Below are 57671 nucleotides of genomic sequence, written 5' to 3'. Positions count from 1 at the left end.
CATGTATGTCTCTAGGGCCTCCACGTGGGCAGGGGATGGAACTTTTCCACTCAGCATATACAAATAGTTTTCAACATGGTCTAAATCATCACGGGGTGATACGAACACTTTTCTGTCTAACTGACTTTTTCGATAGGCGATAATGGTAGGGACCAAAGCGGTTAAACGAATGGCCTGTGCAACAGAAGGTTTCCAGCCATAATCAAGATAACCACCCTCCGCTGAAATAGCCGTTCTAATAACACTCATTAGTTCCATGTCCCTGGGAAGCTGATGTAGTATTCCCTTAACATATTCGGGAAGTTCACGATTACCTTTCAGATCTTTTTTCAATGCAGCTAGTTGGCTAGTATTTGGAAAATGGCCAAACCATAAAAGATAGGAAGCTTCTTCAAAGGAGAAGTTCTTAGCCATTTCCTTAATGTCATATCCTCGATGAAACAACTTGCCATTTTCTCCATCAATATGACTAATGAATGTTTCGGCCGCCACAATCCCTTTTAAACCTTTTTGAATCATCTAACTCGCTCCTTTCCATATTTGTTATTATTTTATAAAATAAACATAATTAAGAATACTGAATATTATTGAAGTGGTTGATTACTATTTTTAATAAGGAGCATGACATGGAATTTCAATGGCTTAACACCTTTATTACGGCGGCAGAATGTGGTAATTTTCGCAGGACAGCGGAGCTTTTATATATTTCGCAACCTTCCGTTACAGTCCATATAAAACAACTGGAAAAAGAACTTGGAATCCTGTTGTTTCATCGGGATGGGAAAAAAATTAAACTGACAGAAGAGGGAATACGATATTTACTTCACGCAAAAAAACTCCTCGAAGTGTATCAAGAGGGCCTTGAGGAATTGAATTCGTTTACCCAAGGATATACGAAGAAATTAACCCTTGGAATTTCACCGCTTATCGCAGATACCATCCTGCCGTATGTTCTAAAAAGTTATACAAAGCAGTACCCGGAGGTCGAGATTTCAGTCAAAATAATTGAATCCCTCGATATCGAGGAAGCGGTCTTACAGGAAGAAGTGGATTTAGGACTTTCGTGTCTAACTAGCAGTCGCCCAAATTTGATTAGTGAGCTTTTATCAAAGGATAGAGTTATATTAGTCGCTCCACATGATGGTAGAGATGCCGAATTGGCGCCGCCTCTAGACGAGGAAGAGGTGCTAACAACCAATTATCTAATTACCCACAATCATCCTGGATACTGGGACCTTCTTTGCAGAATGGTCAAAACCAAATATCCCAGTGTACGAATGATGAGAGTTTCGCAGGTTCATATTACAAAAAGGTTTATTGTGGAAGGATTAGGGGTGTCGTTCCTTCCGACATCGACGGTTAGGAGAGAATTATTAGAGGGTAGATTATTAGAAGTAGAATGTCATTCCATTCAAATGCCTGAGGCTAACACGTATGCCATTATGAAATACGATCATTCAAAACAGAGAGAATTTTTAACGTTTATGGCTAATTACAGATTGTAGGCAGCGATTCTGTTTATTAAATTCACTGCAAAAAAAAAACGGGTCAGTCAAGCATATGTTGCTGACTGACTCGTTTTGTTGTTTCCTTAAAATTAATGTTGACCTTCAGTGAAGATTTGAAAGGTTACTCCGAACTTGTCTACTACCGTACCGTAACCAGGGCTAAAGAAGGTTTCTTGGAACGGCATTTGTACTTGACCGCCATCTTGCAAGGCATTAAAAAATGTACGAGCCTTTTCAACGTCGTCAGTGGTGATGCAGATGGTCACTTGCGTTCCGATTTGATGTGGTTGACCCGGGAAAGTATCGGAAAACATGAGCTCTGTCTCACCAACTTTAATGGTCGCGTGGCTTACAAGATTCTTTGCTTCCGCTGGAAGTGGGAATGCCGGATTTTCCGGCATTTCACCGAAAGATTGGCTGAAAAGAACCTGTGCATCCAATGCCTTTTGATAAAACTCAATCGCTTCCTTTGCATTTCCGTTCATCACTAAATAGGGAATTAATTTTACTGTCATAAATAACCGCTCCTTGTCCCATAAGATAATTACTTGCTTTATTCGATAGTCCGAAGACAGGCATCTCGCTGACACAAACCAAAAAAAGCAGCCACATCCTAGTATTACCGATATTCCAATTATAAAACAAAGAATGTATGTTCGCAATAGTGCAATTGGTGTCAGGCACCAATTGCACTATATCCACGTTATTTATTTAGATCAGTTAGGTATCTTTCTTTGATGATTTTACCATGGTGGATGGCGTGGCCTACGATGATGTAGGCGATGGCGCGGGTGGTGATTTCTGTTCCGTTGGCAATGCCTTTTCTATTCCAACCATCGTCGGCCATGGTTTGGATAAGGGTGATGGTGGCATGACGCACGGCTTTAAAATCTTCAAGAATCTCTTTATTCGACAGCAGATCGAACTGGGAACCATTAATATAATCGTTCTCATCGAACCCAGCCAATGGTGTCTGGTCACCGCGGCCAACCCGAAGCAGGCGGTAACTCATAATTCTCTCGGTGTCAGTCATATGACCAAGAACTTCTTTAATACTCCATTTATCCGTTGCATAACGGAAATGACCATCTTCTTCCGACAGTCCTTCAAAAAGGGCAACCATCTCTGCTAAATTCTCTTTCAAAATCGACAAAAGGTCACCATCAGAAACTAGTTTTACATACGGTACATAATACTTTGGATATTCATTATCTACTGGACGTTGTAACAATCCCATTCTCTCCCCTCGAATCTTGAAGGCCTGTTCGCCCTTCATATTAAAATGGTACCATTTTAATCCTACCATAGTATTCAAAAAAATCGAAAAAATTAAGTTATAAATAGCCACAATAAAAACAGGGTTATGTGTAACTTGTAAAATACAGAACAATATAGCAAACTAAATTCGAATACAAAAATTTTCCTAATTAAGAGGTTATTAAAATGTCCAAAGTAGAAATCATTGTCTTAAACGCGGAGGATGCCCGAACAGCAGAAGCTTACGGTGCGGATCGTCTTGAGTTAGTATCTGCCATGACAGAAGGCGGGTTGACACCAAGCCACGGGATCATGAAAACGGTCGTGCGGAGTGTGAAGATTCCTGTTATGGTCATGGTCCGCCCACATAGCTTTTCGTTTGTGTACCGCAAGGAAGAATGGGAGGCCATTCGCGAAGATATAAAAATAATAAAAGAATTGGGTGCGGCGGGAATGGTCTTCGGGGCCATAAATGATCAACAGAAAGTAGACTTTGACATGCTCTCGATGGTGTTGGAAGAAGCGAAGGGTCTTTCCGTAACGTTTCATCGTGCGATTGATGAAACTAATTCTCTTGAGGCTTATCACTCCCTATGTCAATCTCCATTTAAGGTAGATCGTATCCTGACATCAGGCGGAAGGCCGACAGTAAGTGAAGGACTTGATTCTGTAAAAAAAATGATAAATGTGTCGCAGACATCTAAAGATAACCCAATCATCATGCCTGGCTCTGGTCTTTCTGTTAACAATATTGAATACATTCACAACCAACTCCATGCCGCGGAATATCATTTTGGCTCAGCAGTAAGGAAGGACGCCGATTTTCATAATCAAATCAACGGGGATGAAATCCAAAAGATCAAGAAAATACTCAGCTAGAAACAGAAAAAAAGAGCTGCTAATTGAAGAATCAAGCTGCAGCTCTTCTTAATTTATTAAACCATTTTATCAAATCGAACACGTTTATTAATAACGTACATAACAGGCATGCCAACTGCCATCACGACAAATTCACCAACCGCTGTTGTCAGCCATGTGAACATGAATGGCAAATCAAACGCCAAATGCAGTTCAAGGGCAATCAAGAACATCGTGAATGTGAAGACAAGTGTATTGACAATCATCCTCGCCCAAATGCCTTTAATGAAACGTGCGCACGCGATCGCAATGAACAAGGCAATCACCGATTGGCCGACACCGAAAATCAGGTCATATGCCCTCATTGGTGAAAAGAATAAATTCGTCAAAAATACACCAAGGACGATTCCATAAATGTACTTTTTGTTAAAAACAATGAGATGATTAAACATTTCCGATACACGAAACTGTACCTGGGTAAATCCAAATGGCTGGATTAAAGCCGAGACGGCAATGTACAATGCAGCAATAATCCCGTTAACGACAATTCCTTGTACTTTGCCTTTAGTGGCAGTTCCAGCGGAATTGGCTCCAATTGGCTGTGATAATGTGTTAGTTGTTCTCTCCATATTCATTTCTCCTTAGTTTTTTTACGTGGGAGGTTCTCGAACCACGTTACTATATAATACTTGCAATCTAATATATTAATATAAATAAAGCTGCTAGTCAATGACACTATTTTGGAAAAGTAAAGGATGCCGCATCGAAGCACGGTATTGATGACAGTCTCAAATATGGACTGCGTGCAAACAGCAATCAGCCACCACTTATTTTCTGGATTATTTTTCAAAAAGTGGAATTATAACTAATAAATTTTTCCAATTTGTGCATCCTAAAAGAAAAAAGGGAATGGCTAATAAATGAAATATAATAAAATGTTCTTACTCGTAATAATGTTAGTACCATGGCTGTCATTGCCCCTCTTAGGGAAAAAATCATTTCGGCGATTCTATCCTGGTGCCCTGTTTGTGTGCATTTGGATAGCCTGTGAAAGTCTTTTAGCAAAAAAAAGGATTTGGTGGCGATTTTACGAAAAACTTATTCCGAATGTAATGGGGGAAATTCCTTTTATTATCGGGCCATTTTTTATCGGCTCAATATGGATTCTAAAGTTCACGTTTGGAAATTTCTTTCGCTACATTGTACTGAATTTCGTCATGGACTTTTTGTTTGTTTATCCCGGGATGATTGCCCTCAGAAATATGGGAGTGGTTTCACTTGTCAGAATGAAACATTATCAAATGGGGATTTTATTTATGGCAAAATCGGTGCTCATGTATGTGTTTCAATCATTCGCCGAAAAATTACGCAAAAAGCCGAAAAATATTATTCAAAAAATACTTTCATAAAAAATAAAACGCCACGAGTTGAATGGAATGGTTCAACTCGTGGTGTTTTTTTGAGATTCAGGCATTATCGGGCAATCGGTAAAATGATACAATTAGTATAAATAAGCTTTTTTGATATAAACGGGTGAATGGAGGACCAATCAAGTGAACACTAACAAAACAGCCCTCATTTTAGGGGCAAGTGGTCTCGTCGGTCATGAGTTAGTAAAAACACTCATTCAGCGAAATCAATATAATAAAATATATTTGTTAGTCCGCAGGCCCATTGGAAATTTTGAATCGAAAGTTTGTGAACAGCATACAGTGGATTTTGATAAGCTGGAAGCCTATCCTGAATTATTTCAAGTAGCGGATGTATTTTGCTGTTTGGGAACAACAATTAAAAAAGCGAAGTCCAAAGAAGCGTTTCGGAAAGTGGATTACGATTATCCGGTAGCGGCCGCAAATTTAGCACGAAAGGGCGGCGCAGAAAAATATCTCATTGTATCAGCGATGGGGGCAGACTCCCAATCACGTTTTTTCTACAATCGGGTAAAAGGTGATGTCGAGACGTCCTTAAAATCAGTAAATTTGCGCTCATTACATATATTTCGCCCGTCCTTACTTTTGGGGAAGCGGAAGGAGTTTCGTTTTGGTGAAAAATTGGCGGCGAAAGCAAGTGGTATATTCAATACGATTATGGTCGGGCCGTTGCGTCCATATAAAGCTATCGAGGCCAAAAAGGTCGCTTTGGCCATGGCTATTGCAGCAGAGTCCGACGCAACTGGTGTATATACCTATCCTTCACACGAAATTGAACGCATCGCAAATCCAAAATAACTCAGGGAAGTGACCACTTCGCTGAGTTATTTTTGATAAAATCATTTATGAAAAGGCCCTTAATCCCATGACCCCAATGATAATCAACCCAACACTCACAATCCGTCCAATGTTTTTCGACTCCCCAAAAAGGAAGATGTTAATGAGCACAGCGCCAGCAGTGCCAATACCCACCCAAACGATATAGGCAACACTGAGTTGCAAAAAATGGAACGAGGTATATAAAAAGGCAAACGAAGCACCGAAACCGCCGATATAAAGCAGACCGTTTCTGAATGTTTTCCGTTGACTATATAATTTTAGTCCGGCAGCACCGGTAATTTCGCCCACAGCTGCCAAAAGAACAAATAACCAACCCATACTTTAGGCAGCTCCTTTCTCGATTTCTTTTTCCTCTGTTTTATTATCGGCAAGGTTTAAGCCAATGACACCGATTACGATTAAAACGACGAACAAAAACATGCCCGCATTAAATCTTCCACCAAACAAGAAAACATCCATTAACACCGTGCCGACCGTGCCGACTCCCGAAAAAACAGCATAAACCGTTCCTGTTGGTATACTTGCACATGCTTTGGGAAGGTAGTGAAAATCGATTAGGATAATCCCAATTACCATTCCCCATTCCCACCAAGTCTCAGCAGTATTAAAACCGTATACCCAAATTAATTCAAATAAACATGTTAAAACGACATAAAACCAGGCTTTATTCATATTATTCACCTCTTGAAGATGCCTGTTAGGTCTCATTACTATTCCCTAAGCGAAACCGTCATATTATGTTAGGATACCATATCATTTCAAAAAGTGGTTTAAAACAACCTGTAAGAGTATGGAAAATTTCCACCAGCGGGAAATTAGTGTGATATAAATCACGAACCTCTTTAAGAATAATCATTATAATTAATACAAACAGGGGAAAAATAAAAGAGGATGGTGAAGAAATTGGAATATACGTTTAGATCACTTTACAGCGAAATTGGCGGTCAGGAAACAATTGACCAGTTAGTTAATGCCTTTTATCCGCGGGTCTATGATGATCCCGAATTGGCACCATTGTTTGAAGGGGATATGAATGAAATCATGCGGAAACAGCGAATGTTTTTACCGCAGTTTTTAGGCGGCCCAGCACTTTACAGCCAGGAATTTGGACCACCGGCAATGAGAGACCGGCATATGCCATTTGAAGTAACGCCTAGAAGGGCACAGTGCTGGCTTCGTTGTATGAAAGAAGCCTTTCAGGAAATTGGCCTTGATCAAAATCCAGCAGGACGAGCTTTTTATGATCGTTTAACACAAGTTGCAGGAATTATGGTGAATACACCTGACAATGAAGAAAATTAATCCCGACTCGGTGTCGGGATTTTACTTTGTTCTTTAAAAAAACTCCTCTTGCCATAAGAGGAGTTTTTCAGATGCCATCATTATTTTTTCAATTTAGCCCATGTTGCATCAAAAGCTTTCAAAGTTTCGTCCTTTGATTTTTGGTTGCCAACATATGCTTGTAGTGTTGCGCCGAACTCTTGACCCGCACCATCCGGATATTTCATGAACTGCCAAGAGTAAGTTTTGCCATCTTGAGAATATTTCTGAAGATCAGCACCTAGAGGTCCAATGTCTTCAGCCTTTGCTTCGATTGTTTTAAAGGCAGGAAGATATTTGAAATCCTTAACTAACGCTTCTTTACCTGCATCAGATGAAACCATCCAGTTTAAGAAATCTTTAGCAGCCTTTTTGTCAGCTTCAGGAGCTTTGTTATAAACAACCCAGTTCGTTGGTACGTCAACCATTAACTTATCTGCTTGTTTAACATCGTCTGTTAAGGCTAGTGGAATGAAGCCAACTTCCATACCAGGATTTAATTTATCAAGCATTGGCTGAATCCAGTTACCTTGTTGAATCATTGCTGTATTTCCGTTAGCAAAATCGGTAACTTCTGTGTTGTAGTCGGTTGTTAATGGATTTTTATTACCATATTTTACGGTTAAATCAACAAGTTTTAAGTAATCTTCAAAATATTTATTGCCTTCAATCTTAGATTTTCCTTCGTTTAAGCCAGGGATGAAGTTTTCATCATCAGCTTGTTGGTACGCAAATGGAACATTTAAACCATGGTTCGCTAATACCCACCACTCAGCATAACCAACTGAAAATGCAGTGATCCCTGCATCTTTAAGTTTTTTTGCGGCTGCTTCTAACTCTGAATATGTTTTTGGAAGTTCCTTAATACCTGCTTTTTCGAATAGTTTTTTGTTATATGCGAAACCGTAGCCTTCCATGTTAACAGGCTGACCATAGATTTTACCATCCATTGTCATTGGCTTTAAGGCATCTGGATATGCATCTTTTACCCATTCCTGATCAGATAAATCTTCAAATTTGTCTTTCCATGTAATCGCTTCTTGATACCCACCACTACCAAAGATATCAGGAGCTTTATTGGATGCAAATTTTGCTTTAAGCGCCGCAGAACCGTCCGCACCGCCACCAACGGATTCAATGTTAAATGTAACATTTGGGTGCTCTTTTGTATATTTATCTGTTAACGCTTTCAATTGGTCAGCAATTTCAACTTTACCGTTAAAGAGATCGACCACTACTTTTCCATCTTTACTGCTATTGTCTTTCTTCTCCCCTGATGAACTGTCACTGTTACCGCAAGCACCTAATAGAAGTGAAGCTGATAAAATCCCTGCTGCGATTGAATATTTTTTGAAAGCCATTTGTTTTCCCTCCTGGTTTGTTAGATCTAATTTTTATATAAGTCCCTGCTGCCCGGTTAAATTAGACAGCAGGGGTTGATCCCTATCGTAAAATCACTTGATTGAACCGCTTGTAATCCCTTTGATAATGTGTTTTTGCATCGAGAAGAAGAAAATTAACAAAGGTATGATACCCAAAACAAGAGCTGCCAGTGCTAAATCCCATTGCTTGGTGTACTGGCCAAAGAAGAAGAATGTTGCCAATGGAATGGTTCTTAATCCAGGATCCTGCAGGACCAATGATGGTAATAAGTAATCATTCCAAATCCATAGGCTGTTCAGGATGACAATAGTAACTGTGATTGGTTTTAGCAATGGAAACACAATTCTCCAAAACACACCAAACCTTGAGCATCCGTCAATAATAGCCGCTTCTTCAAGTTCTACCGGGATTCCTTTCACAAATCCGTGATATAAGAAGATGGTCATTCCTGATCCGAAACCTAGATACATGATGACAAGGCCCCAGATGCTGTTTAACATTCCTAGGTTCCCTGCTGTTTTAATCAGCGGAATCATAATCGATTGAAACGGAATGATCATCGCAGCAACAAAAGTCATGAAAATGATATTGCTGATTTTCTTTTTTGTTCTAACCAGCATGTACGCTGCCATGGAGCAAAAGATAACCAAGACCACATTACTTACAACAGTGATAATCAGTGAATTTGCAAAAACCTTTAGATAGTCTAATTTTTCAAAGGCGTTTACATAGTTATCTAACATCAATACCTTAGGTAAGGCTGATGTGTTCGTTAAAATCTCGGCAAACGGTTTCAAGGAGTTTGTAATCAAATAATAGAATGGAACTAAAAAGACAAGACCAAGCAGTATAGCCAGGATTTCACCAATAAATGTCTTGCTTGTATACTTGTTTCCCATTATGATTCAACCTCCCTCTTCTTCGAAATCGTTACCTGAAGGATGGTAATGGCAGCAACAACGATGAAGAAAATTAATGCTTTTGCTTCACCAATACCATAACGGTTATTGACGAATGCCTCTGTATAAATGTTAAGCGCTAACATCTCGGTTGATTTAAATGGACCACCGTTTGTTAACGACAGGTTTGCATCAAAAATCTTAAATGATGAAGCGGTTGTTAAAAATAAACAGATGGTTACGGCTGGTGCTACAAGTGGCATCGTGATGTGGCGCAAAATCTGCCATCTATTTGCCCCGTCTATTTTTGCTGCTTCAATCAATTCCTGCGGAACATTTTGCAATGCGGCAATATAGATAATCATGATATAGCCTGCACCCTGCCAAACACTAACAATGACAATTCCCCAGAACGCTGTCTTCGCATCGCCTAACCATGCTAATTCGAAAAATGGTATTCCAGTTAGCTCGCCAAGGGAAGCAAATCCTTTTACAAAAATGAACTGCCAGATAAATCCTAGTAATAGACCTCCGACCATGTTCGGCATGAAGAAAACGGTACGCAGAACGTTACTTGTTTTCAATTTCTGGGTGACTAGCAAGGCTAATCCAAATCCAATCATATTCGTTAAAATAATGGCAACTACTGTATATTTTGTTGTAAGCAGGAAGGACTGCTGAAATTGCTTGTCCTCAGTAAATAAATATTTGAAGTTATCCAGTCCAACCCATTTAATATTTCCTGTAATCCCATTCCAATCTGTAAAGGAATAATAAATACCCGTAAAGAAAGGGACTAGGACGATTAAAGTAAATGCAAGGAAGACTGGGCCGACAAATAGGGCGAATAACCCTGCATCCTTCAGTTTCTTCTTATTCTTTAATGAAACTGACTCTTTGAGATTTGTGTTCATTCGTTCGGTGATGACCGTATTTTCCACGGTTTCTACTTTACTTTGGTTCTTCACGACTGCACCTCCTATACCCTTATTTTAGTGATTTAAGAAAATTATGAAACGGCTTACATTGACCAACAGGGTGGAAAATATTGAACAATCCTTAAAATTCATACTATTCTACTCCTACTATGAAAGGTTTTAATAAATTATGATACTATAGGGGAAATCCCCTTTTTTTGGAGGAACATCACTGAAAAAAAGGTCAGTAAGGGAGGAAGGTTAGGTCCTGATTCAAGTAGGAGAACTAACCAATGCGATATGGGATGGAGCATTCGGAAAAAGTTAATCATTTTTTTAATGGCAGCAACGGTTCTCCCTTTTGGAGGCTCCATAGCCATTACGTATTTACAAACGACTAGTTCTCTTAATAACCGCTTTGTTTCAACAAATCATGAATTGATAGAAAAAGGGGAAGAGGAGCTTACCGTTTACTTAGACGATGTTGCGCAAATGTCTTCGGTCCTATACCGTTATACCCCGTTTATGAGTGTGATGAGAGATGGGATCTCGCAGGACTTTATTACCAATCAGGAAGAGGTGCGCAGGGCACTTGCCTATTTATTTAACTCTCGGCCTGAAATTGAACAAATGCATATTTACATTGATAAAGGAAAGGATTCTTACACCAATTATCATTCGAGAATTAGCGGCAGGGGGAAGTATGAGAATGTCTTTTCGCATCCCTACTATGCCCGGCTACATCACTCTGATGATTTTTCGGTGATTCAGCCGCCGCATGAAATTTATAGTTATAATCATCAATCAGTCATTCCTATTTCCCAGAAGAAGAATGTGTTAAGCTTTCATAATTCCTTAATCGACCTTCCATCAGACCATTTTTTAGGGCTTTTATCGATTGATATTAACCTTTCAAAAATAAGTGCAATTGCTGACCGTTTATATACAAAAGATGTAGAAGATCTATACATAATGGATGAAAATAGTACCATTATTTACTCTTCTAAAGAGAAAGACATTGGAAAACGGAACAATGAAAATTGGTACAAGGATGTGAAGCAAAGACCGCTTGAGGGAAAAAGTGTTGAATGGAAGGATAAACAATTTTCAGGTGTTATTGTCTATGAAAGATTTTCCGCACCCTATAAGAATTGGTATATTGTAAAACGGATCCCGTATAATGTCCTTTACCAAAGTGCCAGACAAACAGCATTAATGAATAGTATCATTGGTCTTGTTACACTTGTGGTTGTCTTATTTGCCACAATGGTCATCTCATTTAAAATTACAGCCCCGATTAGTGTATTGATTGGTAATATGAAGAAAGTAGAAAAGGGGGAGCTCGAGGCGGATTTTGACTCGTTGGGGAACGATGAAATCGGCATGCTTGGCCGCCATTTTAAACGGATGATCAATCAAATTAATGAATTAATTTTCCGAGAATATAAATTAGAACTTGAGAATAAATCTTCGCAGTTGAGAGTGTTGCAATCACAAATCAATCCGCACTTTCTCTATAATGCCTTTCAGTCAATTGGCACTTTAGCGCTTAAAATGAAGGCCGTCCCGGTGTATTCGTTATTGACCTCTTTATCTAATATCATGAGATACAGCATGAATATGAAGGAAGATATCGTTCCGTTTGAAATGGAAATGAAGCATGTTAATGCCTACCTTTCATTACAAAAACAGCGCTTCGACGAGCAGCTTGACTTTCATATAACGGTGGAAAAAGAGGTTGAAGAGATTCTAGTGCCGAAAATGATCCTGCAGCCTGTTGTGGAAAATTGCTTTAAACATGGATTTGATCAACAGATCGAAAAAGCAGTGATTCATATCGAAGCAACCATAAACGATGAAGGGTTGGTTTGTATCCGTGTTAAGGACAATGGAATTGGAATAACGGAAGCACAACTGGATGGAATTCGCCAAGAATTGTTTGAAGGGCGTATCCTAGAAGGGAAGCATAGAGAATCCATCGGGTTAAAAAACATCTATGACCGCTTGCAGATTTATTATGGCACTCAGGCTACGATGTCTGTTCACGGTATGGAAGAAGGCGGATTTACGGTACAGATTCAGATTCCAAGGGTGATGCAAAAAGAGGTGGAGCAATCATGAAAGTCTTAATCGTCGATGATGAAAAACATGTTCGCGAAGGGATTAAATTGCTTGGGGAATGGGACAGGAATGGAGTCACAGAAATTTTTGAGGCAGCCAATGGCGAAGAGGCTATTGGGCTGATTCAAACCTACAAACCGGAGATTATTTTTTCAGATATGAAAATGCCGAAAATGGATGGTACGCTTTTGCTAGAGTGGATTAAAGAAAATCAACCCGCTAGCAAGACAATTGTTGTAACCGGCTACGATGATTACCATTATATGCGAAAGGCCATCCATTTCGGGAGTATGGACTATCTATTAAAGCCTGTTGACCCAGAGATTTTAAATCAAACATTGGAAAATGCGGTAAAGGAATGGAAGAAGGGCGAAATGGATCGCCAGCGAAAAGTAAGTAGTGCACAATTGATCAATGAAATGAAGCCCGTCTACAGGGACCGAAAGCTGACACAGCTAATCAATAGTGAAAGCATTGATATAGAGTTGTATGAGGAATTTGGGTTCCTTCCATCACAACAGTACACTGTCGCTTTGGTCCGGATTAATCGAATGGCGAGTAGGGCTTTTAAAGGTGACCGGGATTTAACATACTTTACTATCTTGAACATTATTAATGAACTATTACTGGAAAACGAATGTGGAATTGGTTTTCGGTATCTGGCTAGTAAGGGTGAAATTATCATTATCTTTTGGAATCAATTTGAACGCATGGAGGACCTATTATTACAAATCTATCAAACGATTAAGAATGTCATCCATATTTCATGTCCAATTGCGATTGGAAAAAAGGTTGGTAAAAGTACGAAATTAATTGAGTCTTATCAGCATGCGAAGCAGGTTCTATTGCATAGTAATCTCTTGGATAAATCAGAAAACCGTGTGTATCGTCAGGATGTTTTGGCGACGGTAACACTTAGAAGCTTAATGGCTTATTCGGCTACTATTGAATTAGCTGTACAGGCCGGTGAAATCGGGGCATTTGAAGAATTACTAGAGCAAATTACAAAGGACTATACGGAAAATGATTATTTATCCCTTAAACAGCTGCTCCATTTTGAAAATGAATATTTGGTGATCAGTAACCAATGGTATAAGAAATACGACATTCCTATAAAAGTTCCGGATGATATTGAAAGACGAACGGACAGATTTTTTGACAAAAGTGGTACATTTCTTTTGGATAGTTATAAACAAGGGATCAAGCGGGAAGTTACTTTCTTTTTGAAAAGGGTAAAACAAAAAGCAAGCCAGAAAAATAGGAATGTAATTGTTGATATCGAAAAATACCTACAGGCGAATTTCGACCGCGATGTGAAACTGCAGGAAATATCTGATCATTTTTATATTAGCAGGGAATACATCTCAAGGAAGTTCAAACAAGAGTTTAATGTCAATATTTCTGACTATATTGTCAAAATCCGCATGGAACGGGCAAAAACCTTATTGAAAAACAGTCAGATGAAGATATATGAAATGGCAAATATGGTTGGTTATCAAGACGATAAGTATTTCCGAAAGGTGTTTAAGAAAGTGGTGGGTGTTACACCGAATGAGTATCGTGAAATGAATATGAATAAAAAATGAGCAGAAATGGAAACTGCTCATTTTTTATTGGGGATGATATAATACTGCTATCAAACTTTTATTCAATTCGCCTATATGCACCAGGAGAGATACCATGTTTCTTTTTAAACACTTTATGAAAATAAGGATAACTGCCAAATCCGCATTCAAGAGCAATTTGTTCTAGTGTCATAGATGTATATTTCATCCGTTCCATAGCTGCCGCCAGCCGAATCTCCTGCGCATATTCCATCATTGTTTTCCCGACACTACTTTTGAATAAATGAACAGAACGGGAGATACTAAGACCGGCATGCCTCGCCACTTCTCCCACTTTAAACGCAGTCATGGCATGCTCTTCAATGTATCGCATCATCCGTGTCACCGTATACGGATGACTGAACGAGGAACCGGCTTCGCTAATGACACGTTCTAGAGTCAAACAGAGAGCTCGCAGTAAATAGCCAGATAGTTCTTCATTCTGACTGGATTCGGGGCGGCGTTTCTCAATCATCATGTAGCGCCATAATGCTAACAGCTTTTCATCCATCTCAATTCGAGCGACATCCGGCTTGGTGAAACCACTCCACCATTCATCAATCCAGGCACCATCACAGATTAAGTGGTAGTCACCACTCACTTGCCCCTCTTTAACTAGCAATTCATAATGATCCCCTGGTTTAATTAGCAGAAGATCGCCTGCCTCGATTTTTATTTTTCTCCCTTTTACCACCACTTCACAAATTCCTTCCGTTTGCAGACGGAACAGATAGGAAGGATATCCGGATTTATGTTGGGAGTGGTATCCATTTGTATGAAATGAATATCCGCAGAATAATATATTTGATTTCATTTACTCACCTTCGAAAAATAAATAGCAAAATAGTAGATGTTTTAATTATATCATCTATTTTGGTTTACAGATAAGTGTTGTACGATGTAATCAAATAAGTGATGTTAAAAGGAGTGGTAAGGAAGAATGGGAAGTGATCAGTGTCTTTAAACTATCAGTTCAATATTTTCCACCCTATCTGACAATGTAAGCCGTTTCATTAAAATTTCTATTCTCTAAAATAAATTATAAAGTGAACAATCAAAAGGGAGTGTTAATGATGTTGAATGTAACAATATGGAATGAAAATCGTCATGAACAAAAAAATCCAGTAGTAAGAGATATTTACCCGAACGGAATCCATGGGACAATTGCTGATTTTCTTAAGGCTGAAGGATTCGAAGCAGGAACCGCTACGCTTGATGAGCCGGAGCATGGATTAACAGATGAGGTATTAGCAAATACCGATGTATTAGTGTGGTGGGGACATCTTGCACACGGCGAGGTAAAAGATGAGATCGTGCAAAAAGTCCAACAGCGTGTCCTAGATGGCATGGGACTGATTGTCCTTCACTCCGGTCATTTCTCCAAAATCTTTAAAACATTAATGGGAACAAGCTGTTATTTGAAGTGGCGTGAAGCAGATGAAAAGGAACGCCTTTGGGTTGTAGCACCAAACCATCCCATTGTGGAAGGAATTGGCGAATATATCGAATTAGAAAAAGAAGAAATGTATGGGGAGCATTTTGATATCCCGCAGCCAGATGAGTTGATTTTCACAAGCTGGTTTGAAGGCGGCGAGGTATTCCGCAGTGGCTGTACGTACAAACGCGGCAATGGAAAGGTGTTCTACTTCAGACCAGGACACGAAACGTATCCAACTTACCATAACGAACAAATTCAACGCGTGATTATCAATGCGGTGAAATGGGCACAACCAGTCAAACGGGAACGTCCGGTTTATGGAAACGCTAAACCTTTAGAAGCCATTAAAGGGGGAAAATAATCATGGGGAAATTAAGAGTTGGAGTGATAGGCTGTGGAAGCATTGCGCAGCACCGTCATCTACCTGAATATAAAGCAAATAAAAAGGTAGAACTGGTTGCGGTTTGTGATATCAATGAAGAACGTGCAAAAGAAGTGGCCGAAAAATTTGGTGCCACTGCTTACATCAGCTATGAAGCATTAGTGACTAGCGGTACAGTAGATGCAGTCAGTGTATGTACCCCAAACTTTCTGCATGCACCCATCTCGATTGCGGCATTAGAAGCAGGCCTTCATGTGCTTTGTGAAAAGCCAATGGCAACTTCTAAACAAGAAGCGGAAGCGATGATTGCCGCTGCCGAAGCAAGCGGCAAAAAGTTAATGATTGCCCATAATCAGCGTTTTGTTCCATCGCATCAAAAAGCGCGCCAGCTAATTGCTAGCGGAGAAATCGGTAAAATTTACAGCTTCCGTACTGCATTTGGTCATGGCGGCCCAGAAGGCTGGAGTGTCGAGGGTAAAGAAGGCTGGTTTTTCCAAAAAGAAAAAGCATTTGTTGGTGCGATGGGTGATTTAGGTGTTCATAAAACGGACTTATTGCGATATGTATTAGGAGAAGAAATCACCGAAGTGGGTTCCTTTGTAGAAACAAGTGCAAAGGACTTCGCGACGGTTGATGACAATGCTGTTTGTGTATTAAAAACAGAAAGCGGCATCATCGGTACATTGGCGGCAAGTTGGGCTTATGTAAGTAAGGAGGATAATTCAACGATTATCTATGGTGAAAAAGCAATCTTACGTCTGGAAGACGACCCAATCCATTCACTTATCGTTCAATATGTGAATGGAGAAGTAGTTAAGTATGAGCTTGGGAAAATCCAGTCCAATGATGATGGCGGTCAAAATACCTCGCATGTGATTGATAAGTTTGTGGATTGTGTTCTTCTTAATGAGGAGCCGCCGGTTCCTGGTGAGGAAGGGATGAAGTCTTTAGAAGTTATTTTAGCAGCACTTGAGTCAAATGAAACGAAACAAATCGTCAGAGTGAACGAACGATGAAAAAACTACGAGTTGGCATCATCGGGGTTGGCGGTATCGCACAGGGCCGTCACATCCCTGCCTTTCTACAATTAAGTAATCAATGTGAATTAACAGCTGTCAGTGATGTAAACGTCGAAAGAGCCAAAGAGATTGCTGAAAAACATAGCATCCCATATGTTTTTGAGAATTATCGAGAGCTTTTTTCAAATGTGGATGCTGTATGTATTTGTACACCGAATAAATTCCATGCCGAAATTACGATTGCTGCCTTTGAGGCAGGAGTTCACGTTCTTTGCGAAAAGCCCATGGCTCTTAGTGCGATTGAGTGCGAAGCGATGATTGCAGCCTCTAAAAAAGCTGGAAAGATTTTGGCGATTGCCTACCATTACCGTTTCATGAAGGAAGTTCAAGCAGCCAAGATGGTGATGGAAGAGGTCGGAAAACCGCTAGTCGTAAGAGTCCAGGCATTAAGACGCCGCAAAGTTCCAGGCTGGGGTGTTTTTACCAATAAAGACCTTCAAGGAGGCGGCAGCCTTATCGATTTTGGCTGTCATCTTCTTGATTTAGCCCTTTGGTTAATGGGAAATCCAAAGCATATCGAGGTGTCAGGCACCACCTATAATGCCTTAAGTAAAATCCCTAACCAAGTGAACCAATGGGGAACATTTGATCACGAAACCTTTAATGTGGATGATCATGTTACTGCCTATATGAAGTTTGAAAATGGCGCATCGATGTTGTTCGAAACCTCATGGGCAGCGAACATTAAAGATGATTGTGCAAATGTCAGTATTTCAGGTGTGGACGGCGGGATAAATGTCTTCCCATTTGAGCTTTATACCACAAAGAATGGAATGCTGTTAAATAGCGAGGCAGCCTGGATACCAGGCGAAGAGGATCCAGATATACCACAGGCGAGGAATTTTATTGATGCCTGTCTTGGATTGGAAGAACTAGTGGTTAAACCAGAAGAGGCATTGCAGGTTTCACAAATTATAGATCGGATTTATGAGAGTGGGAGGAATACATTATGAAACTAGGCGTATTTACTGTACTTTTTGCGGAAAAATCATTTGAAGAAATGCTGGATACTGTAAAGGAAGCAGGGCTAAGTGCTGTAGAAATTGGAACCGGATGCTATCCGGGAAACAATCATTGTGATCTAGATGCGCTATTGGAAAGTGAAGAAGCCCGCAAAGAGTATAAACAAAAGGTTGAAGAACGCGGCCTGACGATTAGTGCCTTTAGTTGCCACGGTAATCCGATTTCTCCTGAAACGGAATTTGCCAAGCAATCACATGAAACTCTTTTAAAAACCATTGAATTGGCTTCCTTACTAGGTGTACCGGTTGTTAACTGTTTCTCAGGTACAGCAGGCGATCACGAGGGGGCGAAATATCCGAACTGGCCTGTTACACCATGGCCGAACGAATACGGCTCAGTTTTACAGTGGCAGTGGGAAGAAAAACTGATTCCTTATTGGAAAGAGGTTGGCCAGTTTGCCAAGGATCACCATGTAAAAATTGGTCTAGAACTACATGGTGGCTTTTTAGTTCACACACCATATACATTGTTAAAATTACGGGCAGAAACTTGTGATGCCATCGGTGCTAATCTAGACCCAAGCCATATGTGGTGGCAGGGAATTGATCCAGTCGCCGCGATTAAAATTTTGGGGAAAGAAAATGCGATTCATCATTTCCACGCGAAAGACACCTACATTGATCAGGAAAATGTGAATATGTATGGGCTAATGGATATGCAGCCATACGGTGAGGTGCGCACAAGGGCATGGACCTTCCGTTCTGTTGGCTGTGGACATAGTTTAAAAGAATGGTCTGACATGATGAGCGCCCTTCGTACGTACGGCTATGATTATGTGGTCAGCATTGAACACGAGGATCCTATTATGTCAATTGACGAAGGTTTTAACCGTGCCGTTGTGAATTTAAAATCTGTCTTAATTGAGGAACCTGTTTCGAATATGTGGTGGGTCTAACCTGAAAAAGTAGATTCGCCGATAAAGCATACATGGCTGCTGAAGGTTCAAATTTTTCTTTTCAAAATCGATATGAAATAGGCAATTTTTCAAAAATGAGGTGCAGCATGAGTAAGAAGTGGTGGAAAGAGAGTGTTGCCTATCAGGTTTACCCTAGAAGCTTCATGGATAGCAATGGGGACGGGATAGGTGATTTAAAAGGGGTAACATCTAAATTAGATTACTTAAAAGAGCTCGGAATTGATGTTATTTGGCTGTCACCGATGTTCAAATCACCAAACGATGACAATGGCTATGATATTTCCGATTACCAGGACATTATGGATGAATTTGGGACGATGGCTGATTTTGACGAACTCCTCGAAGGTGTTCATCAGCGCGGGATGAAGTTGATCTTAGATTTAGTCATCAATCATACTAGCGATGAGCATCCATGGTTTATGGAATCCCGCTCTTCTAAAGACAATCTGAAAAGGGATTGGTACATTTGGAGAGATGGCAAAGATGGAAGGGAACCTAATAACTGGGAGTCTATTTTCAGCGGACCCGCCTGGAAATATGATGAGGAAACGGAACAGTATTTCATGCATATTTTTTCGTCCCGCCAGCCTGATTTAAATTGGGAAAATCCAGAAGTTCGAGATGCTTTGCACAATACGGTAAATTGGTGGCTTGATAAAGGCATCGATGGATTCCGTGTGGATGCCATTTCCCATATCAAAAAAGAACCAGGTTTCCCGGATATGCCGAATCCGGATCATTTAGATTATGTCCCTTGTTTTCCAAAAATGATGAATGTTGATGGCATTGATGTCTGGTTACAGGAACTGTCTGAGAAAACAATCAAGAACTATGATGTGATGACCGTTGGCGAGGCAAACGGTGTTGGGCTTGATGATGCTGACCGCTGGGTTGGGGAAGAAAACGGCTATTTCAATATGATTTTTCAATTTGAATTCCTAAACCTTTGGAATAAGGATGCAGAAGGCGGTACCGATGTTCGCGCTTTGAAAAAGAATTTAACAAAGTGGCAAAATGGACTGGAAGGTAAAGGCTGGAATGCGTTATTCATCGAAAATCATGATCAGCCCCGCCGGGTCTCAAGCTGGGGGGATGACACGAAATATTGGAAAGAAAGCGCCAAAATGCTGGGGGCATTATACTTTCTGATGAAGGGCACGCCATTTATTTATCAGGGTCAGGAGATCGGGATGACCAATGTTCAATTCCCTACTATTGAAGATTATAATGATGTTGGCATGGTCAACTTTTATAAAGTGGAAACTGCTAAGGGGCGTCCTCACGATGAGATTATGGAGATCATATGGAAGCAATGCCGTGACAATGCCCGGACGCCGATGCAATGGGATGCCACAAACATGGGCGGTTTTACCACTTCTGATGCAACCTGGCTTGGTGTAAATCCAAACTATCCGGAAATCAACGTTAGGAAACAAATAAACGATCCCGATTCTATTTTGAATTTTTATAAAAAGTTAATTCAAATACGTAAGGACAATCCATTGTTTGTATACGGAACATATGATTTGCTGCTGCCAAACCATCCAAGATTATTTGTTTATACACGTAAACTAGGAGGCTCTAAAGCAATTGTCATCAATAATTTCTATGCAAAAGAAACTAGGTTTAAATTGCCGACAAGTGTATCCTATAAAACAGCTAATCTTATCCTAAATAATTATCAACTGGCGGATCAGAAATTACGAAAAGAATTCACCCTGAAGCCGTATGAAACAAGAGTATATTTATTGAAATAAAACAAAAAGACGATTCTGCAGACGAATCGTCTTTTTGTAGCGGTTATGTTAAACAGTCACTTTTGCCTTTTCATTGCCTATGCCCTTTTTGTTCATTTTTCTGATGAAAGGAACCACCCATCTGTCTACGCCAATTTTTCCCGCGTTATAACCGGCAGCTAAGATGATAAAACCAAGGAGGATGTCTGTTGGGTTGTGAGAAACGGTACCAGCTAGGAAGAAGCTGAAGTTCATCACTAAGCCAAAGAACATGGCAGCGGTAGTTAAACAGCCTAAGAGTAAGCCCAAACCAATTAATAATTCACCCCAAGGAACAATGAAGTTAAAGATGTCTACGTTTGGAAGGGCAAACCCTTTTAGAAATTCAACATACCATCCGTACACAACACTTCCGTCCGGGCCTTTCACCGGATTAGCGGTTGCCCCTTTCAAAAATCCAGCGGCGTCAAATCCCCCAGTAATTTTGTGCAACCCTGCTGTAAACCAAGCATATCCAAGATATAATCGTATGACTGTTAAGAGGACGGCAGAGATTTTATTTTCCCTTAAAAATTTGTTAAACATAATTCCTTCCGCCTTTCGTTTATTATTTGTTTCTCTTTCTACTTCCAATATATTAGATTTTTGCATAAAAAACATGGCTATAGTGATATGTTCGAAGTTTGTTCAAAATGTTTTGACAAAGGATTGAACAATACAAATCTGTCATATTTTAGGTGTATCTTCAATGTGAGGTGATCAAATACTTTCATCTTGGTAAATCCTTCAATTGTGAAATAAGTCGATATTTGTTATTTTTAAGATACCTATCTACTTTTTTACAATAGATTGCAAGGAATAAGGAGAAAACAATGACATCTAAACCTGATAACTTTCATATTCTATGGACCGTGATATTTTGTATATTTGTTTTAATAGAGATTTTCGACGTAACTTCTTCATTTCTTTTCCCTACTTTCAATATTTTTCGGTATTTCTCCGTTGTGTTGCTCCTTGGAACAATCCCTTATCTGCTGGTCACAAGAAAAATGTGGATGAAAACGAACGAAGAACTTAAGCAAAATGAACAAAATTTAAATAATATCTTTGATACTCTTGATGTCGCTATTTGGTCCCATGATTTAAAGTCCAATACACTATTAATTACGTCAGGAATAGAAAAATTATATGGCTATTCATCAAATGATTTTAATCATGACCTTCAACTATGGAAAAAGGTGATCTATCCCGACGATTTACCATTTGTATCCGAGAGGGAACAGAAAGTTGCCCAAGGAGAAGCCGTCACAAATGAATATAGGATCATTAGACCTGATGGGGAAGTTCGCTGGATCTTAGATAGAGGTTTTCCAACGCTTGATCTTCAAGGGAAGCTTGAACATTTTAATAGTGTTTTATATGACATCACAGAACGAAAGATGACTGAAGAGACCATTCAGAGATTAGCCTATCATGATTCGTTGACTGGTTTACCGAATCGAAATCAATTTAGAAATCACCTGAACAAGGTGCTAAATCGAGCCTGTACGAATAAAATGCTGGCTGTACTATTTTTAGATTTGGACCGATTTAAAATTATTAATGATACAAAAGGGCATACAGTTGGAGATAGAATTCTGCAAAATGTCGCGAACCGGTTAGAATTGGCCGTTCGTGAGGAAGGGTTTGTGTCAAGGCAAGGTGGAGACGAATTTATTATTTTACTTGATGAAACGGACAAAGAAAAAGCTGCAATAGTAGCCCAGCGTATTCTATATGAATTTTCTAAACCCTTGGAGGTAAATAACCAGGAATTTTTCGTTACACCTAGTATTGGAATCAGCCTCTATCCAACAGATGGAAAAGATGAGGAAACCTTAATAAAAAATGCAGACACAGCTATGTACCAGGCGAAAGAACGTGGGAAAAATAATTTCCAGTTCTATTCCTCTAATCTAAATGGCCAATCTGTCCGGAAGATGGAGCTTGAAAATGGGTTAAGAAAAGCGCTGGAAAATGATCAATTGACGCTTCATTATCAACCGCAGATGTCCTTAGTAACAGGGGAATTAGTGGGCATAGAGGCGTTAATTCGCTGGCAGCATCCCGAGCATGGGTTTATCGCACCTTCTGAATTCATTCCACTGGCGGAGGAAACAGGTCTGATTGTTCCAATCGGAAAATGGGTCTTGTGGAATGCCTGCCAACAAAGAAAGGCTTGGGAAAATGCTGGTCTTTGTGATGTTCCAATAGCCGTCAATGTTTCGGTTCGTCAATTTGAGGATGACCATCTGATCGAATATATTTCAACCGTATTGGATGAAGTGGGTCTGAATGCAACCCAATTAGAATTGGAAATCACCGAAAGTATTATGCAAAACTTAGAGAATTCAACGATTATTCTAAATCAGTTGAAAGAACTTGGTGTATGGCTTTCCATCGATGATTTTGGAACGGGGTATTCCTCGTTGAGTTATTTAAAATATCTACCGATTGATAAAATAAAAATTGATAAATCCTTTGTTGATGATATCCTATATCATTCAAATCAAGGTGTGATGGTAAAAACGATTATTGATATGGGCTTAAATTTGAATTTTACCGTTATTGCCGAGGGGATTGAGACAGATGAGCAACTTTCCTTTCTAAAGGAAAATGCTTGTAAGGTTGGTCAAGGCTATTTATTTAGCAAACCTCTCCCTACCATTGAAATGCAAAATTTCCTTATTAATAGAAAAAGTGGTATCCTCCTTTAATGTTGGATACCACTTTTTCTATTTTCCGCCGATAAATGTCCAGCCAAAGGGCTAGGTCTATATAGAGCAGCCAGGAAATAACGATTTTCCTGTTCTATTCTCCCCACTTCATCGCGACTGTTAAGGTGCAGCAATTATGGGGATGCTGTTGGGTTGGCTGTGTGGTTAAATTGAAATTCACCCCAGATGGTGTAAACTTCGTGATTACAGGGACTTTTAGGCCAATGGATTTAATCATTTGATCGACTTCTTTATTTTTCCCTTGCTGGGCAGCACTCATCATTTTTTTTGCAAAACCAGTATCGCCCAAGCGGTCTAAAAGAATACTTCCTTGTTCCATTAATAGCCGAAATGACTTTACTGAGCCAGCAAATATTTTGGTGTCAACCGGCGGATAGGTGCGGGGAATTGGATAGGCTGCCAAGTATGTTGGATAGGGTGGTAGCGGGTGAACAGCCGGATAATAATAAGGATTATAGTACATACATTACTCTCCTTCCTTAAAGAAAAGCACAAGGCAATATACGGTATGAAATTTCCAGACCTTTGGTTACCTGGAATTTAAAATGGAAACGTGATACAAATCACCGTAATGATTGTCCATTTTTGTTAAATTATTACTGAATTCAAAATTTTCTTGAAATCAGGAGGGGAAAGAGTGACGATTAAACGCTTAGCATTCATCAGCATACTACTAACCTATGTATTAATCGTATTTGGGGGCTACGTGGCTTCCTCAAATTCGGGTATGGGATGTGGACCAGAATGGCCATTATGTAATGGAGACGTCGTCCCAACTTTAAAAGGGGATACATTGATTGAGTTTGCCCACCGATTTATCGGAGCAGTGCTTGGGGGGTTCACCATCTGGTTATTTTTTAAGTTCATACGTGCTAAGGTCGAATTAACTGCTAGGTTAGTAGCATTTTTTATGCTTGCATTGCTGATTGTTCAGGTGCTTCTAGGAGCTATAGTGGTCGTTCGCGACTTGCCTTCGATCATGATTACCATTCATTTACTGGTGGCGATGCTTTTTCTGGCGAGCCTTATTTGGATTTGGAGTTATCCCGGCCTCGAGGAAAACTCTTTGCAAAGCCATTCCACGAAAGAACGGCATGGCCCAGTTATCAAGCATCTAAACATCCTATTTGTGCTCCTTTTGCTGACACTTGCATTTGGTGCATATATCAAGCACGAATCCTACGGTTTAGCCTGTGGGTGGCTTGGCTGCAGGCAATCATTTCTTCCCAGTACAACTCCTGAATTATTGCAGACCATACATCGCGGTGCAGCAGTCCTATCTACTCTTTATATTCTTGTCCTAACTTATTGGTCATATGTAAAAGGATGGGGGAGGGGTCTACAAAGGCGTCTTGTGCTCTGTTCCCTGACCGTTCTTTTTCAACTGTTGGTTGGTACAATTGTCGTGTTGAAAATGATTGACCTCCCATGGGCAGTCCTACACCTTGCCGTGGCCACAGGTTTGTTTGCTTTTGTTAGTGAAACAAGGATTTATCTGGGGAACAGAATTATGAAGGCTAACACGACCGTATTGTCGAACGGAAAATGGAGGAATCTCGAATAATGATGCAAGCACTTGGATAGTTGGTCCAAGTGCTTGCTTATGTTAATGAATCTTAATATTGCCACTAGAAACATCAAGGTCGATTTTATATTTACCAGAACCATGTTTGCCCTGGATACTGTGTTTATTAACCTCTTTTGTGGTCAAAGGAAAATCACAAGAAATGGTGCCGCTGCTGACATCACTACTAAGGGTAAAATCAGCATGATCAGGTAAATCAAGCCCGACATTCCCTGAGCTTACATCCATTTTAATAGAATCTGCTAATTTGTCCATTTGGATATTTAGCCTACCAGATGATACATCTGCCTCAACTGCCCCAATATAATGTTTGATATCCATGTTGCCGGAACTAAGGTCAAAAGTGCCTGTTTCCGTTTTTAGGGAATCAATCTTCACATTTCCAGAGCCAATATCCTGACTCCAGCGTTTAGCAATTAGATTTTTGAAATCCATGTTCCCGGAACCAATATCAATGGTTACCTCATTTAATCTCATCGGTTTTTCTTTAGACTGTCCGGAAAAATTTACATTTCCTGAACCCAAATCTATGGTCATATTTCGGTCGAAATCCTGAGGAATATAAATTTCAAGCGTCGATTTTTCTGTGAACGGTGTCCAGTCGAAAAAATGGAAACCCTTGCTTCTTACGGAAACTTCCACAGTATCCCCATTTTCTGCAACCTTCAATAGTTGCTTCCCGTTATAAACGGCCTTTAAATTAGTGCGATCTTCAGGAATAATGGTTGTACTGACACTTGAAACATCTACTTTAATGGTCTGAATATCATTTGAAATAGCTGCTTGCCCGTCTTTATTTCCTTCACTGCCAGCGCCAAATACATCAAAGCGCTGGGCCTGATTGAACACTATATATAACCCGGTAATCACCAATAGTAATATCAATATTCTCTTCACTTTTAACATCCCCTTTTCTTCGTACACTTTCTATATATATCATAAGAAATCCTTCATCTTTCTTCCATGTACTGGAGAATTATTTTTATCTAAGGCTTGAGGTGTATTTAAGTGGTTCAGTTCCAATAAATGCCCCGTATTTTTTCGATTATCGAAGGATTTTTTCGTTTCGCGATTAGAAATTGTGTTATTCTTTTTATTGGAGGTGTAGACAAAAATGACTTACAAAAAAATATCACCAAAGGAACTCCATGAAAGGCTGCAAAGTGAGGAAAAGCTAGTCCTCCTGGATGTTCGGTCGGAAGAAAAATTTAATGAATTTCATATAAAGGAAAGCAGCAATCTACCCAAGACGGTTATTTTTCAATTAGGCGAGGAAGAGGGTACGCCACTATCCTTACCGAAAGGTCAAGAAATCATCGTCACCTGTACAACAGGGAACTCCGCAGCAAAATGCGCCGCGATCCTAGACGATCATAATTATCGTGTGACCGTTTTGGATGGAGGTCTGACGGCGTGGAAGGCGTATCTGGGTTCACAGGAAGATTGATGGGTAGTAGACTGACATGCTGAAAAGACTTAATCAAAAACTGCAAAAGGTTATGCCGCTCATCACTCCTGTCAGTGTCGTATTGGGTATACTGCTCAGCGCCTACTTAAAGGATGTTTCTTATTTAATTCCGTGGATTTTTGCCTTTATTACATTTGCTGGCAGTTTAGGATCCAACTTCAAATCACTGAAAGATGTGGTTTTACATCCGTTTCCTATTTTCCTAACGATGTTAATCCTGCATGTCCTCATGCCGCTTTGGGCCTGGGGGGTCGGTCATATTGTTTTTACTGATGATGTCTATACCATTACGGGCCTTGTATTAGGGATGGTGATCCCAACAGGCATTACAAGTATGATGTGGGCTTCCATCTATAAAGGGAACATTCCTCTGGTTTTATCGGTGATATTAATTGATACCTTACTCTCTCCAATCCTTGTTCCACTATCAATGTCTCTTTTTGTCGGCCAATCGGTCGAAATGGATTTCTTCGGGATGCTAAAAGGATTGTTGGGAATGATTGTCATCCCTTCCGTTATCGGGATGCTGCTAAACCAAGCAACAAAAGGGAAAATCAATGATCATTTAGGTGCTAATCTTGCGCCAATTTCTAAAATTGCTCTCGGTATTGTTGTGGCACTTAATGGTGCAGTCGTTGCCCCCTATTTAAAACATATCAATCTGAAACTTCTTGTCATCATGGTGACCGTCTTTTTTATCGCCTTAATAGGATATGTCCTTTCCTTCCTTTTAGGCCGGTTGATGAAAAGAGATCGAGATACAGTGATCACCATGACTTTTACAGGTGGAATGAGAAATATCAGTGCTGGTGCCGTCATAGCTGTATCCTTTTTTCCAGCTGCTGTAGCTGTCCCTGTCATTGTAGGGATGCTGTTTCAACAGGTGCTTGCCTCAACAAATGGCCATTTTATCGATCGCTTTTATCATAAAAAGGTGAAAAAAACGGGATCTGTAGCTTTATAAGAAGAGAAGGTGTTTTTTTACATGAATGACTTAACTAAAAGGGACAGTGGCATTTTGTCAGGGGTGCAGGGGATCCAGTGGGCAGTCTTTATGCTCACCAATGTAATTGCCGTACCCGTTGTCGTGGGGGCGGCGTTTCATATGCCGCCTTCAGATATTTCATCCTTTATGCAGCGCATGCTATTTGTCTCTGGTGCCGCAACGTTAATCCAAGTGTTTATGGGCCATCGTCTGCCAGTTGTCGAAGGGGCGGCGGGGATGTGGTGGGCGATTTTTATTCTGCTTGGGACAATGAGTGCACCGACTGAGCAAGGCCTTTTACTGCAACAATTGGAAATGGGTCTGATCATTGCTGGCTTATTTTTAGCTATATTGGGATTTTTACCGATTATCGAAAAAGTTCGTTTGCTCTTTACCCCGATTGTGACAGGAGTATATTTGATCCTTCTGGTCGCCCAGCTGAGCGGCTCCTTTTTTAAGAGTATTCTTGGTATCACCGCGACAGGGCAATTAAATGGGAAAATCGCGTTTATTTGTTTCATTGAAATTATCATTATCTTGTTATTTTCCTTAAAAGTAAAGGGAATATGGAAGAGTATGGGACCACTGGTCGGCATTGTTGTCGGCTGGTTGCTATTTCACTTTTTCGGGTTACTTCATCTCGGAAAGACCTACGAGCCAACAAGCTGGTTTATGGTACCTAAATTATTGGAATGGGGTTCTCCGAAATTTGATGTCGGGATTGTCCTGACATCAATCATTACCTCGGTCGTTCTTATCTCAAACGTTATTGCCAGCATCCTTGTGGTAGGAATTGCGCTTGAAAGGGAAATCCAGCCGAAGCAGTATCAAAAAGGGATTTTCGGTAACGGAGTTAATTTATTCGTTTCCGGAATCTTCTCGGTTGTGGGTGTTGTTCCTTTATCCGTTTCGGCAGGTTTCATTACCACAACAGGCATTAAGAAGATGCGACCGCTTGTAATCGGTGCTATCCTGATTATGGCTGCAGGCTTTTTCCCTTATATCGGCGGGTTTTTATCAACATTGCCATTAGAGGTTGCCTATGCTTCCTTGTTTATTCCTTTTTCACAAATGATGGGCTTCGGAATTCGCGACCTAATGGGGCAGGAACCATCATCACGGAATTTACTTGTGATAGGCCTTTCCTTAATGGTCGGAATCGGCATGATGTTTATGCCGCCACAAGGCTTTGAAAGTGTGGCACCATGGCTCAGAAATATCGTCGCCAATGGACTCTTAGTTGGATTGATTTTTTGTTTATTACTTGAACATGTGCTTTTTCGGGAAAAAAAGGGTGCAATTAGTGCAAATAATTAAATGAGTGAAACATCTCCTTGGGGACATTTATGAGGGGGTGTTTTTTTACCTTTTCAGATTCGCTCATAGATCATGAAAATTCGCTCATTGAAAGCTAAAATTCGCTCATGAAACGCGGAGATTCGCTCATGAAACCTAAAAATTCGCTCATAGTGGAATCAAACTGTTAAATAAATCATGAAGTCTAAGTATCAAAGTGTAATTTTACATAATACTAAAGATTTTTTCTTTGATTTATAACTGCACTGTATACGAAAGCGACCTTTTCATGTGGTAGAATTTAATAAAAAGGGGTTTTTGAAATATGAATATCATCGACCTTCATTGTGATGCCTTGATGAAGCTCCAGGAAGCAAATGGGGCACTAAGGTTTGCAGATTCACCGGAATTACATACAAATAAAACACGATTGCAAACAGGCCAAATTAAGGTGCAATGCTTTGCGATTTTCATTGAGCCCTACCTTAAAGGAGATCAGAAATTCCAGGTCGCTCTTGAGCAAATCGATTATTTTTACAAAGAAGTGCTGGGGAGAAATCCCGATATGGTCCATATCAAGGAATGGTCTGATTTTGACCGCTTAAAAATAGGGCAGATTGGTGCCATGCTCACGCTCGAGGGTGTAGATGCAATTGGCAATGATTTAGCAAAACTCCATATTCTTTATCAACTCGGTGTTCGGTCCATAGGCCTAACATGGAATCAAGCAAATCTTGCGGCTGACGGTGCCGGTGAGCCGCGCGGCGCCGGTCTAACGCTGTTCGGGAAAGAGATTGTTGAATTTAATAACGAGCATCAAATTCTCACAGATGTATCGCATTTAAGTGACAAAGGGATTTGGGAGGTTATTGAATTAGCCAAATATCCAATTGCGAGTCATTCCAATGCACGCGCATTATGCCAGCACCCACGAAACTTAACGGATGAACAGGCAAAAGCGCTGTTTGCCAAAGGGGGATTGATTCATGTTGTCTACCATCCGCCTTTTGTTAAAGAAGCAGGTGAGGTGTCAATTGCGGACCTGGTAAAGCATATTGATCATTTTTGCTCGCTAGGAGGAATGCGGCAAATTGGTTTAGGATCGGATTTCGACGGAATTTCAATGTTTGTAAAAGATCTAGAGGATGCCTCTAAAAGCCAAAATCTCATCAATGAGTTGTTAAAGAATTTTAAAGAGGAAGAAGTAAGGGGCTTTGCCTTCGAGAACTTCCTTAACCATCGTCCTGGTATTGGATCCTAGTTGATTGGGAAAAATTGTATGAGGGGAGTAAAAACATTGTACCTTACCATAAAAGAAACAGCAGAATATTTATCGGTACCAGAAGCAACCGTCAAAAGCCTTATCCAACAAAAGAAAGTTCGTGCCCTATTTGATGGCAGCGAGTATCTAATATACAAAGAACAATTCAATACCCACCTAAAACAACTAGAAAAATACAAACAACTAATCGATGAAATCCTGAGCGAACCAATCCCAGAGAGTATCGATGTGAAAGACGAAGATTAATTTGGTGCCTGACACCCTTTGTGGACACTGTCCGCCTAGGGTGGACATTTGCTGTTTTAATGGGACCAAACAGAATATGGGGTGCTTTTATGTCTACTATTTTTCTGAAAAGAGTGTATGAACCATATGATGCGATAGATGGCTGCCGAATTTTAATCGATCGGCTGTGGCCACGGGGGATTTCTAAAGAAGCGGCGAGGTTATCTTATTGGTTTAAGGAAATTGCTCCAAGTCCAGAGCTGCGGAAATGGTTTTGCCATAAACCTGAGCTATTTGAGGAATTTACCGATAAATATCTTAAAGAGCTTCGTACGGATGATGATAAACAACGATATATCAGGCAGATTTTCGAGATTGCATCAAGTGAAAGAGTCACACTACTCTATGGAGCAAAGGATCCGGTCAATAATCACGCACAAGTTTTAATGCTTGAACTTGCTCGATTAATGGAAGAAGAGAAAAGGTAAAAAGGCAGTTGGGACCCTAATGGCCCAACTGCCTTTTTAATCTCTGCGGAAGCGTCCCATGACTTCCATCGTTTGCATGATGTTTACAAATGCCTTCGAATCTACTGTCCGAATGGCATGTTTCGTTTCGTTCAGTTCGAATTTGGTGATGACGGTGGTTAACACCTTTTTTGGTGTATGTGTATAGGCTCCCTCCGCATCGGTTATCGTAACCCCTCTGGCATGAAGCCGGATCAAGGCCTCACTAAGCTCATCATATTTCTCCGTTACGATGGTTAATGTCAACTTATTCTGGGTGGTGTAAACCATATCCACAGCACGACCAGCTACATAGATAGCAATAATTGTATACAATGTAATATTCCATCCAAAGATCAATCCGGAAATTCCGACTACCAAAAGATTCATACAGGTATTTAAAAAGCCAACCTGCATATTTTTTTGTTTGGCAAGCGTAAGACTGATAATGTCCGTTCCGCCAGTGGATCCTCCAAGACGGATAATGATTCCTACAGCGATCCCGTACAGGGCGCCGCCAATAATCGATGATAGCATAATATCAGGGCTAATCGCATGAATCGGAATAAACTTCATACTTAACGATAAAACCAGAACAGCATAACCAGTAAGCAATACAAATCTTTTTCCAAGGTATTTCAATCCTATAAAAAATAAGGGGAAATTAATGGCTAAAATAACCCATCCAGTATTAATGGACGTAAAATGGTGAATGAAAAAGGCGATGCCTGTTACACCACCTGATGTAAGCTTATGTGGAATTAGGAAGGTATTAAAGGCAAATCCGAAAAGAATGGAGCATAGCCCAATAACAATAATTTGAAAAAGTAATCGAAACAAGAAAAACACCTCAATCAATTTTGTGCCTTTTCTATTTAACACCTCTTTATAGTGTGAGTCAATTTAAAATGTTTAATGTCATAAATTCGATAAAAAAAACGCCTTGTCAGCAGGCGCTTTAAATGACGTACAAATAAACAGATAAAAAATGTGCTAAGCTGCCAAGTAAAATAAAAGTGTGAAAAATCTCGTGGAAGCCTAAATACTTCGATTCTAAAAACTTTGGTTTTGCCCCATAAATGATTCCACCTATAGTATAGAAAATTCCACCAAGTACCAATAAAAACAATCCGACTGGGTTTAGGCTGCTAGTTAAGGGTGAAAAAACAAACACAATCATCCAGCCCATCGCGATATACAAGGCGGTCGAAATCCAGCGAGGACAGTTGAACCACACCATTTTAAAAACGACTCCACTAATAGCGACACCTGAGATAATCGAAAATAGAATGGCACCGGTCTTTCCGTTTAAACTAATAAAACAAAACGGTGTGTAAGTACCGGCAATTAATACAAAAATCATTGAATGGTCCAGCCGTCTTAAAAAGGCAATAACATTAGCACGGGCAATAACCATGTGATAGGTCGCCGATGCCGAGTAAAGCAAAATCATACTGACGCCAAAAATGATGACGGCCGAAAGTGCAAGCGGAGTTGGAGTGGTTAATGCCGCTTTTATAACCATTGCTAGCAGACCGATAAAGGCAAAAATTGCCCCTGCCAAATGGGTTAATCCATTAATAGGTTCCCTCATGTAACTGTACATTGAAAATTCCCCCTAACACATAACGTAGTTTTAATAACTACTTACAATAATACGAATAAAACGAAATCTAGTCAACTTATATCTCTTTGTGTATAATAAAATTACTAATCAAAACGGTGGGGTTCTTTTATCATGGAAAAAATAAAAAAGATTATGGATGAACTTGGCTTAGAAACAAGCTTATCCTTGGATGAAATACCTAAAATAGACTTATATATGGATCAAGTCATTCAATTATTTGAAAATAAGTTCAATGCGTCGAAGCGGAATGAGGACGAAAAGGTACTTACCAAAACGATGATTAATAACTATGCAAAGGGAAAGCTAATCTTTCCGATTCAAAATAAAAAGTATTCGAAAGAGCATTTGATCCTAATGGGTTTGATTTACCAGCTTAAAGGGGCACTATCAATCAATGATATTAAGGTAACCCTTAGTGGCATGAACAAAAAGATTGTAGATGAGGATGTTGATTTAGATACTTTTTATTTAAGCTATTTGCATCTGACCGGCCGAAATACGGTTGATTTTAAAGTGGATATGGAGGAGCGGGTGAAGGATGTTAAAGAGGAAATCACCAAGAATGAAAAGGAGAGTTCCCCCTATCTCGAACAGGTGCTCATGATTTCATCCCTTGTTCACATGAGTAATTTATACCGAAGAGTTGCCGAAAAGCTTGTAGATGAAATCGTTGTTGAAAAAGAGGGAAAGAGTCAAAGATAATTTAACACTTCGATTAGTCGAGGTATTTCCGCCTGTTTGAACGGGGGAATTCTTTTAACAAGGAGATGCTTCTAATGAAAACACCAGATCAATTATTTGAACAGCTAAAAGGAAAACTAATAGTCTCTTGCCAAGCTCTTCCGGATGAGCCACTTCACAGCCCTTTTATTATGGGGAGAATGGCCTATGCGGCAATGCTTGGAGGAGCAAGTGGGATTCGAGCAAACAGTGTGGAGGATATTCGAGAAATAAAAAAGACAGTCGATTTACCAATTATAGGCATTATAAAACGTGTTTATGAAGGGTCTGAAGTGTTCATTACTCCCACTCTAGGAGAAATAGAACTCCTATATCAAGAAGGCGTCGATATTATTGCTATTGATGCAACTACAAGGGTAAGACCAGATGGAAAGACGATTAGTGAGATTTTTCCTATAATAAAAGAAAAGTATACTAACCAGCTATTTATGGCTGATTGCTCAAACTATGAGGATGCTAAATTAGCCTATGAATTGGGCTTCGATTGTATTGGAACAACGTTAAGAGGATATACAAGAGACACTCGTGGGCAGAATCTCCCTGATGTTCATTTAATCGAGAGGTTAGTAAAGGACATTCCAATCCCAATAATTGCCGAGGGGGGGATTTGGAGTCCTGAAGATTTAAAGGCTGTATTTGATCGGGGAATCCATATGGCAGTAGTGGGGTCGGCCATAACAAGACCGATGGAAATTACAAAAAGATTTGTTAATGCAATAAGCTAAAAAAGGTGGGAGAAAACATATGGTTTAGCCATATGTTTTTTATTTTGATAGGGGTCATTATGTGATTTGCTGTATTTTAATATGTTGGACCCCTACTCCGACCTCTATTTCTTTAGAAGATGAATCCTTAGGATGCACTTGATTGATTTGAATAGAATCCGCACGATTTTCGCCGCCATAAACTTTAATCATGGCGCCAGCATTCGTAAAATTAGAGGCAGTGAGATTATTTAGGCACACATTTCTTGCCCGATATTGGAGGGCAATTAAAGGATTCCCTTTGTAATCATAATCGGGATCGCCAATCAGTGTAAAATGGTTAACTACGACATTCCTGTAGGCGGAAATAACCATGCCTCGCGGTGTAGAATTCGTATATAAGTCTGTAAAAATTGGTGCGATTGCTGCAAGGTTCACAGCGATAATATTGAAGGCTGATTGTGATGCGGCATCAGTGATTTTGTGATGCCCGATATGGCGGAAGTTAAAGGCCCGATTATCATTCACTGAGAGATGCCCAACTATTTGCACATTGGATGCTGCTGAGGAATTCTGATGGGCTTTAATTTCCACACCGCCAAAGCACCTGGCGGATGAATTGTTCACTAATAACACATTTCGCGAACCATCATCCACTTCGATTCCATTAGAATTGGAAAAACCTTTTAGATGCGCACGTCCGCTCGGATCGCACATATGGGAATTGGAAATGAAGATATAATCACTATGGTGTGTCGTGATCCCATCGTCACCAAAGCCATAGCCGGTTACTTGATCGATCCAGACGTACTTGCTGCCGCCGCGGGCACGATATCCGTCACCCGCATAATTGTACTGTGTGGAGGAAATATCGAAGCAATGAAGCCCTGGATTTATTCCTTCAACATCCTTAACCCAGCCATAAGTAACATTAGCAAAGGTCAGGCAGCTGGAATGATTGCCCCATGTACTCGTTTTTGTCACTTCACCAAGCCTCTCCACATTCCAGTCTAAGCTCATTCTTTCTACAAAAATATGGTGATTGCCTCGCCAATGATTAGCGTTTGTAAGTAGGCGTTTTCCCTTGGGGGCTTGGTTATGAAGCTTAATAGTGGTTAAACCTTTTCCAGATCCAACAAGCCATGTCCACGACGGCAGACGGATTTCTTTTGTGATAAACACTCCTGGGGGTATAACAATCTTCACCCGTCCCGTGGCGAGTGCCTTTTTAAAAGCTTCCGTGCAATCCGTTTTTCCATCCCCAACAGCACCAAAATCCGCAATATTCACTTCCGTTGCGATGTTTTCAGCTAGCCGTGTAAATTCATGATCAAGCTTGTCTTTCCAATCGGGCACCACATTTCCTTGACTATCCACTTTCATTCGCGATGGTGCCAAAAGATGTGAAGGTTTAGCCGTAAGGAGGAATAACCGCTCCTTCATTTTTTCAGAAAAAGTAAGTGAATGTTTCGTTTTGGAAATTCGAAGAAATGGTTCCAATCGGTAGTGCTCAAAATATTCCTCGGTCTCACTGATTACCCTTACCATATCAAGTCGTTTTCCGCTAATTTGCTCAAGTAGCTTGCTATTTTTTAGAGGGTCATGGGTTTTATCGTATCTTGGCATTTTTGTGTCACTCCTACTACAAGTATTATAGCCTTTTCCGCTATAAAGGAAAAAGTACCCTTTTTGTCGAAGTTTAAGTAATTCTTTAGGAAGCTTATACTGTAAACTGAAAATAGAAGTTAGGTAGAAATGGGGTTGGAAATATGGGAAACACACTTAAAATGTTTGTTATTGCAGCAAGAGACGGCAATCAAGCGAAAAATTTTTATGAGAGTTTGTTTAATTGGAAAATCACCGATGTTGGGCCATTGCTGCAAATTTCTGGTGCAGGCTTAAGCGGTCATATCCTAAAATGGCCGCATCAAGACCATCCGACACATACCAGCATGTACATAAATGTCGAAAACATTCAGGAATGTTTGGCAAAAGTTGAGGAAATGGGTGGTACAGTCATACTTCCGGAAATGGCAGTTCCAACCGGGGGCTCGATTGCCCAATTTGTTGACCCAGATGGAATTATCATGGGGGTTTACCATGGTGGGACCCATACCGCGAGTCAAAGCAAAAAAGAGATTGAGTTTAATCAAATTGGTTTCTTCGAAATTGCTGCTAGAGAAGGGGATTGTTCACAAAGGTTCTATGAATCTGTTTTTAATTGGCGAATTACGGATGATGGTCCTGTCATGAATATCTCAGAAGTAGAGGCCGGCTTAAGTGGGCATTTATTCAATTGGACATTTGAAGAAAGACCTTACATGACTCTTTATTTTAGAGTAGCGGACATGGCAGCATGTTTAGAGAAGGTAACCCAGCTTGGCGGGAAAGTGATCATACCGGAAACGGAGATTCCTAGCGGCGGTACATTTGCCCAATTTCTTGATCTTGATGGAAATCCGATTGGTATTTATAGCGGCAGGTAAACTTCATAACAGTGAACCGGGACTTTTTACACAAGATCTCGGTTTTTTAATTTCTGAACTTTTGATGAACAGATTGTGTACAGCTGAGTGGAATAGAAAAATTTGGGTTAATATGGGGGGAGAAACGAATATTTGTAAATAAGCGAAGGGAGGAATCCATCATGAAATACCAAAAATCAATCCATTTACTCGTCATCGTTATTACGTTATTATCCATTTTTGCAACGGCCTCTGCCATATTGTCAAGTAATGGCTCAGGGGAGTATAACTATCAGTCCGTATTTGGAGAAACAATCACTGTTTTTGGAAAGGGTCTTTACCAGCATGATTCTGTTTCGATGGCAGCGCAAGCAATTGCGCAAGATTATGTTACCTTGTTTTTAGGAATACCGCTGCTTTTGTTCTCACTCTATTTATCTCGAAAGGGCCAGGTAAAAGGAAAACTGCTCCTTACAGGTACCTTGGGGTATTTTCTTTACACCTATGCCTCTTATTCATTCCTTGCCATGTATAATTCACTTTTCCTCATCTATGTATCCCTTATGTCCTTAAGTTTCTTTGCTTTTACACTTGCAATGATGTCATTTGAACTTGCTACTCTGCCACTATTTTTTAAAGAAAAACTTCCGGTTACCTTTATCAGTTGTTTTTTAATTGCAGTGTCCTTCATGTTTGGAGCCATGTGGATAGGGAAGATTGTGCCTCCTCTCATCCAAGATAAGCCACCAGTGGGAATTGAACATTATACAACATTGGTGATACAGGCCTTGGATCTCGGATTTGTTATCCCAATAGGAATTCTAGCTGGGCTATTATTAATGAAACGAAAACCGTTTGGATATCTGCTGTCATCCATAATCATTATCAAACAAATAACCTTGCTAACAGCCCTAACAGCCATGGCTATCCTGCAAATCCAAACGGGACAAAAAGGGGTGTGGACCATGCTCGCAATAATCTTACCATTCAACCTCATCGTCATCTTTTGCCTGTACTTAATCATGATAAATATTAAGGAAATAGGAGAAAGGGTGTCAGGCACCATTCGTGGACATGTGTCCTCCTAGGGTGGACGTGCGGTTTATGAATGCTGTTGAGTTTATTCGGATAATGCGAAAGCCCTTCCATTTTGGTGTATGGAGGGCTTTTGTTTAGAAGTGGTTGTTCAGCTTTTTACAATGCAAAAAAAGAAAATACCTAAACGGACAGACCGGCAATTAATAAGGCAATTGGCAAGAGACTAACAATAACAATCCGGATAGGGCTAACCTTTCCATAAAGGACCATTGTTCCAATTTGCTGATCCCAGGTGGACATCCCATTCTTTTTAAGATCAAAATATGAAAAATAAGAGCAGATAAAATGAATAATAGGTACTCCAAAGCCCATTCCGGCTGCTGTTACAAAAATGCTTCGCTTTAGTGCGGTCAGGAAATGAAGCGGTTCACCATTAATTGTTCGAAGGCGAGCGTTTAGGATGGTCTTCCCTAATGTATTTCCGAAAATCGCAAGGATGGAGGCTTCTACTAAAACATATAGAATCAGACTAAGCATAAAGATTAAGATTCCCGATGTCTCTAGTATGAATTTGGGAGAAAATATCGATACAAAGGTGATTAAAACGAGTGAAAAAAGTGATAAATCAAAAAGCCTTGCTAGGTATCGTACGAATGGTCTTCCTTTTGGATAGATATCTTTAATTTGCTCATCCCAAGTACTAGCTAAATTTTCTTCAGGTCGCGCCAACACATTGGGCTTGAAGACTAGAGCTGGCAATAGTTCAAGGCTTTTGGCCATTTGCCATTGATTCAACTCTTTTGTCCAAACATAGGTTTCAGGAGTGAGTATACCTTGTTCAAACATTTTTTTCAGTTCAAATAATCCAATGGGTCCCAGTTGCTGATGATTTCGTATATAAAACCATGCATTTCCTTCCGTTGCATCCAATTTGATCACCCCCAATTAGGTAAATTATACCACGCACGATAAAAGGGTAATTTTATTCGACAGGGTAAATATTGAACAGTTTGTGACAATTTCGGAATAGAGGATAATTTTAAAAAAAAGAAAAATACTAACAAATGTTCGGAGGTGACAGGATGGAACAAGACTTTGAAAAAATATATGAACAATACAAGCAGAAAACTGAACAACAGGCCCTTATGGAAGCGGATCGATCGAATCTGGATGGTAAAGAGGAATTTGTCGCCGTCAGAAAAAACGATGAAGGGGACCTGATTGCTTTTAAAACTAATACTGGAAGGGAACTGGATTATATATCAGCACTCGCCGAGGCAAAGGAAGGGAAGATTGCGCATATAGATGTTTTCCACAAATACGGGAGAGATATTATCCGCAGCGAACCAGATGGGATAAAGGAAAATAATCTCGATCACTTGCCAGAATTCTAGATAGGAAAAAAGAGCTTGGATTCCAAGCTCTTTCTATTAACTGTGTGCAAGTTCATATTGCTTAATTTTATCCTCGTAGCTTAATGTAACACCGATTTCGTCCCAGCCATTTAATAGCATTTGTTTTGGATATGGTGCGATATCAAAAGTCAGTTTAAATCCTTCGTTGTCGTAAACCACTTGTTCTTCAAGGTCTACAGTTAGGGTATACGCAGTTGATTCTGCTTTACGAATAATCTCTTGAACTTGTTCTTCAGAAGCTTGAACGGTTAGAATCCCAGTTTTTGCGCAGTTATTTTTAAAAATATCAGCAAAACTTGGGGCAATAACGACTTTAAATCCAAAGTCCTGAACGGCCCACGGAGCATGCTCACGTGATGAGCCGCAGCCAAAGTTTTCACCGGCCACGATGATGGAAGCACCTTTATATTTTGGATCATTCAATGAGAAATCTTCACGAGGTTTGCCAGCATCATCAAAACGCCAGTTATAGAATAGGAATTGGCCGAAACCGCTTCGTTCAATCCGCTTTAAAAATTGCTTCGGAATAATTTGGTCAGTATCAACATTTGATCGGTTTAATGGAAAAACAAGGCCTTGGTGTGTACGTAGTGGTTCCATGATTAGTAAACCTCCTGTGCAGTGAATTTGCGGACATCAACAAAATGACCCGCTACCGCAGCTGCTGCTGCCATTTCAGGGCTAACCAGATGGGTACGAGCCCCATTTCCTTGACGGCCTTCAAAGTTTCGGTTTGATGTGGAAGCACAGCGTCCTTCTGGAGGAACAATATCATCATTCATTGCTAAGCACATGCTGCATCCGGCCTCACGCCATTCAAAGCCGGCATCCTTAAAGACTTGGTCAATTCCTTCTTTTTCGGCTTCCATTTTTACAATAAAAGAACCAGGTACAACAATTGCTTTAACAGCAGGATTAACCTTCTTGCCGCGAATGACTTCTGCTGCTTTCCGTAAATCACTTAGGCGAGAGTTTGTACAGGATCCAATAAAGACATGGTCAATTTGGATACTTGTTATGGGCTGATCAGCTTCAAGTCCCATATAGTGAAGGGCACGGGTAATTGCATCTTTTTCATTGACTTTAACCGCATCATTAGGATTTGGAACAGCAGCGGTTACAGGGAGACACATACCTGGGTTTGTACCCCACGTTACTTGTGGTTCAATTTCGTCAGCATTAATTTCCACTACTTTATCGTAAGAAGCACCTTCATCAGTTGCAAGTGCACGCCATTTGGCAACAGCTTCCTCGAATGCCTCCCCTTTAGGAACATGCCGCCGCCCTTTTAAATATTCAAAAGTGGTTTCGTCAGGGGTAATCAATCCGGCACGAGCGCCGGCCTCAATTGACATGTTACATACCGTCATACGCTCTTCCATGGAAAGGGAACGAATCGCTTCACCTGTGTATTCCATTACGTAGCCAGTTCCAAATTGAATGCCAAATTTACCGATAATCGCTAAAATTAAGTCCTTTGCGGTTACACCCACTCCAAGCTTGCCATTTACTTTTACGTTCATCGTTTTTGGAGGAGCCTGCCATAATGTTTGTGATGCCAGAACATGCTCGACTTCACTTGTTCCGATACCAAAAGCAAGGGCACCGAATGCGCCGTGCGTAGAGGTATGACTGTCACCACATACAATGGTTTTTCCCGGTTGCGTTAAACCAAGCTGTGGTCCGATCACGTGAACGATACCATTATCAGGGTGATGTAAATCAGATAATTCGATGCCGAATTCCTGACAGTTTTTCTGTAAGGTATCAACTTGATTTTTCGAAACTGGATCTTTAATCTCATTGCGGTCACGGGTTGGAATATTATGATCCATTGTTGCGTAAGTAAGATCCGGGCGGCGGACCTTTCGTCCGTTCAATCGTAATCCCTCAAATGCTTGAGGTGAGGTAACTTCGTGAACGAGATGCAAATCGATGTATAGTAAATCTGGTTTTCCTTCTTCTTGATGGACAACATGTTGTTCCCAAATTTTTTGGATAATCGTTTTTGGTGTATGCATAGCTTCCTTCCTCACGTTTATAGATTTAGAATTTCCTAATCGGCGGTTACCTCGCTTCAATCATCGCATGACTTTTTCTACACTATTTATAAAGGAAAACCGCCTATTCAAGACGGTTTACCCTGAAAAACTTTTTAATAATAACAGCTAGCGATACATTTCGAAGCATTTTGTGATTTGATATAATCGACAATCAACTTAGTCATTTCTGCTGTTCCAACAAGGCGACCCTCTGCTACCTGGAGATCTCCTGTATGGAAGCCGGCATCAAGGATGGATTGAACGGCATCCTCAATCATCTTCGCTTCATCTTCCAATTGGAAAGAATATCTTAGCATTAGGGCAGCGGACAAGATCATCGCAACTGGATTGGCCACGCCTTTGCCAGCAATATCTGGAGCAGAACCGTGAACCGGTTCATAAAGTCCAAGCCCATCTTCGCGAAGGCTGGCAGAAGGGAGCATGCCAAGTGATCCTGTCAATACTGAAGCCTCATCACTTAAAATATCTCCAAATAGGTTCTCAGTCACGATGACGTCGAATTGGGTTGGGTTTGTGATTAATTTCATTGCCGCTGCATCGACTAAAACATGTTCAACCGCAACTTCTGGATATTGAGCCTTTTTCTCCTCGACTACCTCACGCCATAGTTTGCTGGATTCGAGGACATTTGCCTTATCAACGGATGTCAAGTGACCGCGCCGCTGCTGTGCTGCTTGAAAGCCTTTATCGACAATCCTTTCAATCTCTTTACGGGTGTAAGAGAGTGTGTCTACCACAGCATTACCGTTATCACGACGTTCACTCGGAGTACCAAAATATAGCCCGCCCGTTAATTCACGAACAATAAGGAGGTCGCTTCCTGAAACTACTTCTTCCTTTAATGGAGAAGCATGAAGTAAATTTTTAAATCCTTTGATTGGCCTTAAGTTTGCATATAAATCTAGTGCTTTGCGGATGCCGAGCAACCCTTTCTCAGGTCGAAGGTGGGAGGGATTTTTATCCCATTTTGGTCCGCCAACGGCTCCTAGTAATACACCATCCGCTTGTTTACAGGCATCAACAGTTGTTTCAGGAAGAGGAGTGCCGTAAAGGTCAATGGCTGCTCCTCCGATTTCATGGGTTTCAAAGTAAAAACTATGATTATATTCTTCGGCAATTGCCTGTAACACATCTTTTGCAGAATGAATAACTTCTTTTCCAATCCCATCACCGGGAAGTAAGACAATACGTTTTTTCATTAGAAGCAACCTCCTTATTTGGTTAAAAAATCCAAATGGTGCCTGTCACCATTTTCACTACTTGTATGCAGTTAATGGTGTCAGGCACCGTTGGTTAAAGAATACGCGATTGACGGCGTTTATGAATGCTTTGGCTGATGCCTCTAATACGTCTTGTGCGGAGGCGCGGCCGCTGACATTTGTACCATTTACGGTCATTTTGACATGAACCTCTGCCAGGGCATCGCGTCCACGTCCAACGGAACTAAGATTAAAATCGGTTAAATGAATGTCTTCTTTGATGAGCGCTTCTAATGTGTTGTATAATGCTTCAACACTTCCGCTGCCGGTTCTGGCAGTTTCTACTCGCAGACCCTCAGGTGTAGTAAGGGCGACCGTTGCAGTAGGGAGGTTCGCAGACGCATACTGAACTTGGAAGGCAACCAGCTCATACTTTTTCACATCAATGGCTGCGGTTTGAATATCGATCAGGATGGTAAATAAATCCTCATCTGTTACTTCTTTTTTGCGATCTGTTAATTGCTTAAATGAGTGGAATGCTTCATTCAATTTCTCAGCTGACAATTCAAAGCCCATTTGCTCAATTTTATCTTTAAAGGCATGGCGGCCAGAGTGCTTTCCAATAACGAGGTCATTTGAACTGACGCCGACTAACTCCGGCGTAATGATCTCATAGGTTAAGGTATTTTTCAGCACACCATCCTGGTGGATACCCGATTCATGGGCAAAGGCATTTTTCCCCACAACAGCTTTGTTAGGGGGAACCTTCATCCCTGTAAAGCGGCTCACCATGTCGCTGGTACGCTTAATTTCCTTTAATACCAGATTAGTAGTATACGGGTATTTATCTTTGCGAATATTTAATGCAACGGCAACTTCTTCTAAAGAGGCATTGCCCGCACGTTCGCCAATTCCGTTAATTGTACCTTCGACTTGTGTGACCCCATTTTCAATGGCCGCAAGTGAATTAGCGACAGCCATTCCAAGATCGTCATGGCAGTGACAAGATAATGCAGCCTTATGAATATTTGGCACATTTTCCCTAACATAGCGGAACATCCGGCCGTATTCCTGCGGTGTTGTGTAACCTACCGTATCAGGGAGATTGATGACGGTTGCCCCGGCATCAATGACTTTCGTAATGATTTGAACGAGAAAATCAAGGTCTGAGCGAGACGCATCCTCTGCTGACCATTCCACATGAGGAAATCTCCTTTTAGCATAAGAGACCATGTCGACTGCGATCTGTGTAACTTCCTCGGGTGTTTTCATTAACTTATATTGCATATGAATAGGGGAGGTTGCTAGAAAAACATGTAACCTTGGTTCTGCCGCATCTTTTAAAGCATCCCACGCAATGTCAATGTCCGATTTTGTGGCACGTGCTAGGCCTGTAACGGATGAGTCTTTTATCGTCCGGGCAATCGCTCGTACCGCTTCAAAATCACCTTGAGAGGAAGCCGGGAAGCCGGCCTCCATGATATCAACGCCAAAACGTTCAAGCTGTCTGGCAATTTCTACTTTTTCAAGCTGGTTTAAATTTACACCAGGGGACTGTTCGCCATCACGTAAGGTTGTATCAAAGATGTTAACGTGAACCATTTACCACCACTTCTTTCTTTGCATTTACAGGTTTTTTAATAAACGGCATTAACGCACGAAGCTCACGGCCGACTTGCTCAATTTGATGATTGTTTTCAGCTCGGTTAATGGCGTTGAATTGTGGGCGGTTTGTTTGATTCTCTATGATCCAGCCTTGAGCAAATTTACCAGTTTGGATATCTTTTAAGACTTCTTTCATGCGTGCTTTTGTATCTTCGTTGACAACACGTGGACCGGAAACAAAATCTCCCCATTGCGCTGTATCAGAGATAGAGTAGCGCATGTTTTCTAGCCCTCCTTCATATAGAAGGTCAACGATTAATTTTAATTCATGTAAACATTCAAAGTAGGCAACTTCTGGCTGATAACCTGCTTCTACAAGTGTTTCAAATCCGGCCTTGATAAGGGCAGTAGTACCGCCGCAAAGAACAGCCTGCTCTCCGAATAGATCTGTTTCCGTTTCTTCTTGGAATGTCGTTTCGAGAACACCTGCGCGTGCTGCACCAATTCCTTTTGCATATGCAAGGGCAACATCACGTGCTTGGCCTGTATAGTCTTGGTAAACTGCGTATAGCGCAGGGACGCCGGCACCTTCCGTGTACGTACGGCGAACTAAATGTCCTGGGCCTTTAGGGGCAACTAGGAATACGTCTACATCCGCTGGAGGGACGATTTGGCTAAAATGAATATTGAATCCATGAGCAAAAACTAAGGCATTACCGGCTTCAAGATTTGGTTTAATGCTTTCTTCATAAACCTTTGGCTGCATTTCATCTGGAAGAAGAACCATTACCACGTCTGCAGCAGCTGTAGCTTCAGCTACGGAGCGAACGTCAACACCATCTTCCACCGCTTTATCCCATGACTTTCCACCGCGTAATCCAACGACAACATCAAATCCGCTTTCTTTTAAGTTAAGGACATGTGCATGACCTTGTGAGCCATAGCCTATTACTGCGATTTTTTTTCCTTGTAAAACTTCCTCTTGAATATCTCCGTTATAAAGTACTTTTACCATAATTGATCATCCTTCCACGAATATTATTATTTTACTAGTGTGTGCGTTGCTAGTTCGCTTACTTGTGGCTGATACCCACGCAGGAAGGCGGTCAGCCCTGTTCTGGCAATTTCTTTAATTCCGAATGGGCGAAGCAGCTCGATTAAGGCATCAATTTTTTCAGGACGGCCTGTGATTTGAACGGCTAAACTATCTTTACTTACGTCGATCACTGAGGCACGGAATGGATCAATAATTCCATTAATTTCACTGCGAAGCTGACTCGAGCTGGCTACCTTAATGAGGGCGAGCTCTCTGACAACAATGGCCTTATCGGTAATATCGGAAACTTTTAATACATCAATTTGCTTGTTTAATTGTTTCGTAACTTGTTCTAGGCGCTGTTCATCTTCGATTTCAACTACTAGAGTCATCTTGGAAATGCCCTCGGTTTCTGTTGGCCCGACAGAAATACTCTCGATGTTGAACTGTCTTCTTTGCAAGAGGCCGGTAACACGATTGAGGACACCGCTTCGATCCTGAACCGTTAAGGTTATGATACGTTTCATAGTGGTTTCACCCCAATCATTTCATGAATTCCTTTGCCTGGAGCAATCATTGGAAAAACCTTCTCCTGCTGCAGTACGCGACAGTCAACTAGAACAGGGCCATTATAGGCGAATACTTCTGGTAAAACTGTGATTAATTCTTCCTGGTCTTCAACCTTGTATCCGCGGATCGAATAACTTTCAGCAAGTTTGACAAAATCAGGCTGTGTGTGAAGAATCGATTCCGAAATCCGGTTGCCGTGTAATAATTCCTGCCACTGACGAACCATTCCAAGTGCACCATTATTGACAATGATGATTTTGACTGGAAGGTTGCGTTCATAAATGACGGAAAGCTCTTGCAGTGTCATTTGGAAACCACCGTCACCGACAATCGCGACAACTGTACTTTCTGGTGAGGCAATTTGTGCTCCGATGGCGGCAGGGAAGCCGAAGCCCATTGTTCCAAGCCCGCCAGAAGTAATCCAGCGATGCGGTTCTTTAAAGGAATAATACTGGGCGGCCCACATTTGATGTTGGCCGACATCTGTTGCCACAATTGCATCGCCATTTGTCACTTTATGAATGGCTTCGATTACCCACTGTGGACACATTCCCTTTGGATTATGTTGATACCAAAGCGGATATTCCTGTTTGTATTGCTGAAGTGTTCCCAGCCATGCCGCGTGATTGGGTGATTCAGCTGTTTGATTGATTAACTCAACCAAAGCTTCTTTCGCATCGGAGACAATTGGAATTTGGGTGGGAACATTTTTCCCAATTTCAGCTGGGTCGATATCAATGTGTGCGACCTTTGCATGTGGAGCAAAGTGTTTAAGATTTCCCGTTAACCGGTCATCAAAACGGGCACCCAAATTAATTAGTAAGTCACTTTCATATAAAGCCATGTTTGCCGCATAGGTTCCGTGCATGCCGCCCATTCCTAACGAGAGAGGGCTATCTGCCGGGAAGGTACCAAGACCAAGTAGTGTTGTCACGACCGGAAGTTGGTGTTTTTCCGCAAATGCAGTTAATTCTGCAGCCGCTTTTCCGTGAAGTACACCTGCGCCTGCGAGTATGACAGGCTTTTTTGCTTTTGCAATTGAATCAGCCAGTTTTTTAATTTGCATTGGATTAGGCTTTGTGGTTGGCTGGTAGCCCGGTAAATCAATTTTTGCCTCTTTGGGTTCTTTTGCTAAAATTCCTGCTGAGATATCCTTTGGAATGTCGACCAAGACCGGTCCCGGCCGGCCCGTAGAAGCAATATGAAAAGCTTCTTTCACAATTCTTGGTAAGTCAGAAATGGATTGCACTTGATAATTATGCTTGGTGATGGGTGTCGTAATCGCCATGACATCTGCTTCTTGGAAGGCATCCGTTCCGATGACGCTCCGTGCAACCTGCCCGGTAAATACCACGAGCGGTAAGGAATCCATCATCGCATCTGTAATTCCGGTTACCAGGTTTGTTGCACCTGGACCTGAGGTGGCGATTACTACACCAGGATTGCCGGTAATTCGGGCATATCCTTCAGCTGCATGGATCATACCTTGCTCGTGACGGAAAAGAATATGATTGATTGTACCCTGTGCCCGATAGATTGCATCGTAAATTGGTAGGACAGCACCTCCCGGATACCCAAAAATCGTATCAACACCTTCATTTTTTAATAAGTCAATCAGAAGGTCTGCACCCGTCTTTGGTGCGGTACTGGCTTGGAATTCCAGCTTTTTTGCTTCTACTTTCACGTCGTAATCCCTCCTTGTGGGTGATTGAATAATTGCCACAAAAATAACAAAAAGGCCTTTTCGTCTCCGAATAAACTGCAGTCTACAAACTACAAAGCAGAATAATCGGGGAGAAAAGACCTTCTTTTTCTCGGTACCACCCGGTTTTTACAGCATTCTTACGAATACTGCCTTATGAAGCGACAACTAAAAATAATACGCTTCTTTTGGTAACAGGTGTTCAAGTGACACCCGATTGAGCCTACTAGTGAAGATCGTTCAGCTCAACACTCAGGGATGATGTCGGAATAAGATGTATTACTGGGCTTCCAGCAACCCCAGCTCTCTGAAAATACACTTTCTTATTCCTTTATTCCCGTCATCGATTTATGGATATTCTTTTGTCAATGGTATGCCACTTTACCTTTAGTACCTTAACTTCTTTAGAAGGGGAGGGGTACTAGGGAATCCCTTTTTATTTTCCATTCCTATATCTTCATAACTCCGCCAGTATTAGCGGATGTAACAAGCTTTGCATATTTTGCGAGATAGCCAGATTTAATTTTTGGCTCCGGCTGTACCCAAGAACGGCGTCTTTCTGCTAAAACTTCGTCATCGACGAGAAGCTCGATGGAACGACCCTCAAGATCAATTAAGATCTGGTCACCATTTTCTACAAAGGCGATTGGTCCGCCTTCTGCGGCTTCCGGTGAAATATGGCCAATTGAGATTCCGCGGCTTGCCCCAGAGAAACGACCATCTGTAATTAATGCGACCTCTTTATCTAAACCCCGACCAGCAATCGCCGATGTTGGAGCGAGCATTTCAGGCATCCCCGGTCCGCCTTTAGGGCCTTCATAGCGGATAACCACGACATGCCCTGATTTAACGGTGCCGTTATTAATGTTTTCCTGTGCCTCATCTTGGGATTCAAACACTATCGCTTCACCCAAGAATGTTTTAATCGATGGATCAACTGCACCTACTTTGATAACCCCACCATCTGGAGCAATGTTTCCAAAGAGGATGGAGAGACCGCCAACCTTACTATATGGATTGTCTTTTGAACGAATAACCTTTTCATTAAGGATTGTTGCATCCTTCACATTTTCGGCTAATGTTTTTCCGGTGATCGACAGGCAATCCTTATGGAGTGCACCCTCAACCTTACAGAGCTCATTTAAAATAGCACTGACCCCGCCTGCTTGGTGCACATCATCCATAGAAACATCAGATGCTGGCATGATTTTTGCTAAATATGGGACTTTCTCTGCAATTTTGTTAATATCACGTAAGTCGTATTCAATCCCCGCTTCATGCGCAATGGCAAGTGTATGGAGAACGGTATTCGTTGAACCGCCCATCGCCATATCAAGTGCGAATGCATTATCGATGGCTTCACGCGTAATCATGTCGCGCGGGCGAATATCCTTTTTCACAAGTTCAATTAAATGCCTTGCTGCCTGGCGGATGAGTTCATGTCTTTCTTCAGAAGTTGCGACAATTGTTCCGTTACCAGGAACCGTCATCCCTAATACTTCCATTAAACAGTTCATCGAGTTTGCGGTAAACATTCCCGAACAGGATCCACATGTAGGACAGGCACTTGTTTCAATTTCGAGCAATTGCTGCTCGGTCATCGTACCGTTATGATAGGATCCGACTCCCTCAAAAACGGAAGTAAGGGAAAGGTTTTTCCCTGTAGAGGAAACGCCAGCTTCCATTGGTCCACCGGAAACAAATACGGATGGGACATTGGTCCGTGCTGCCGCCATCAACATACCCGGTGTGATTTTGTCACAGTTTGGTATGTAAAACACACCATCAAACCAGTGAGCGTTGATGACTGTTTCGGCACTGTCCGCAATAATTTCACGGCTTGGAAGGGAATAACGCATACCGATATGCCCCATGGCAATACCATCATCGACACCAATTGTATTAAATTCGAAAGGAATGCCGCCGGCTTCACGGATCGCTTCTTTTACAATCTCACCGAAATGATTAAGATGTTTATGTCCTGGGATAATTTCAATAAACGAGTTACAGACACCGATAAACGGTTTTTCTAAGTCTCTAACGGTTACCCCTGTTGCGTATAATAGGCTGCGGTGGGGAGCACGATCAATCCCCTTTTTAATCATATCGCTTCGCATTTTTCAATCTCCTAACTGACTACAGCATGGTTTGTTGTTTCTGGGTAACAAGCCACTCCGTCTGTTGTTACGATCTTTCTGAATTCTTCTAAAAGGTCGGTTGTTACGATCCCTGGCTTCCCGTCACGAATGACGCGGCCGTCAACTTCAATTACGGCAATGACTTCGATGGCTGTTCCGGTTAAGAACACCTCATCAGCGACATATACATCATGTCTGGTAAAAGGTGATTCTCGCACTTCGTAGCCTTGGGCACTTGCTACATCTATGATGGCGTTGCGGGTAATTCCTTCTAATGCTCCTAAGTAAACGGGAGGTGTGTACAAGACACCATTTTTTACAATGAAGATATTATCGGCTGAACCCTCGGTAACATAACCTTGGTCATTCATCATTAAGGCTTCCTGGACGCCAACTTGATTCGCTTCTAGTTTTACAAGAATATTATTTAAATAATTAAGTGATTTAATCTGTGGACTAAGTACATCCGGGCGATTCCGTCTGCTTGCAACCGATGCGATTTTTATGCCATTATCGTAAAATTCCTTTGGATACATGGTTAAAGGCTCGGCGATAATGATGACGCTTGGATTCGAGCAGGAAGAAGGGTCCAGTCCAAGATTTCCTTTGCCACGTGAAACAACGACACGAATATAGGCGCTTTCTAGCTGATTCTTTCTAATGGTTTCAACGATTAATTGTGTCATTTCCTCCTGTGTGTATGGAATCTTCAGCATAATGGATTGTGCTGATTCAAATAGTCTTTTTAGGTGAGCATCGAGTCTGAAGATGTTGCCGCGGTATACGCGGATTCCCTCAAATACTCCATCACCATATAAAAAACCATGATCAAAAACGGATACGACAGCATCCTCTTTCTTGACGAACTCTCCGCCAAGGAAAATCCATTGACTTCCCAACCTAACCACTCCTCTTTTCTGATGAAACGCTTTAAATGTTGAAACATAAATTTTAAAAAAAATGCATGTACCTTCTTCATCTAGAAATGAATAGTGGTGTAATAAATAGTAATGATTATTTTCGATAATCATACAACCAATCGAAAACATGGTCAATACAAAAATCAGACAATTCAAACTAATCGGAAAAACTGGTAGCGTTTACAATATTGACGTAATAAGGAAATGGAATAAAAAATTTTTTTCAAAAATTTTTTTAATTAAGATAATACGGAGGAGAAAACGAGGGGAATTCAGTAGTAAGTAAGATGGAGTGTTGGAAAGTTATATCTCTGACTGGCTAAAAAGTTGATATACATATATAGGATAAAGTAGTTTCTTTAGTCATTTCTCGCGAGATATTCATATACTTCCTGTAAATATTGGAATTTCTTCTTTTGAGCAAGTTGTAAATAGTAGCTCCAAATCTTTGCGGTCATGATCGCATCGCCTAAGGCATGATGCCGGTTTTCTATTTCAATCCCGCATTCATAGCAAACGTCTTCAAGTGATGCTGCTTTCATGGATAAATCTGATAAGCGGATTAAAAAGGTGGTATCGATAATTCGGTGGTTAAATTTCGTTCGCCATACATCCCATGTTGTTTTTTGCATAAACGACTGCTCATGCTTTGAGTGGTGCGCCACAAGAATATCACTTTTTACAAACTTGAAAAAATTCATAAGTACTTCAGGTGCAGGGGGGGCAGTGCGTAATTCCGAAGCTTGAATATTGGTTAACGATGAAACTTCATTTGATAGAGGGAGGTCTGATTGTACCAAAGAATAAAAGGTTTCCTGCTCCTTGATTTGAGGCCCTTTCATTTTTATTGCACCGATTGAGATGATTTGGTCTCCCTTATCTGGATAAAATCCGGTTGTTTCTATATCGAATACAGTAACTTTCAATTCATTGAGAGGGGTTTCCATACAGTTTGTTTGTTTCATTTCCCTCTGAAGTTCCCTAAGAAAAGCCATTTGCTGCGGAGTAGATGGTCCTAGTAATCCAGCAAATATGTTTGAATTTAGTTTTCCTGTTAGTTGCCGGAAAAATTGCATCATCGTTTACCCATCCCCCTTGAACTATTTCTTTTCTAGTAACCTTCTAACATGGTGAAAAAGGCCATACCCATTTTTGATGATTTCTTTTACCTCCTTCGTTTGCTCCTTCGTTAACCGTTTAACTACCAAATAATGACCGGAGTCATAGTTTGTGTGATCCCCATACATTAAACGGTAGTTTAACAGTTTTAAAAATTGCTCTTGGAAAAATTGTTTGTCATGCCCAGGAATCCAGGCAGTTGAAATTTTTTCAAGCCGGGAAAGGGTAGGGGTCTCCATAACTCTTTCCTTAATAGCTATTAGACGCAGGGCATTTACATATGGGAGAATGGCAATCTCTTTTATAGGTAATGTGCCAGAATGTGGACCGTGTGTTTCCGTTAATAGCTGGCCTAATAAATTGATCCCTTTTTTAATATGGAGGGTATTACGTAAAGAGTTGGACAAGAGCTGTTCTGTATTCGCTGTTTGGTAGAGATGTGTTTTTAAGCTTTCTACATATTCGCCCTCACCAAGGATCGACCTTCCATCTAGAAAAATTAATAGATATCGCGTAGATTCCCACGTGGAATCAGACAGCCAATTCGTTATTTGCAGCTGCCATTCATCTATCGATTTACACCAGAAGGGATTACTTGCCATCACTCCACCGTCACAATAGGGATATCCTGCAAAATGAAGCCCTTTAGAAATTTCCTTTCCTAATGCTAAAAAATAGGACTTTGCCTCATTGTTTTCATCGTGATAAATGATCCCATGATCTTGGTCACTCCAAACGGACTGTTCCAATCGTCCGGCGCTTCCCATTACAAAAATGGAGAAGGGCGACGGAGGGGGACCAGATCGAATCGATAGTTGATTAATAGATATTTTTATCACCTGATTCATAATGGCATCATGCAACTCGTTCAACTTAAAGTGATCTTGAGATGCTTCTCCCATATGCGTCGTTCGATATTCCTCTGCCGCTAAGTAAGGATTGTCAGTCACTGTTTCTACCTCCTTTATCTAAAAATCGAAAGTAGTCCAATCCCGCATAATAGGGGATTGGTTTCGACTACTATTGTGCTTTGAACGTTTGCTCGGTCTTCACCAATTCAGGGTAGCCATAGCTGCCGTGCTCGCTCATATCAAGTCCAATGATTTCTTCTTCCTCTGTCACTCGTAATCCGTTCATTGCTTTTTTCATTATGGCGAGAAGGATATAGGAAACAATAAATGCGAAAGCTGCACAGGTAATGACACCCATTGCCTGAACACCCAATTGGTGGAAGCCGCCGCCATAAAATAAACCAGGACTGCCGACCGTTGCTAATTCTTTTGTGGCAAAGAATCCAGTGGATAATGTTCCCCAGACCCCAGCAGTTCCATGGACGGAAAGGGCGGCAATTGGATCATCGATTTTCACTTTTTCAAAAAAGCGCATGCTGTAGAAAACTAAAATTCCGGCGATAAATCCAATTAAGACGGCCGCCCAGGTGTCAACGAAGGCACAGGAAGCAGTAATAGCGACTAAACCTGCAAGGGCACCATTTAACATCATCGGTACATCGGCTTTCCCTAATACTATCCAGGAAATAATCATTGCTGCAATTGTTCCAGCTGCGGCCGCGAGGTTTGTATTAATAGCAACAAATCCAAAGAAAGCTTTGTCAACCGATAAAGTACTGCCAGCATTGAAGCCAAACCAGCCTACCCATAAGAGTAATACACTCAATGCGGTGAAAACCTGATTATGACCAGCAAGATTATTGGCTGAGCCGTCTTTATTAAACTTGCCCATTCGAGGTTTTAAGAGAATAGTTGCTGCCAGCGCCGCCATAGCACCAGTTAAATGAACCACAGTTGAACCTGCGAAATCTTGTTTTCCGTGCTCTGCTAACCAGCCGCCGCCCCAGATCCAATGCGCGATAGGCGGGTAAACAAAACTTGAGAAGAGGACGGCAAATATGAGGTAGGCACTTAATTTAGCCCGTTCCGCAAACCCGCCGAAGGCAATGGTTAAGGAAATCCCTGCAAATGCCAATTGGAATAAGAAGAAAACTGCCCCTGATAGTGGTAACCCATCTATATCATAGCCTGAATAAAAGAAATCGGAGAACCCGATCAAAGAATTTCCTTTGCCAAAGATTAATCCATATCCCACTGCCCAAAACATGATGGAGCTAATTCCGAAGGTAAGGATTGTTTTTCCTGCGATATGTCCAGCATTCTTCATTCTTGTTGAACCTGTTTCCAGAAGAATGAAACCGCCAAACATTAAAATTACCAATACAGCACCAACCATAACCCATAGACTGTTCATTAGAAATAAAGTATCCACTTTTTTTCCCCCTTTTTGAGTATGTTAATTTTCATAACATTTAGTGTAGTTGTATTTTTACATGGATTTGGGAGATGTATCTACAATGTTGTGAGATTTTATGACATGGTTTTTTAAAGAGGGTAAAAAAAGAGCCTCTTTCCTTAAAACGAGGAACGAGGCATTACTAAAATCCTAATATTTTTTTCGTTCTCCAAACTGGGCATTAAGCTGCCCCTGGATCATTTTACGACGGATTTCATCCTGATTTTGTTTCTTTTGTTCCTTCAGCATTTGCTTTCTAATCTCATGTGTTTGAATACCATCTTCAATTTTGTTAGCAATTTCCATGAGTAATTCTACATCAGAAAAGGAATATTTTCGACTTCCACCGGAAGATCTTTCGGGGAAAATGAGTTTCCGTTCTTCATAATAACGGATTTGCCTTTCAGATAGGCCTGTGAGTTCTTTGACAATTCCGATCGTTATGACCTTTTTATCTTTATAAGACAATTCGTTTCCCATGTTGCTGTTCACCTCACCCCATTATTTAGCGCGAATTTTGAATGTAAAATAACATATGTTAGATCTTCTCACATGAGAGAGCAATTTTAAATAAAAATATTTTATTTTTTTAAAAAATTCATTAGAGTATGATTAGGCGTTATCTATTTAGGGCTATTAGTTTATTGTATAGATTCTCTAGTTCACTAATTGTAAGGGATTGAAGTTCGTCCGTTGAATCCATTAATTCTGATTCAGCAATTTTTCTTATATAAAATTGTTTAAGACGTTCAAGTCCTCTTAGTAAATGAGTAGCCAACACCATTCCTCCTATGCATTTTGGAGTCTTCGTAAAAGTTCCTTCCCTTTTGGCCCCATTGTTTTTAAAAGTTCCTCATATAATTCATCTCTTAATTGATCTAACTGAAGGATCCTTTTAGCTAATGTGACCTCGTATCTTTGTGTCATCGAAATACCCCTTTCGAACTTTATATAAAAAAGTTAACTGAAATTTTGGCTTTTGTCAGAGAATGTGTTAGAAAAAGTAACAGCCAATTTTCGGAATGGGCCAGGGATTGATAGTAGCCCATATTATGTAAAAAGGGTCGTATCAACGTTAGAACCGGGCTTTTGCAAGCCCGGTTCTAACGTTACTTTTAAAACTCGCCATCAAATGGTGTGAAGGGAACATTAAATCTTCTTTCAAGTACGCGGAGTCGTTGATTGACACGTTGGAGACGACGCTGCATTTGGTTAACATCCCGTTGCAGCTGATTGATATCTCTTTCCTGCCGCTCATTTTGTCTTTCCAGCTGTGTTACCCGGCGTTCTAATTGTTGCGGCTGCCTATTAGGGTCGTATTGATCGAGTGGAACATAGGATTGGTACGAATCTGCAGGTGTAGGAGCATAGGAATGATACTGCTCTACCGAACCCGGAATAAAGGAATGGTATTGCTCGGGTTGGGAATAAAGTTGCTCTGCGGGAACATACGAATGGTATTCAACCGGTAATTGTGGCATTTGATAAAGGCCATAGGGATTCATTTAGGCATCTCTCCTTAGGTGATAGTACCCTATAGATTATGTGGGGATTTTACGTGGGTCACGGCGAATGCCCATTCTCACAAAAGTGAAAAAGCCCCACTCACGAAGGAAACGTGACTGGGGCTTCCAGCTAAATGTTTTTATGATCAGTTTCGGCGTAATCAAGTCGATCTTTAGAAACAGACCATCCGGTTACTAGACCAATAATAAACCAAACCAGTGCGAGAGCACCAAGGGAAAAAATGGTGTCACCGACAATCCGGAGCCATACAAAGGTATGAACAATGTCTTGGGACATAAAAGTAGCGGAACGAGCGTACCACATTCCATGCTGGACACTTGCCCATGTTTGCATTAAGCCAATCGGAATTAAGCTAATCAGGACCATTAAGGCAAGACCGATATTAATTGCCCAGAAAGCAAATTTCAGAGCACCTGTTTTCCATTCCTTTTTCACTGTCAAACCGCGTAAACAGAAGAGCATCAGGCCAATACCCAGCATGCCATAAACACCGAATAGGGCAGTATGTCCGTGAACAGCTGTCGTATTAAGACCCTGCATATAATAGAGTGCAATGGGCGGGTTTATAAAGAATCCAAATAAACCGGCCCCTACTAAATTCCAGAATGCAACGGAAATGAAGAAGTAAATGGGCCAACGGTAGGCAGATACCCATGGCTTGGCACGGCTCCGGGTAAGATTTTCATAGGCCTCAAAGCCAATAAATACAAGTGGGACAACCTCAAGCGCACTAAATGATGCTCCAAAGGCGATGACCCCTGTTGGCGTTCCACTAAAATATAAATGATGGAACGTTCCGATAATTCCTCCGAATAAAAAGATCACTGTAGAGAATAGGACGGAGGTAGTCGCTGTTCGCAGTCCGAGCAACCCCATTCTTGTAAATAAGAAAGCCATGACAACGGTGGCAAATACTTCAAAGAAGCCCTCTACCCAAAGGTGAACAACCCACCAGCGCCAATATTCCGCAATGGCCAGATTACTGTGCTGCCCCCATAATAATGCAGGAATATAGAAGACTGGAATAGCAAGGGACGCAATTAAAAATAGGGCAAGAAGGTGACGGCTTTCCTTAAGTGTTTTAAAAGCAGGCCAAATCGCTCGCGCCATTAGGAATAACCAAAGGAATAATCCGACCGTTAAGAATATTTGCCAGAAGCGTCCAGTATCCGTATATTCGTAGCCTTGATGACCGAACCAGAAGTTTGTCGTGTGCCCTAATTTTTGTTGCACGGCAAACCATTGTCCGACCATCGATCCGACGACAATAATAAGCAAGCATACAAATAAGAAATTCACACCGAATCGTTGAAATTTTGGTTCATGACCGGAAACTGCCGGCCCAATAAATAACCCAGTGGCAAGCCAGGCTGTAGCAATCCATAAAATGCCTAGCTGAGTATGCCACGATCTTGTCAGTGAATACGGAATCCATTTATCAATTGGGATACCGTAAAAACCACTGCCTTCTACTTGATAATGTCCGGTAATGGCTCCAAGTAAAACTTGAACTAACCATAAGGCAACAACGACCCAAAAGTAATTCTGCGTTGCCTTCATGGATGGCGTAGCATTCAAAGCAAGTAATGGATCCTTTTTAGGGAAATCCTCATCACCTTCATGATGCTTTTGCGTCGCATAGTACCATGCTAAGGCACCTACCCCGGCAAGGAGTATGACAAAGCTGAGGACAGACCAAACCAGCATCTCACCGGTTGGTTTATTATCGATAAGCTCCTCGTTTGGCCAGTTGTTGGTATAAGTAACCTTATCATTGGGACGATTTGTTTCGGTTGCCCACGTGGTCCACCATATGTAGCTGATAAATGCACTTAAACGAGTGTCGTCCTTTATCACATTCTTTGGCATCGCATACGCTTCACGTAATTTATTCAGCCGAGGATCATCTGTGAACAAGGAAGCATAATGTTGACTTACATTTCTTATCGCTTCCGCTCTAATAGGTGAAATGGTTATTTCTTTTGTATCTTTATTAAAGGTGTTCGGTCTTATTTCATTTTTAAGTCTTGCTTGTAAAGCAGCTTTGGCTTCATCATCCAGTGCCGAATATGTCTTTCCATAGTCCTTCCCGGCCCAATTATTTAACAGCCACATTGACTGTCTGTGAAGCCAATCTGCATTCCAGTCAGGCGCAACATAGGCACCATGGCCCCATATGCTTCCAAGTTCCTGACCGCCAATAGACTGCCAAACATTTTGGCCATCCTGTATATCCTTTTTTGTAAATAGAACAGTACCGTCTGATACGACAACACGTTCCGGTATGGGTGGCATGGTCTGATAGAGTCTGCCGCCGTAGTAACCTAAAATAGCGAATGATGCTATAAAAACAATAGCTAAGCTAATCCAGAGCCTTGTATAACGCATGAATACACCTCCATGGGAATTTTTTATCTACCGGATTTTTAAACAGGAAATCCTAACCAGTAACATACCCCTTCTTCTATAAAAAATTCACTTCTTTGGAGAAAGTGGAAAAAAGTTTACCAATAATTTGATCAGTATATTTCAGGAAATATGGTTCAATAGAAGTATTTTTCGGAAGGAATGCACGTATGTTGTAAAAAATACTATTTTGAAAAAAGCTATTCTCACGTTATTTCAGTAACGTATTAATATCTGTCTCTTATACACATTCT

The 57671-nt window shown here is 40.9% G+C and carries 59 protein-coding genes and 1 riboswitch (1 of these 60 running past the window's edge); of the genes, 25 read left to right on the top strand and 34 right to left on the bottom strand.

The annotated features are described in order from the left end of the window. Positions 1 to 519: the 5' end (the start) of a citrate synthase/methylcitrate synthase gene (locus G6554_RS13000; protein ID WP_166242496.1), read on the bottom strand. It extends 570 nt beyond the left edge of the window; 519 of the gene's 1089 nt are visible here — the first part of the coding sequence; the start codon lies at positions 517 to 519; its stop codon lies beyond the left edge, outside the window. A gap of 107 nt (positions 520 to 626) precedes the next feature. Between G6554_RS13000 and G6554_RS12995 the strand changes: the two genes are divergently transcribed. Beyond that, a complete protein-coding gene (locus tag G6554_RS12995) occupies positions 627 to 1505 on the top strand; it encodes a LysR family transcriptional regulator (protein WP_166242494.1) in 879 nt (292 codons plus the stop codon). Positions 1506 to 1597: 92 nt separating this feature from the next. On the opposite strand, the gene G6554_RS12990 is transcribed toward G6554_RS12995, so the two are convergent. Further along, positions 1598 to 2023, bottom strand: a complete 426-nt coding sequence (locus G6554_RS12990; RefSeq protein WP_166242492.1) for a VOC family protein — start codon at positions 2021 to 2023, stop codon at positions 1598 to 1600. Positions 2024 to 2211: 188 nt separating this feature from the next. After that, positions 2212 to 2739 carry a DinB family protein gene (locus G6554_RS12985; RefSeq protein ID WP_166242490.1) on the bottom strand — a complete coding sequence of 176 codons (528 nt, stop codon included), beginning with the start codon at positions 2737 to 2739 and terminating at the stop codon, positions 2212 to 2214. Positions 2740 to 2951: 212 nt separating this feature from the next. Between G6554_RS12985 and G6554_RS12980 the strand changes: the two genes are divergently transcribed. Beyond that, positions 2952 to 3644 (top strand): copper homeostasis protein CutC, encoded by a 693-nt coding sequence (locus G6554_RS12980; protein WP_166242488.1) that lies wholly within the window; start codon positions 2952 to 2954, stop codon positions 3642 to 3644. Between the two features lie 56 nt (positions 3645 to 3700). On the opposite strand, the gene G6554_RS12975 is transcribed toward G6554_RS12980, so the two are convergent. Continuing rightward, a complete protein-coding gene (locus G6554_RS12975; protein WP_207627612.1) occupies positions 3701 to 4252 on the bottom strand; it encodes a QueT transporter family protein in 552 nt (183 codons plus the stop codon). A gap of 6 nt (positions 4253 to 4258) precedes the next feature. Further along, positions 4259 to 4303: riboswitch (PreQ1 riboswitch) on the bottom strand. 240 nt (positions 4304 to 4543) lie between these two features. On the opposite strand from G6554_RS12975, the gene G6554_RS12970 reads away from it, so the two are divergent. Together G6554_RS12970 and G6554_RS12965 are read left to right on the top strand one after the other, a co-directional pair. Then, positions 4544 to 5032 carry a hypothetical protein gene (locus G6554_RS12970; protein WP_166242486.1) on the top strand — a complete coding sequence of 163 codons (489 nt, stop codon included), beginning with the start codon at positions 4544 to 4546 and terminating at the stop codon, positions 5030 to 5032. A 144-nt stretch (positions 5033 to 5176) separates the two neighbouring features. After that, positions 5177 to 5851, top strand: a complete 675-nt coding sequence (locus G6554_RS12965) for an NAD-dependent epimerase/dehydratase family protein (protein ID WP_166242484.1) — start codon at positions 5177 to 5179, stop codon at positions 5849 to 5851. A 45-nt stretch (positions 5852 to 5896) separates the two neighbouring features. On the opposite strand, the gene G6554_RS12960 is transcribed toward G6554_RS12965, so the two are convergent. Both G6554_RS12960 and G6554_RS12955 read right to left on the bottom strand, forming a co-directional pair. Continuing rightward, positions 5897 to 6211 (bottom strand): DMT family transporter, encoded by a 315-nt coding sequence (locus G6554_RS12960; protein ID WP_166242482.1) that lies wholly within the window; start codon positions 6209 to 6211, stop codon positions 5897 to 5899. Between the two features lie 3 nt (positions 6212 to 6214). Then, positions 6215 to 6565 carry a DMT family transporter gene (locus G6554_RS12955; RefSeq protein ID WP_166242480.1) on the bottom strand — a complete coding sequence of 117 codons (351 nt, stop codon included), beginning with the start codon at positions 6563 to 6565 and terminating at the stop codon, positions 6215 to 6217. A 219-nt stretch (positions 6566 to 6784) separates the two neighbouring features. Here G6554_RS12955 and G6554_RS12950 point away from each other — a divergent pair, with 219 nt between their 5' ends. Continuing rightward, the gene (locus G6554_RS12950; RefSeq protein WP_207342974.1) at positions 6785 to 7195 is read left to right on the top strand and encodes a globin domain-containing protein; all 411 of its coding nucleotides are present in this window, start codon (positions 6785 to 6787) and stop codon (positions 7193 to 7195) included. An 80-nt stretch (positions 7196 to 7275) separates the two neighbouring features. On the opposite strand, the gene G6554_RS12945 is transcribed toward G6554_RS12950, so the two are convergent. The 3 genes from G6554_RS12945 to G6554_RS12935 all read right to left on the bottom strand — a co-directional run bounded on the left by G6554_RS12945 (position 7276) and on the right by G6554_RS12935 (position 10409). Next, positions 7276 to 8574, bottom strand: a complete 1299-nt coding sequence (locus tag G6554_RS12945; protein WP_166242476.1) for an ABC transporter substrate-binding protein — start codon at positions 8572 to 8574, stop codon at positions 7276 to 7278. 93 nt (positions 8575 to 8667) lie between these two features. Then, complete coding sequence (locus G6554_RS12940) at positions 8668 to 9495, bottom strand: carbohydrate ABC transporter permease (protein ID WP_166242474.1); 828 nt, start codon at positions 9493 to 9495, stop codon at positions 8668 to 8670. Further along, a complete protein-coding gene (locus G6554_RS12935) occupies positions 9495 to 10409 on the bottom strand; it encodes a carbohydrate ABC transporter permease (RefSeq protein ID WP_166242549.1) in 915 nt (304 codons plus the stop codon). Before G6554_RS12935 ends, G6554_RS12940 begins: the two co-directional genes overlap by 1 nt. A gap of 303 nt (positions 10410 to 10712) precedes the next feature. Here G6554_RS12935 and G6554_RS12930 point away from each other — a divergent pair, with 303 nt between their 5' ends. Both G6554_RS12930 and G6554_RS12925 read left to right on the top strand, forming a co-directional pair. Beyond that, positions 10713 to 12533 (top strand): cache domain-containing sensor histidine kinase, encoded by a 1821-nt coding sequence (locus G6554_RS12930; RefSeq protein ID WP_166242472.1) that lies wholly within the window; start codon positions 10713 to 10715, stop codon positions 12531 to 12533. Then, entirely contained in the window at positions 12530 to 14119 is a 1590-nt protein-coding gene (locus G6554_RS12925; protein WP_166242470.1) for a response regulator, read from the top strand. Before G6554_RS12930 ends, G6554_RS12925 begins: the two co-directional genes overlap by 4 nt. Positions 14120 to 14177: 58 nt before the next feature. On the opposite strand, the gene G6554_RS12920 is transcribed toward G6554_RS12925, so the two are convergent. Beyond that, positions 14178 to 14951 (bottom strand): helix-turn-helix domain-containing protein, encoded by a 774-nt coding sequence (locus tag G6554_RS12920; RefSeq protein ID WP_166242467.1) that lies wholly within the window; start codon positions 14949 to 14951, stop codon positions 14178 to 14180. Between the two features lie 259 nt (positions 14952 to 15210). Between G6554_RS12920 and G6554_RS12915 the strand changes: the two genes are divergently transcribed. The 5 genes from G6554_RS12915 to G6554_RS12895 all read left to right on the top strand — a co-directional run bounded on the left by G6554_RS12915 (position 15211) and on the right by G6554_RS12895 (position 20732). Then, positions 15211 to 15936, top strand: a complete 726-nt coding sequence (locus G6554_RS12915) for a ThuA domain-containing protein (protein WP_166242547.1) — start codon at positions 15211 to 15213, stop codon at positions 15934 to 15936. A 2-nt stretch (positions 15937 to 15938) separates the two neighbouring features. Continuing rightward, on the top strand, positions 15939 to 16973 hold the full coding sequence (locus tag G6554_RS12910) for a Gfo/Idh/MocA family protein (RefSeq protein ID WP_166242465.1): 1035 nt from the start codon (positions 15939 to 15941) through the stop codon (positions 16971 to 16973). Next, positions 16970 to 17989 (top strand): Gfo/Idh/MocA family protein, encoded by a 1020-nt coding sequence (locus G6554_RS12905; RefSeq protein WP_166242463.1) that lies wholly within the window; start codon positions 16970 to 16972, stop codon positions 17987 to 17989. Before G6554_RS12910 ends, G6554_RS12905 begins: the two co-directional genes overlap by 4 nt. Beyond that, complete coding sequence (locus G6554_RS12900; protein WP_166242461.1) at positions 17986 to 18954, top strand: sugar phosphate isomerase/epimerase family protein; 969 nt, start codon at positions 17986 to 17988, stop codon at positions 18952 to 18954. Before G6554_RS12905 ends, G6554_RS12900 begins: the two co-directional genes overlap by 4 nt. Positions 18955 to 19061: 107 nt before the next feature. Continuing rightward, positions 19062 to 20732, top strand: a complete 1671-nt coding sequence (locus G6554_RS12895; RefSeq protein ID WP_166242459.1) for a glycoside hydrolase family 13 protein — start codon at positions 19062 to 19064, stop codon at positions 20730 to 20732. Between the two features lie 48 nt (positions 20733 to 20780). On the opposite strand, the gene G6554_RS12890 is transcribed toward G6554_RS12895, so the two are convergent. Continuing rightward, positions 20781 to 21296, bottom strand: a complete 516-nt coding sequence (locus tag G6554_RS12890; protein WP_166242457.1) for a DoxX family membrane protein — start codon at positions 21294 to 21296, stop codon at positions 20781 to 20783. Between the two features lie 287 nt (positions 21297 to 21583). Here G6554_RS12890 and G6554_RS12885 point away from each other — a divergent pair, with 287 nt between their 5' ends. Beyond that, on the top strand, positions 21584 to 23467 hold the full coding sequence (locus G6554_RS12885; RefSeq protein WP_166242455.1) for a putative bifunctional diguanylate cyclase/phosphodiesterase: 1884 nt from the start codon (positions 21584 to 21586) through the stop codon (positions 23465 to 23467). 94 nt (positions 23468 to 23561) lie between these two features. Here the strand turns inward: G6554_RS12885 and G6554_RS12880 are convergent, their stop codons facing one another. Beyond that, a complete protein-coding gene (locus G6554_RS12880; protein WP_166242453.1) occupies positions 23562 to 23951 on the bottom strand; it encodes a YuzC family spore coat inner layer protein in 390 nt (129 codons plus the stop codon). A 174-nt stretch (positions 23952 to 24125) separates the two neighbouring features. Between G6554_RS12880 and G6554_RS12875 the strand changes: the two genes are divergently transcribed. After that, positions 24126 to 25052 (top strand): COX15/CtaA family protein, encoded by a 927-nt coding sequence (locus tag G6554_RS12875; protein WP_166242451.1) that lies wholly within the window; start codon positions 24126 to 24128, stop codon positions 25050 to 25052. Between the two features lie 42 nt (positions 25053 to 25094). On the opposite strand, the gene liaG is transcribed toward G6554_RS12875, so the two are convergent. Beyond that, positions 25095 to 25979: a LiaG family protein gene (gene liaG, locus G6554_RS12870; RefSeq protein WP_166242449.1), complete on the bottom strand. Its 885-nt coding sequence runs from the start codon at positions 25977 to 25979 to the stop codon at positions 25095 to 25097. A gap of 208 nt (positions 25980 to 26187) precedes the next feature. On the opposite strand from liaG, the gene G6554_RS12865 reads away from it, so the two are divergent. The 6 genes from G6554_RS12865 to G6554_RS12840 all read left to right on the top strand — a co-directional run bounded on the left by G6554_RS12865 (position 26188) and on the right by G6554_RS12840 (position 30817). Beyond that, positions 26188 to 26520 (top strand): rhodanese-like domain-containing protein, encoded by a 333-nt coding sequence (locus G6554_RS12865; protein WP_166242447.1) that lies wholly within the window; start codon positions 26188 to 26190, stop codon positions 26518 to 26520. Between the two features lie 16 nt (positions 26521 to 26536). Further along, entirely contained in the window at positions 26537 to 27505 is a 969-nt protein-coding gene (locus G6554_RS12860) for a bile acid:sodium symporter family protein (RefSeq protein ID WP_166242445.1), read from the top strand. Between the two features lie 21 nt (positions 27506 to 27526). Continuing rightward, positions 27527 to 28843, top strand: coding sequence for a purine/pyrimidine permease (locus G6554_RS12855; RefSeq protein ID WP_166242443.1), 1317 nt, complete (start codon positions 27527 to 27529; stop codon positions 28841 to 28843). Positions 28844 to 29147: 304 nt separating this feature from the next. Next, complete coding sequence (locus G6554_RS12850; RefSeq protein WP_166242441.1) at positions 29148 to 30083, top strand: dipeptidase; 936 nt, start codon at positions 29148 to 29150, stop codon at positions 30081 to 30083. Between the two features lie 36 nt (positions 30084 to 30119). Next, positions 30120 to 30350, top strand: a complete 231-nt coding sequence (locus G6554_RS12845; protein ID WP_166242439.1) for an excisionase family DNA-binding protein — start codon at positions 30120 to 30122, stop codon at positions 30348 to 30350. 89 nt (positions 30351 to 30439) lie between these two features. Continuing rightward, positions 30440 to 30817, top strand: a complete 378-nt coding sequence (locus tag G6554_RS12840) for a DUF488 domain-containing protein (protein WP_166242437.1) — start codon at positions 30440 to 30442, stop codon at positions 30815 to 30817. Positions 30818 to 30853: 36 nt separating this feature from the next. Here the strand turns inward: G6554_RS12840 and G6554_RS12835 are convergent, their stop codons facing one another. Then, positions 30854 to 31675, bottom strand: a complete 822-nt coding sequence (locus G6554_RS12835) for a YitT family protein (protein ID WP_166242435.1) — start codon at positions 31673 to 31675, stop codon at positions 30854 to 30856. Positions 31676 to 31793: 118 nt separating this feature from the next. Further along, entirely contained in the window at positions 31794 to 32441 is a 648-nt protein-coding gene (trhA, locus tag G6554_RS12830) for a PAQR family membrane homeostasis protein TrhA (RefSeq protein WP_166242433.1), read from the bottom strand. A 132-nt stretch (positions 32442 to 32573) separates the two neighbouring features. Between trhA and G6554_RS12825 the strand changes: the two genes are divergently transcribed. After that, positions 32574 to 33164, top strand: a complete 591-nt coding sequence (locus tag G6554_RS12825; protein ID WP_166242431.1) for a DUF1836 domain-containing protein — start codon at positions 32574 to 32576, stop codon at positions 33162 to 33164. Positions 33165 to 33238: 74 nt separating this feature from the next. Beyond that, entirely contained in the window at positions 33239 to 33928 is a 690-nt protein-coding gene (locus G6554_RS12820) for an N-acetylmannosamine-6-phosphate 2-epimerase (RefSeq protein WP_166242429.1), read from the top strand. A 57-nt stretch (positions 33929 to 33985) separates the two neighbouring features. Here the strand turns inward: G6554_RS12820 and G6554_RS12815 are convergent, their stop codons facing one another. Beyond that, on the bottom strand, positions 33986 to 35533 hold the full coding sequence (locus G6554_RS12815; protein WP_166242427.1) for a glycosyl hydrolase family 28-related protein: 1548 nt from the start codon (positions 35531 to 35533) through the stop codon (positions 33986 to 33988). A 143-nt stretch (positions 35534 to 35676) separates the two neighbouring features. On the opposite strand from G6554_RS12815, the gene G6554_RS12810 reads away from it, so the two are divergent. Together G6554_RS12810 and G6554_RS12805 are read left to right on the top strand one after the other, a co-directional pair. Further along, a complete protein-coding gene (locus G6554_RS12810) occupies positions 35677 to 36393 on the top strand; it encodes a VOC family protein (RefSeq protein WP_166242425.1) in 717 nt (238 codons plus the stop codon). Between the two features lie 161 nt (positions 36394 to 36554). Next, the gene (locus G6554_RS12805) at positions 36555 to 37460 is read left to right on the top strand and encodes a hypothetical protein (RefSeq protein WP_166242423.1); all 906 of its coding nucleotides are present in this window, start codon (positions 36555 to 36557) and stop codon (positions 37458 to 37460) included. Between the two features lie 130 nt (positions 37461 to 37590). Here the strand turns inward: G6554_RS12805 and G6554_RS12800 are convergent, their stop codons facing one another. Further along, the gene (locus G6554_RS12800) at positions 37591 to 38340 is read right to left on the bottom strand and encodes an RDD family protein (protein WP_166242421.1); all 750 of its coding nucleotides are present in this window, start codon (positions 38338 to 38340) and stop codon (positions 37591 to 37593) included. 152 nt (positions 38341 to 38492) lie between these two features. Here G6554_RS12800 and G6554_RS12795 point away from each other — a divergent pair, with 152 nt between their 5' ends. Further along, positions 38493 to 38804, top strand: a complete 312-nt coding sequence (locus G6554_RS12795) for a DUF3892 domain-containing protein (RefSeq protein ID WP_166242419.1) — start codon at positions 38493 to 38495, stop codon at positions 38802 to 38804. Between the two features lie 36 nt (positions 38805 to 38840). Here the strand turns inward: G6554_RS12795 and leuD are convergent, their stop codons facing one another. The 17 genes from leuD to G6554_RS12710 form a co-directional block, all read right to left on the bottom strand. Further along, positions 38841 to 39425, bottom strand: a complete 585-nt coding sequence (leuD, locus tag G6554_RS12790) for a 3-isopropylmalate dehydratase small subunit (protein WP_166242417.1) — start codon at positions 39423 to 39425, stop codon at positions 38841 to 38843. Between the two features lie 2 nt (positions 39426 to 39427). Further along, positions 39428 to 40846 carry a 3-isopropylmalate dehydratase large subunit gene (gene leuC / locus G6554_RS12785; RefSeq protein WP_166242415.1) on the bottom strand — a complete coding sequence of 473 codons (1419 nt, stop codon included), beginning with the start codon at positions 40844 to 40846 and terminating at the stop codon, positions 39428 to 39430. A 134-nt stretch (positions 40847 to 40980) separates the two neighbouring features. Beyond that, on the bottom strand, positions 40981 to 42087 hold the full coding sequence (gene leuB / locus G6554_RS12780) for a 3-isopropylmalate dehydrogenase (RefSeq protein ID WP_166242413.1): 1107 nt from the start codon (positions 42085 to 42087) through the stop codon (positions 40981 to 40983). A gap of 57 nt (positions 42088 to 42144) precedes the next feature. Next, entirely contained in the window at positions 42145 to 43689 is a 1545-nt protein-coding gene (locus G6554_RS12775) for a 2-isopropylmalate synthase (protein WP_166242411.1), read from the bottom strand. Beyond that, complete coding sequence (ilvC, locus tag G6554_RS12770) at positions 43676 to 44707, bottom strand: ketol-acid reductoisomerase (RefSeq protein WP_166242409.1); 1032 nt, start codon at positions 44705 to 44707, stop codon at positions 43676 to 43678. Before ilvC ends, G6554_RS12775 begins: the two co-directional genes overlap by 14 nt. A gap of 26 nt (positions 44708 to 44733) precedes the next feature. Then, positions 44734 to 45255: an acetolactate synthase small subunit gene (gene ilvN / locus G6554_RS12765; RefSeq protein ID WP_166242407.1), complete on the bottom strand. Its 522-nt coding sequence runs from the start codon at positions 45253 to 45255 to the stop codon at positions 44734 to 44736. Next, positions 45252 to 46982, bottom strand: coding sequence for an acetolactate synthase large subunit (gene ilvB / locus G6554_RS12760; RefSeq protein WP_166242405.1), 1731 nt, complete (start codon positions 46980 to 46982; stop codon positions 45252 to 45254). Before ilvB ends, ilvN begins: the two co-directional genes overlap by 4 nt. Before the next feature lie 467 nt (positions 46983 to 47449). After that, a complete protein-coding gene (gene ilvD / locus G6554_RS12755) occupies positions 47450 to 49117 on the bottom strand; it encodes a dihydroxy-acid dehydratase (RefSeq protein WP_166242403.1) in 1668 nt (555 codons plus the stop codon). 11 nt (positions 49118 to 49128) lie between these two features. Then, a complete protein-coding gene (gene ilvE, locus G6554_RS12750) occupies positions 49129 to 50037 on the bottom strand; it encodes a branched-chain-amino-acid transaminase (RefSeq protein WP_166242401.1) in 909 nt (302 codons plus the stop codon). 380 nt (positions 50038 to 50417) lie between these two features. After that, positions 50418 to 51137 (bottom strand): exonuclease domain-containing protein, encoded by a 720-nt coding sequence (locus G6554_RS12745; RefSeq protein ID WP_166242399.1) that lies wholly within the window; start codon positions 51135 to 51137, stop codon positions 50418 to 50420. Between the two features lie 21 nt (positions 51138 to 51158). Then, positions 51159 to 52127 (bottom strand): DUF294 nucleotidyltransferase-like domain-containing protein, encoded by a 969-nt coding sequence (locus G6554_RS12740; protein ID WP_347564303.1) that lies wholly within the window; start codon positions 52125 to 52127, stop codon positions 51159 to 51161. 70 nt (positions 52128 to 52197) lie between these two features. Then, positions 52198 to 53460: an ammonium transporter gene (locus tag G6554_RS12735; protein ID WP_166242397.1), complete on the bottom strand. Its 1263-nt coding sequence runs from the start codon at positions 53458 to 53460 to the stop codon at positions 52198 to 52200. 174 nt (positions 53461 to 53634) lie between these two features. Further along, a complete protein-coding gene (locus tag G6554_RS12730; RefSeq protein ID WP_166242395.1) occupies positions 53635 to 53964 on the bottom strand; it encodes a MerR family transcriptional regulator in 330 nt (109 codons plus the stop codon). 139 nt (positions 53965 to 54103) lie between these two features. Further along, complete coding sequence (locus G6554_RS12725; RefSeq protein WP_166242393.1) at positions 54104 to 54262, bottom strand: hypothetical protein; 159 nt, start codon at positions 54260 to 54262, stop codon at positions 54104 to 54106. Between the two features lie 11 nt (positions 54263 to 54273). Beyond that, the gene (locus G6554_RS12720; RefSeq protein WP_166242391.1) at positions 54274 to 54411 is read right to left on the bottom strand and encodes a hypothetical protein; all 138 of its coding nucleotides are present in this window, start codon (positions 54409 to 54411) and stop codon (positions 54274 to 54276) included. Between the two features lie 188 nt (positions 54412 to 54599). Continuing rightward, a complete protein-coding gene (locus G6554_RS12715; RefSeq protein ID WP_166242389.1) occupies positions 54600 to 54989 on the bottom strand; it encodes a PspA/IM30 family protein in 390 nt (129 codons plus the stop codon). Positions 54990 to 55119: 130 nt separating this feature from the next. Further along, positions 55120 to 57399 carry a nitric-oxide reductase large subunit gene (locus G6554_RS12710; protein ID WP_166242387.1) on the bottom strand — a complete coding sequence of 760 codons (2280 nt, stop codon included), beginning with the start codon at positions 57397 to 57399 and terminating at the stop codon, positions 55120 to 55122. Between the last annotated feature and the right edge of the window lie 272 nt (positions 57400 to 57671).

Origin of the sequence: Bacillus sp. MM2020_4 (assembly GCF_011250555.1) — a bacterium.
GTDB lineage: Bacteria > Bacillota > Bacilli > Bacillales > Cytobacillaceae > Neobacillus.
This window is presented reverse-complemented; position numbering and strand designations above follow the sequence as displayed.

Coding starts and splice junctions, on each gene's coding strand:
- G6554_RS12775 (WP_166242411.1), bottom strand. CDS start 43,689: ATGGTTCACGTTAACATCTTTGATACAACCTTACGTGATGGCGAACAG.
- G6554_RS12850 (WP_166242441.1), top strand. CDS start 29,148: ATGAATATCATCGACCTTCATTGTGATGCCTTGATGAAGCTCCAGGAA.
- G6554_RS12950 (WP_207342974.1), top strand. CDS start 6,785: ATGGTGAAGAAATTGGAATATACGTTTAGATCACTTTACAGCGAAATT.
- G6554_RS12815 (WP_166242427.1), bottom strand. CDS start 35,533: ATGCCAAGATACGATAAAACCCATGACCCTCTAAAAAATAGCAAGCTA.
- G6554_RS12720 (WP_166242391.1), bottom strand. CDS start 54,411: ATGACACAAAGATACGAGGTCACATTAGCTAAAAGGATCCTTCAGTTA.
- G6554_RS12840 (WP_166242437.1), top strand. CDS start 30,440: ATGTCTACTATTTTTCTGAAAAGAGTGTATGAACCATATGATGCGATA.
- G6554_RS12935 (WP_166242549.1), bottom strand. CDS start 10,409: ATGAACACAAATCTCAAAGAGTCAGTTTCATTAAAGAATAAGAAGAAA.
- G6554_RS12820 (WP_166242429.1), top strand. CDS start 33,239: ATGAAAACACCAGATCAATTATTTGAACAGCTAAAAGGAAAACTAATA.
- G6554_RS12860 (WP_166242445.1), top strand. CDS start 26,537: ATGCTGAAAAGACTTAATCAAAAACTGCAAAAGGTTATGCCGCTCATC.
- trhA (WP_166242433.1), bottom strand. CDS start 32,441: ATGTACAGTTACATGAGGGAACCTATTAATGGATTAACCCATTTGGCA.
- G6554_RS12975 (WP_207627612.1), bottom strand. CDS start 4,252: ATGGAGAGAACAACTAACACATTATCACAGCCAATTGGAGCCAATTCC.
- G6554_RS12895 (WP_166242459.1), top strand. CDS start 19,062: ATGAGTAAGAAGTGGTGGAAAGAGAGTGTTGCCTATCAGGTTTACCCT.
- leuC (WP_166242415.1), bottom strand. CDS start 40,846: ATGCATACACCAAAAACGATTATCCAAAAAATTTGGGAACAACATGTT.
- G6554_RS12990 (WP_166242492.1), bottom strand. CDS start 2,023: ATGACAGTAAAATTAATTCCCTATTTAGTGATGAACGGAAATGCAAAG.
- G6554_RS12905 (WP_166242463.1), top strand. CDS start 16,970: ATGAAAAAACTACGAGTTGGCATCATCGGGGTTGGCGGTATCGCACAG.
- G6554_RS12915 (WP_166242547.1), top strand. CDS start 15,211: ATGTTGAATGTAACAATATGGAATGAAAATCGTCATGAACAAAAAAAT.
- G6554_RS12940 (WP_166242474.1), bottom strand. CDS start 9,495: ATGGGAAACAAGTATACAAGCAAGACATTTATTGGTGAAATCCTGGCT.
- G6554_RS12890 (WP_166242457.1), bottom strand. CDS start 21,296: ATGTTTAACAAATTTTTAAGGGAAAATAAAATCTCTGCCGTCCTCTTA.
- G6554_RS12980 (WP_166242488.1), top strand. CDS start 2,952: ATGTCCAAAGTAGAAATCATTGTCTTAAACGCGGAGGATGCCCGAACA.
- G6554_RS12855 (WP_166242443.1), top strand. CDS start 27,527: ATGAATGACTTAACTAAAAGGGACAGTGGCATTTTGTCAGGGGTGCAG.
- G6554_RS12885 (WP_166242455.1), top strand. CDS start 21,584: ATGACATCTAAACCTGATAACTTTCATATTCTATGGACCGTGATATTT.
- G6554_RS12745 (WP_166242399.1), bottom strand. CDS start 51,137: ATGATGCAATTTTTCCGGCAACTAACAGGAAAACTAAATTCAAACATA.
- G6554_RS12805 (WP_166242423.1), top strand. CDS start 36,555: ATGAAATACCAAAAATCAATCCATTTACTCGTCATCGTTATTACGTTA.
- G6554_RS12880 (WP_166242453.1), bottom strand. CDS start 23,951: ATGTACTATAATCCTTATTATTATCCGGCTGTTCACCCGCTACCACCC.
- G6554_RS12795 (WP_166242419.1), top strand. CDS start 38,493: ATGGAACAAGACTTTGAAAAAATATATGAACAATACAAGCAGAAAACT.
- G6554_RS12730 (WP_166242395.1), bottom strand. CDS start 53,964: ATGGGAAACGAATTGTCTTATAAAGATAAAAAGGTCATAACGATCGGA.
- leuD (WP_166242417.1), bottom strand. CDS start 39,425: ATGGAACCACTACGTACACACCAAGGCCTTGTTTTTCCATTAAACCGA.
- liaG (WP_166242449.1), bottom strand. CDS start 25,979: ATGTTAAAAGTGAAGAGAATATTGATATTACTATTGGTGATTACCGGG.
- ilvD (WP_166242403.1), bottom strand. CDS start 49,117: ATGCGAAGCGATATGATTAAAAAGGGGATTGATCGTGCTCCCCACCGC.
- G6554_RS12970 (WP_166242486.1), top strand. CDS start 4,544: ATGAAATATAATAAAATGTTCTTACTCGTAATAATGTTAGTACCATGG.
- G6554_RS12865 (WP_166242447.1), top strand. CDS start 26,188: ATGACTTACAAAAAAATATCACCAAAGGAACTCCATGAAAGGCTGCAA.
- G6554_RS12920 (WP_166242467.1), bottom strand. CDS start 14,951: ATGAAATCAAATATATTATTCTGCGGATATTCATTTCATACAAATGGA.
- ilvC (WP_166242409.1), bottom strand. CDS start 44,707: ATGGTAAAAGTACTTTATAACGGAGATATTCAAGAGGAAGTTTTACAA.
- G6554_RS12995 (WP_166242494.1), top strand. CDS start 627: ATGGAATTTCAATGGCTTAACACCTTTATTACGGCGGCAGAATGTGGT.
- G6554_RS12825 (WP_166242431.1), top strand. CDS start 32,574: ATGGAAAAAATAAAAAAGATTATGGATGAACTTGGCTTAGAAACAAGC.
- G6554_RS12910 (WP_166242465.1), top strand. CDS start 15,939: ATGGGGAAATTAAGAGTTGGAGTGATAGGCTGTGGAAGCATTGCGCAG.
- G6554_RS12930 (WP_166242472.1), top strand. CDS start 10,713: ATGGGATGGAGCATTCGGAAAAAGTTAATCATTTTTTTAATGGCAGCA.
- G6554_RS12945 (WP_166242476.1), bottom strand. CDS start 8,574: ATGGCTTTCAAAAAATATTCAATCGCAGCAGGGATTTTATCAGCTTCA.
- G6554_RS12925 (WP_166242470.1), top strand. CDS start 12,530: ATGAAAGTCTTAATCGTCGATGATGAAAAACATGTTCGCGAAGGGATT.
- G6554_RS12715 (WP_166242389.1), bottom strand. CDS start 54,989: ATGAATCCCTATGGCCTTTATCAAATGCCACAATTACCGGTTGAATAC.
- leuB (WP_166242413.1), bottom strand. CDS start 42,087: ATGAAAAAACGTATTGTCTTACTTCCCGGTGATGGGATTGGAAAAGAA.
- G6554_RS12710 (WP_166242387.1), bottom strand. CDS start 57,399: ATGCGTTATACAAGGCTCTGGATTAGCTTAGCTATTGTTTTTATAGCA.
- ilvN (WP_166242407.1), bottom strand. CDS start 45,255: ATGAAACGTATCATAACCTTAACGGTTCAGGATCGAAGCGGTGTCCTC.
- G6554_RS12900 (WP_166242461.1), top strand. CDS start 17,986: ATGAAACTAGGCGTATTTACTGTACTTTTTGCGGAAAAATCATTTGAA.
- G6554_RS12810 (WP_166242425.1), top strand. CDS start 35,677: ATGGGAAACACACTTAAAATGTTTGTTATTGCAGCAAGAGACGGCAAT.
- G6554_RS12960 (WP_166242482.1), bottom strand. CDS start 6,211: ATGGGTTGGTTATTTGTTCTTTTGGCAGCTGTGGGCGAAATTACCGGT.
- G6554_RS12955 (WP_166242480.1), bottom strand. CDS start 6,565: ATGAATAAAGCCTGGTTTTATGTCGTTTTAACATGTTTATTTGAATTA.